This window comes from Pseudomonas nitroreducens TX1 (genome assembly GCF_000313755.1).
GTDB lineage: Bacteria > Pseudomonadota > Gammaproteobacteria > Pseudomonadales > Pseudomonadaceae > Pseudomonas > Pseudomonas nitroreducens_A.
In genome coordinates, this window is sequence record NZ_AMZB01000096.1 from 1 (window position 1) to 44,659 (window position 44,659).

The following is a 44,659-nucleotide window of genomic DNA, read 5'->3' on the forward strand; positions in this document are numbered from 1 at the left end:
GCAGAAGAAGACAGTTGCTCCTACGCAGAGCCGGGGCGTAGCGGATAGGCTGACTCAGCCGCGCAACCACTCCGCCAGCCGGCCCATCATTTCATCGCACTTGGCCAACTGCTCCAGGCTGACGAACTCGTCCGGCTTGTGGCCCTGGTCCATGCTGCCCGGGCCGCAGACCACGGTGGGGATGCCGGCCTGGTGGAACAGCCCGCCCTCGGTGCCGTAGGCCACGGTGGTGAAATCCCGCGAGCCGCTGAGTAGAGCGATCAGCTCGGCGGCCTGGGCCTGCTGGTCGGTCACCAGCGCTGGATAGGCGGAAATCTCGCTGAAGCGGATATCCGTCTCGGCCTTCACCGCGCGCATCTTCGGCAGCAGCTCGGCCTCGGCGAAGGCGCGCAGGTCATCGGCGACCTGTTGCGGATCGTCGCTGGGCAGCGCGCGCACCTCGAAATCGAACTGGCACTCGGCGGGCACGATGTTCAGCGCGCGACCGCCGCTGATCACGCCGGTTTGCACGGTGGAATAGGGCGGGTCGAAGCGCGGGTCATGGCGCTCGGGCGCGGCGAGGCGGGTGCCGATCTCGCCGAGGCGGCCGATCAGCTTCGCCGCGTATTCGATGGCGTTCACGCCCTGCGGCGCATAGGCCGAGTGGCACGGCGCGCCGTGCACCTGGCAACGCATGGCGAGCTTGCCCTTGTGGCCGAGCACCGGCTTGAGTTCGGTGGGCTCGCCGATGATGCAGAGCATCGGCTTGTGCTCTCGGTGCTCCAGCGCGGCGAGCAGCGAGCGCACGCCCAGGCAGCCGACTTCCTCGTCGTAGGAGAAGGCCAGGTGCACCGGCAGGCGCAGCGGCTGAGCGAGGAACACGGGTACCGCCGCCAGCACACAGGCGATGTAGCCCTTCATGTCCGCGGTGCCGCGCCCGTAGAGGCGGCCGTCGCGCTCGGTCAGTTCGAACGGCGGGACCGTCCACGGCTGGCCATCGGTCGGCACCACGTCGGTGTGGCCGGACAGGCACACGCCGCCGCGGTCCTGCGGGCCCAGCGTGGCGTAGAGGTTGGCCTTGCCGCCTTCGGCATCGTGGAACAGCTCGCAGGCAATGCCAAAGCCTGCGAGGTAGTCGCGGATGTAGTGGATCAGCGCCAGGTTGGAGTGGCGGCTGACGGTGTCGAAGGCGATCAGGTCGGCGAGGATGTCACGGCTGGAAGGCATGGTCGGGTCCTGCATTGGGGCTTTCTTTGTCAATGCGCGGTTTCGGTGTTTGGGTGAATACCCTCTCCCCAGCCCTGGCTGCGCGCCCCGCTCCGAAGGGAGAGGGGGCTGGCCGTGCCGGCTGACAGCATGGGTTCATCCTGCGACGGATGGTTCCCTCTCCCTTCAGGGAGAGGGTTAGGGAGAGGGGCTCTCGCAGGTCAGGCATTGCGTCACTCGTCCCCCGGCACACCGTAGCTCGGCGCCTTGGTCGGGTCGAGGGCGCGCACGAGGTAGTCCTCCAGCTGCGGCTTGTAGGCCACCCAGAGTTTCTCCAGCTCATCGATGGGCGCTTCGTCCGCCCAGTCCACGCGCAGGTCGACGATCGGCCAGACCAGGTCGCCGACCACCTTCAGCGCGGCCGAATGCACCGGGCCGGCTTCGCCACCGGCGGCCATCGCCGCCTGCATCGCCGCCAGCAGGCGCTCGGCCAGGCAGCCGTTGGCGCTTTCGAAGGCCTGGGTCATGGCCTCGATCACCGCAGTGGAAGACAGCAGATTGCCTGCCGCCACGCAGTTCTCCCCGGCCACGGCGTTGTGCACGCCCAGCGCCTCGCTGCCGGTGAACAGCGCGACCTTGCCGTGCTGGTCGATCACCGTCACCTGGCGGTACTGGCTGTAGCCGTTGCTGGAGAGCGCCTGGTCCAGCGCCGCGCCTGGCTCCAGGCCGGCTTCGAGCCGGTCGAGGATCTGCGGGCCGAGGGCCGGCAGGGTGATGTTCTGCGTGGCCACCGCGCCGACGCCGGCGCGTACCCAGGGGCAGCGGGCGCCCACGGCGATGCTCGAGGAGCTGATGGCGATACCCAGTTGTCCGGTTTCGGCGCAGCGGCCGACGATGGAAAAGGTCATGGTGGCTCCTTGCTTGTTCTACTAGCTAAAACGACAAAGGGCGATGCGGAAAATCCGCATCGCCTGCACGCTTGAAAGCGTCACGAGCGACGGCCAGGCAAGGCGGGGTGGGGCGAGAAAAGCGGAGTTTGCTGTAGCAAATGAGCATTTTCTCGACCGGCCCCAACGCAGCCTGGTCTAGCGCAGTAGCTTTCAGTCCGGAATGACCGCGATGACGTCGATTTCCATCAACCACTGCGGCTGGCCGAGGGCCGAGACCACCAGGCCGGTGGAGATCGGGAACACGCCCTTCAGCCACTTGCCCACTTCCTGGTACACCGGCTCGCGGTAGCGCGGGTCGATCAGGTAGGTGGTGGTCTTGACGATGTGCGACAGGTCGCTGCCGGCTTCTTCCAGCAGTTGCTTGACGTTTTTCATCGCCTGTTCGGCCTGGGCACGCGGGTCACCGAGGCCCACCAGGTTGCCTTCGAAGTCGGTGCCGACCTGGCCGCGTACGTACACGGTGTTGCCGGCGCGCACGGCCTGGCAGAGGTCGTTGTCCAGGGTCTGGTTCGGGTAGGTGTCCTTGGTGTTGAACATGCGGATGCGAGTGTGGGTAGGCATCTCTTACTCCCAGGAAGCGGCTTTTTGTACGGAGGCCTCGCGCTGCGAAGCGTCCCGGTATTCGACATAACGGCGTTGGGTGGCGATGTGGCCGGCCACGTGCTTGGCGTCGTGCCACACGCCCCAGATGAACGAGGAACCACGGCGCGACAGCCACGGCAGGCCGACGAAGTACACGCCTGGCTCGCGGGACACGCCGCGCTGGTGCTTGGGCTTGCCCTTGTCGTCGAAGGCGTCCACCTGCAGCCAGTTGAAGTCCACGGCGTAGCCGGTGGCCCAGATGATCGAGGTGATGCCGGCCTCGGCCAGGTCCAGCTGCAGGATCGGGTTGCGGATGCACTCGGCGTCCGGGTAGACCTTGCGCGCTTCCGGCTCCAGCGGCAGGTCGAGGCCGTTGCGCTCGATGTAGGCGTCTGCGGCGTCCAGCAGGCCGAGGTAGTTGTCGTCGCCGGCTTTCAGGTTGGCCACCAGGTCGTCCTGGAAGGTCACCTTGCCGCCTTCGAAGGACTGGGTCAGGCCGGTCAGGGTGATGCCCTCGTTGGCCAGACGGCGGAAGTCGATGGTCTCGCCGCCACGGGCACCGCTCACGGCGATGGTCACGTGCTCGCGGCCCGGCTGCACTTCCTCGGCGTCCCACAGGCCGAGCACGCCCAGCCACCAGACAAAGTCGCGGTTGCGGTAGGAGCGCGGCGGACGGTCATGGGCGCCCACGGAGAGGTAGGTCTTCTTGCCGGCTCGGTTCAGCTCGTCGGCGATCTGCACGCCGGAGGAGCCGGCACCGATCACCAGCACGGCGCCCTCGGGCAGCTGCTGCGGGTTGAAGTACTTGGCCGAGTGGATCTGGTAGAGACCCTCGTTCTTCGGTGCGATGGCCGGGATCACCGGGCGCTGGAACGGGCCGGTGGCGGAAACGATGCGCAGGGCCTGGAGGGTGCCCTCGGAAGTTTCCACGCTGAAGCCGGGGCGGCCTTCGTTGCGGGTGACCTTCTTCACTTCTACACCGGTGCGGATCGGCGCGTTGAACTGCTTGGCGTAGGCGACGAAGTAGTCGGCGACCTGCTCCTTGTGCGGGAAGTCGTCCGGGCCGACCGGGAATTCCATGTTCGGGAAGCGGTCATGCCAGGCCGGGCCGTTGGCGACCAGCGAGTCCCAACGCCCGGTGCGCCAGGCTTCGGCGATGCGGCTCTTTTCCAGCACGATGTGCGGCACGCCCTGCTGGGTCAGGTGCTCGCTCATGGCGACGCCGGCTTGTCCGGCGCCAACGACCAGCGTGTCGATTTCCAGGTTATCAAGCGACTTCTTGCCGAAGGCGCCTGGATTCAGGTCGGTCATGGCTTGCTTCCTCAGACTCTGATCACGTTTGTTCTTGTTGCGGCTGCGGTGAGCTGTTGGCCGCATTCTGTTCAGAGGCTGGGAATAGCGAAATTATGTTTTTTGTAGTCGCAGGCTAGGGAAAAGCTGCACCCACGCAAACCCCGCGGCCCGCGGGCTGCAGCGGTGGGGGTATAGGATTTTTGGTGGCTGGGGCGATAAATTGAATAGGTAAAAAATCGCCTTCCGACTGTGCTCTACCAATACTCCGGCTTACAGGCAGGCTTCTTGCGGGTTGGAACCCGTGACGGGAATTGGTGGGCGCTCAGCTCTTCGAAGGTAATCAGACGGCGGGTCCAGTGGGCGCATTCCAGCAAGGAGCCCGGAGGTTCGCGCCTGATGCCCTCGCGGTGGGGCAATATCACGCCGATCTGCAATCTCGGGAAGTCCTCGCGCAGTGCTCTCAGCGCTGGCGCCATGTCCGTATCTGCCGAAACCAGCACTATCTGATCGATCCGATCTTCCACGGGGGCATTGCCCTGCTTGTTGGCGAGCCGATACATGCTGATGGCGAGATGTACATCGGTTTCCTTTTCCTCCAACTGCCAGATATCGACCTGATCAGATCTGGAAGCAGGCGTTCGCTTGTCGACGAAGCGGGGAGCCCGGCCGGGCTCCAGGCGATGCCGCCCGAAATGGACCTCTACGCCCTGCGCCTTGAGCGCTCTTATGTAGGTGTCCTGGGCTTGTTTGGAGAGCACCCCGCGCGAGGCGAGGTCTGGCTTCACGCCAGCGGTGTAGTAACTGATGGATGCTATCTGAGACTCTGGCTGTTGCACGTGCAGGACGTGCTGAAGTAACGATGGAAGGTCCAGCCATTTGAACGGCGTTCCGGCCAGCAGGCCGTAGAAGAGGTTATATCCGTCGACGAAGAAGGCGGTGCGCACGACTTTCCAATCCCTAGAAGCGAAGAAACCGGCCAGTTGGCCGGTTTCTTCACCCCAACGGCCAGCGAACTGAATCACTGCGTACGGGGTTGAGTCGTAAAGAAGATGCTAGGGAAGCAGTGGTGGGGCTGTCAATCGGACGGGATCGACAAAAAACGCCCGATCAGCGGCTTTCCGCCACCGCCTCGATGAACCGCTCCAGCACCAGGTTCGGCCGGCGACCCTTGCGGGTCACTACGGTAAGCGGGATGTCGTAGTGGAAGCGCTCCGGCCGCAGTGCGCGCAGGCGGCCCTGGGCGACCCAGTCGGCGGCGTAGTGGTCGGGCAGGTAGCCGATATAGCTGCCGGTGAGAATCAGGAAGGCCATGCCCTCGCGGTCGGAGGCGGTGGCGCTGCCCGACAGCTCCTGGTGCCGCTCCTGCGCCTCGGCGGGGATGCGGTAGCTCGGCGCCACCGCGTCGCAGGCGTGGATTTCTTCCACCGTGATGCTCGCGTCGTCGCGCTCGAACAGCGGGTGCTCCTGGCTGCAGAACAGCAGCGAGCGTTCTTCATAAAGGGCGGAATACTCCAGTCCCGACAGCGGGCTGATGAGCGGCACCACCCCGACATGCAACCGTCCGTCGAGAACTCCCAGCTCGATCTCGTTGGGCGTGGTCATGCCGATGTTGATCCGCACGCCCGGCCCGCTGGCCTTCAGCGCGCGCAGGGCGTGGGTGATGCGCATCTGCGGCAGGGTCACCAGGTTGTTGATGATGCCGATGTTCAGCTCGCCGCGCAGGTGCTGGTGCAGCTCGTTGACCTCGGCGCGGAAACCCTCCAGCGCCGCCAGCAGCGACTGGGTCGCGCGGTATACCTCGCGGCCCTCGTCGGTCAGCGCAAAGCCCGCCCTGCCGCGCTGGCACAGGCGCATCCCCAGGCGCTTTTCCAGGTCGCCCATGTGCAGGCTGATCGCCGAGCGGCTGATGCCCAGCGTGCTCTCGGCGGCCGAGAAGCTGCCGCACTCGACTATGGTTTTGAAAATGCGCAGCAGGCGGATCTCGAAGTCGCTGACCTGGCCCAGGGAAGGTGCGCGGGGTTTCGCCATTTTAGTTTTACCAATCCGAAACTGAACGTAAGAAGAATAAGCTTTAACTCACGTTTAGTCAGGCCCACTCTTAGTCCACAAGAGCAGCTCCCATCGCCCCTTAGAACGATGCGGCCTGCGCGCCCAACAAGACTGTCGTCGAGGACAAGCTCCATGAACCAGCACGTGAACGTCACCCCGTCGGTGGCCAGCGAACTGAACCTGAAGGCCCACTGGATGCCGTTCAGCGCCAACCGCAACTTCCACAAGGACCCGCGCATCATCGTCGCCGCCGAAGGCAGCTGGCTGACGGACGACAAGGGCCGCAAGATCTACGACAGCCTCTCGGGCCTGTGGACCTGCGGCGCCGGCCACTCGCGCAAGGAAATCGCCGACGCGGTCGCCAGGCAGCTGACCACCCTCGACTACTCCCCGGCCTTCCAGTACGGCCATCCGCTGTCCTTCAAGCTGGCCGAGAAGATCACCCAGCTGACCCCGGCCGGCCTCGACCACGTGTTCTTCACTGGTTCGGGCTCCGAGTGTGCCGACACCTCGATCAAGATGGCCCGTGCCTACTGGCGCCTGAAAGGCCAGGCGCAGAAGACCAAGCTGATCGGCCGCGCCCGTGGCTACCACGGTGTGAACGTCGCCGGCACCGCCCTGGGCGGCATCGGTGGCAACCGCAAGATGTTCGGCCAACTGATGGACGTCGACCACCTGCCGCACACCCTGCAGCCGGGCCTGGCGTTCACCAAGGGCATGGCCGAGACCGGCGGTGTTGAGCTTGCCAACGAACTGTTGAAGTTGATCGAACTGCATGACGCCTCCAACATCGCCGCCGTCATCGTCGAGCCGATGTCCGGTTCCGCTGGCGTGCTGGTTCCGCCGAAGGGCTACCTGCAGCGCCTGCGCGAAATCTGCGACCAGCACAACATCCTGCTGATCTTCGACGAAGTGATCACCGCCTTCGGCCGCATGGGCAAGGCCACCGGCGCCGAGTTCTTCGGCGTGAAGCCGGACATCATGAACGTCGCCAAGCAAGTCACCAATGGCGCCATCCCCATGGGCGCGGTGATCGCCAGCAGCGAAATCTACGACACCTTCATGGGCCAGAACCTGCCGGAATACGCTGTCGAGTTCGGCCATGGCTACACCTACTCCGCGCACCCGGTCGCCTGCGCCGCCGGTATCGCCGCGCTGGACCTGCTGGAAAAAGAGAACCTGATCCAGCAGTCGCTGGAACTGGCGCCGTACTTCGAGAAGGCCCTGCACGGCCTGAAAGGCGCGAAGAACGTCATCGACATCCGCAACTGCGGCCTGGCCGGCGCGATCCAGATCGGCGCCCGCGACGGCGACGCCATCGTGCGTCCGTTCGAAGCCAGCATGAAGCTGTGGAAAGAAGGCTTCTACGTACGCTTCGGCGGCGACACCCTGCAGTTCGGCCCGACCTTCAACGCCAAGCCCGAGGACCTGGACCGCCTGTTCAGCGCCGTGGGCGACGCCCTCAACGGGGTGGCGTAAGTGAGCGTACGTCCGAAGGCCGTCCCGACGGTGCAGATCGACAACGACAAGGTCCTGGTCACCGAGTGGCGCTTCGCCCCCGGTGCCGAGACCGGCTGGCATCGCCACGGCATGGAATACGTCGTGGTCCCGGTGACCAACGGCGAGCTGCTGCTGGAAACCCCCGAGGGCGAGCGCCGTGCGCCGCTGGTCCTGGGCGCGAGCTACACCCGCCAGATCGGTACCGAGCACAACGTGATCAACCCCTGCGATCACGAAGTGGCGTTCATCGAGATCGAGCTCAAGGACGGTCAACCGCACAGCCACTGAGCGCGCGGGCACGCGAGAAGGCGCGCCGGGACGAGTCACCTTAGAGTGGCTGCCGGCGGGCCCCGCCGCCCACGCCTCACACCGAACAATCCCCTCTCCCTTCAGGGAGAGGGCTAGGGAGAGGGCTCTCGAAGCCCTCACCCGAACCACTCAAGCGAGAAGAGACAACCCATGACCACCGTCAAGCACCTGATCGGCGGCGAGATGATCGCCGACACCGGCCGCACCGCCGACGTCTTCAACCCGTCCACCGGCGAGGCCATCCGCAAGGTTCCGCTGGCCAGCCGCGAAACCGTGCAGCAGGCCATCGACGCCGCCAAGGCCGCCTTCCCGGCCTGGCGCAACACCCCGCCGGCCAAGCGCGCCCAGGTGCTGTTCCGCTTCAAGCAACTGCTCGAAGCCAACGAGCAGCGCATCAGCCAGCTGATCAGCGAAGAACACGGCAAGACCCTGGAAGACGCCGCCGGTGAACTCAAGCGCGGCATCGAGAACGTCGAGTACGCCAGCGCCGCCCCGGAAATCCTCAAGGGCGAATACAGCCGCAACGTCGGCCCGAACATCGATGCCTGGAGCGACTTCCAGCCGATCGGCGTGGTCGCCGGCATCACCCCGTTCAACTTCCCGGCCATGGTGCCGCTGTGGATGTACCCGCTGGCCATCGCCTGCGGCAACACCTTCGTGCTGAAGCCGTCCGAGCGTGACCCGAGCTCCACCCTGCTGATCGCCGAACTCTTCGAAGAAGCCGGCCTGCCCAAGGGCGTGCTGAACGTGGTGCACGGCGACAAGGCCGCCGTGGACGCGCTGATCGAGGCCCCGGAAGTCAAAGCCCTGAGCTTCGTCGGTTCGACCCCGATCGCCGAGTACATCTATTCCGAAGGCACCAAGCGCGGCAAGCGCGTGCAGGCCCTGGGCGGCGCCAAGAACCACGCCGTGCTGATGCCCGACTGCGACCTGGACAACGCCGTCAGCGCCCTGATGGGTGCGGCCTACGGCTCCTGCGGCGAGCGCTGCATGGCCATCTCCGTGGCCGTCTGCGTGGGCGACCAGATCGGCGACGCGCTGGTCGAGAAGATCGTTCCGCAGATCAAGGCCCTGAAGATCGGCGCCGGCACCTCCTGCGGTCTGGACATGGGCCCGCTGGTCACCGGCGCGGCCCAGCAGAAAGTCACCGGCTACATCGATGCCGGCGTCGAGCAGGGCGCCCAGCTGCTGGTCGACGGCCGCAACTACAAGGTGGCCGGTCACGAGAATGGCTTCTTCGTCGGCGGCACCCTGTTCGACAAGGTCACCCCGGACATGACCATCTACCAGGAAGAAATCTTCGGCCCGGTGCTGTGCATCGTGCGGGTGAACAGCCTGGAAGAAGCCATGCAGCTGATCAACGACCACGAATACGGCAACGGCACCTGCATCTTCACCCGCGACGGTGAAGCGGCGCGTCTGTTCTGCGACGAGATCGAGGTCGGCATGGTCGGTGTCAACGTGCCGCTGCCGGTACCGGTGGCCTACCACAGCTTCGGCGGCTGGAAGCGTTCGTTGTTCGGCGACCTGCACGCCTACGGCCCGGACGGCGTGCGCTTCTACACCAAGCGCAAGGCCATCACCCAGCGCTGGCCGCAGCGCAAGTCGCACGAAGCGGCGCAGTTTGCCTTCCCCAGCAATGGTTGATGGTGAATAAGCGGTGAGAAAAAGGCCGGTCTGATGACCGGCCTTTTTTATGCGCGGCCGTTATTTGCGGATCAGAAAGGTGGTACGTAGTTGGGTACTAGATTGGCTCCAGCGATTCGGTTTACGTAGGAGCGGACTCCGTCCGCGATGCTTCCCGGTGTGGTGTTCTGCGCTGCTTCGGCGTGCGCGCTGACTTCTTGTTTCGCCCCCTCGGGCGAGTTCCTTTTGGCAAACGCCCCAAAAGGAACCAAAAGGTCTTGCCCCGGACATCCGGTTTTTCGCTTGGGGCGAAAAATGCCCTCGTTGAATCGAAGTTTCAGGGGCACGCTGCGAAGGGCCGTCCCTGGCCCATCGCAGCTCTCGCGACGTCATGTCGCTCAACCCCTGAAACTCCGCTTCAACGAGGCCTCCTGAACGGGGCCGTTCGGCGTGCGCGGATGTTTTTCTGGAAGTCTTTAAGAGCCGGAGCCGGAGCCGGAGCCGGAGCTGGGACGTAGGGCGAATAACCCGGAACGGGTTATCCGCCGCTAAGGCTCTTCTACCGGTGGGACCGTGCCATTGCCGCCCCCTCACCCCAGCCCTCTCCCCAAGGAGAGGGAGCCGTCTGTGCCGGCTGACGATGAGGTTTCATCCTGCTCCGAACGGTCCCCTCTCCCGTATGCGGGAGAGGGTTAGGGTGAGGGCTTTTGATCTTGTCGGCACGGACTCTGGTTGATCCGGCGAGATTTGCGTTGGGCGGGTTCGCGAGCAAGCTCGCTCCTACAAGGAGTTGCGAGCGGGAATCAGCCGAGGTGTTTCTTCAGGTAGATCCGCTGATGCCCCGGCGGGCAGTCTTCCAGCACGCCCATGCGTTCGAAGCCCTGCTTCTCGTAGAAGCCGGGGGCCTGGAAGCTGTAGGTGTAGAGGAACAGCCCGACGCAGCCGCGGCGGCGGGCTTCGTCTTCGGCCAGGGCGATGAGCTGGCTGCCCAGGCCGCTGCCGCGCTGGTCGTCCTGCAGCCAGAGGTAGTCGATGTAGAGCCAGCCCATGCCGGACTGGCCGAACATGCCGCCGACCACTTCACCCTCTGCGTTACGCGCGTAGAGTTCGAAGTCGTCATAGGTGTTGCTGCGGCCCATTTGCCCGAGGTTGTAGGCGAGCAGGCCCTTGACCACGATGTCGCGCGCCTGCGGGTCGATGCCCAGGGTGAATTCGAATGGGGTTTGCATGGTGCCCTCCGGATTGGCGAAGGCCACCAGTCTAGGGAGATGCCCGCGCGATGGGTAGGCGCCTTTGGTAGCGGCGGGCGTGCTGGGACGAACAGCGCGGGAAGTTCAGAGCAGTTCCTTGCGCGTGGTGTTGATCAGCTGGAGCTGCGTGTCGCGGAAGAACAGGTAGCGATAGGCGCCGTTGCTGGGGCCATACATCCAGGTTTCCAGCTGTGGCTGTCCGGGGATGAACTTTCCGTCGGGCCCGCGACGCGGTTTGGTGGGAGGCGTGACCACACGCTTGTCCGGTTGCCCGCATTTGGCGAGCACTTCGTCCATCGGGTCGCCTTCGTTGATCAGGCTGGTGCCGCAGCGCAGCGTGCCGGCATGGGCGGTTCCGGCGGCCAGGGTGAGGAGGAGTGCTGTCAGCCAGGGGCGCATGGGTCGGTTCCGTTGCGGGTTCGCTGCCAGTCTAACGCCCGGCAATCAGCCGTTTCATTGCGCTGATGCAATGTCAGCGCACGGGCCCCACATTGCGCACATACAGGTCCTTGCCACCATTGCCGCTGCCGCCCCGCGCCTGCAGTTCGAAGCGCTTGGGGTGGCCCTTGATCAGGTCGCTGAGCTTCTTGAAACCATACAGGCGCGGATCGAACGCGGGTTGCAGCTTGCTGATGTTCTGCCCGAGGGCACCCAGCTGCACCCAGTCGTCGTCGTCGCCGTCGAGGTCGTCGAGCACCTTGGCGATGAAGTCCAGCGGGACCTTCTGTGACTTGGGCTTGGCGGCGGGTTTCGGCGTGTCGTTGGCGCTTGGGGCGGCACTCTTGTCGGCCATGGTGATCGGCTCGGCAGGTGCCTCGGGCGCAGCGCGCAGGATCTCGGTGTAGATGAACTTGTCGCAGGCGGAGACGAAGGGCTTGGGCGTCTTCTCTTCGCCGAAGCCATAGACGGACAGGCCCTCTTCGCGCAGGCGCGCGGCGAGGCGGGTGAAGTCGCTGTCGCTGGAGACCAGGCAGAAACCGTCGAAGCGTCGGGTGTAGAGCAGGTCCATGGCGTCGATGATCAACGCGCTGTCAGTGGCGTTCTTGCCGCTGGTGTAGGCGAACTGCTGCATGGGTTGTATGGAGTGATCGAGCAGCACCTGCTTCCACTTGCCCAGATTGGGCTTGGTCCAGTCGCCATAGATGCGCTTGACGCTGGCGACGCCGTACTTGGCGATCTCCTCGAACAACCCTTCGACGATGGCGGCGGGGGCGTTGTCGGCGTCGATCAGCACGGCGAGGTGGGTCTGCTGGCGAGTGGCGGGGGACTTGTTGGCCATGCTGGATCCTTTGCTGGGGTTCAGACGACCTTAGTGCGCGAGGCCGGGCGCGACAACCCGGATGCACCAATGGAGTCATTGCGCCATCATCGGCATGGGCATATCCTCCGCCCCCGTTCAGGGAGGAACGTGGCGCCATCATTCGATCGCGAACTGCCTGGGCGTCCCATCTGCCATCGAAGGAATGACCATGCTTCGCTTTCTCTGCGTTTCCCTTTTCGCGATCCTGCTGACCGGCTGCGCCTCTTCGGCGAAGGTCGAGAACATGCAGGTCAATGACCAGCAGGCGCATACCCAGGGCTACGATGCCGCGCTGCGCGACAATCTCCAGGTCGCCGACGTCGAGGGCGGCAAGAAGACCAACCCGATGTGGACCTCGCAGATCGACGGCGCCGACTTCCGCGCTGCACTGGAGCAATCCCTGGGCAAGGCCGGGCTGCTCGGCCAGGGCGACAAGGCGGCGTATTCGCTGCGCACCAAGCTGGTCAGCCTCGACCAGCCGGTGTTCGGCTTCAACTTCACCGTGACCTCGACCGTCGAGTACAGCCTGGTGGAAAACGCCGGTGGCCGCGTGGTCTGGCAGGAAACCGTCAAGGAGCCCTTCACCGCTGGCGTGGGTGATGCGTTCTACGGCGTGACCCGTCTGCGCCTGGCCAACGAAGGCTCGGCCCGCGCCAACATCAACACCCTGCTGCAACGCCTGGGTAGCCTGAAGCTGGGTGCCGGCCAGGTGTCGCTGCAGAACTGATCTCGCGCTGCAAAAGAGCCCGGCCTTGGCCGGGCTTTTTTCCGGGTGCCGCCGTTACGCGGATGAGAACTCGCATTTGTCGCGCCCGCTGCGCTTGGCGTCCAGCAGGGCGGCGTCGGCGCGGCTCAGGGTCTGGGAGTAGCTCTCGCCCGGCTGGTGTTCGGCGACGCCGAAGCTGGCGGTAACGGACAGGGCGTCAGTACCTACACGCACGGCCAGGCAGCGAATGTCGTTGCGCACGCGCTCGATGATGACGGCGGAATCGGCCAGGCGGGTGTCGGGCAGGATCAGCAGGAATTCCTCGCCGCCCCAGCGGCCGCAGAGGTCGTACTGGCGCAGGGCGGCTTCCATGGCGCGGCCGATTTCCACCAGCACGCGGTCGCCGACTTCGTGGCCCCAGGTGTCGTTGACCTGCTTGAAACGGTCGACGTCGAGCATGGCCAGTACGTACGGATCGCCGTGGCGCTGGGCGCGCTCGCTTTCTTCGCGCAGACGCTCCATCAGCAGGCGGCGGTTGGCGATGCCGGTGAGGGTGTCGTGGGTCGAGGCTTCCTTCAGCGCGATGTTCAGGTCGCGCATCATGTCCTGGTAGCGGTCGGAGATGCGCGCGACCTTTTCCAGCTGACGCAGCTGCTTGTGGTAGCGCTCGGACAGCGTGCTGTTCTGCTGCCGGGCCATGGACTGGAAGCCGTCGGAAATCCTTGCGATGCGTTCCAGGCGCGCGAGCTGGTCGAGGGATTGCTGGTGCTTCTGGTACAGGGCCTCGCGCAGGGGGTGCCCTTGGTACTGGGGGTCGGCCAGCAGCTCTTCGATCAGCAGGTCCAGCTCGCGCTCGCTAGTCATGGCACTTACTCGTCGTAGGCTTGGATGACGAACGGGAAGGTACAGTCCTCGCGGAATTCCTCGGCCAGTTCGGCGACGCGCTCGTTGCGTCGGTCATAGTGCCATGCGACGCGGGTGCTGCGGCCCTGGCAGTGGGCTTCTTCGAGCAGGTCGAAGATGTCCATCATGGCCTTGATCGAGCTGGTGTTGAGGTACAGAAGGCGCAGGTCGAGTTCCAGCGGCCGCTGTTCCTGGGTGAGGAAGCGTTCGACCCACTCGATGACCTGGCCGAACAGCTCATAGGAGTTCTCCGGGTAGGAGTCGCCTTGCATTGCGAGGATGCCGGCCTGCCAGTCGCCGTGGATCTGTGGGGTGGATTGGGTTCCGGTGACGTTGAGATCGCTCATGTCGGGTCTTCCTGAATTTCGCGGTTCAGATCACGGCGCGCAGGCTGAAGAAGGCGCGGCCGTCGGGTTGTTCGGTGAGGGAGGTCTTGAGCGGCGCGCTGGACTTGCGGGCAATATCCAGCAGGCCAAGACCCGCGCCGGTGGAGGCTTCGGCGTCGCGCGGGCGACGCAGCTGTTCCTTGTAGGCCGCCTTGAGCTGGGCCTTGTCGAACCCGGCGATGGCTTCGATACTGCGCACCAGCCCCTGGCCGTCGGCCAGTTCCACCAGGTTGCCGGCGGAGACCACGTAGTGGCCTTCGTCGTTGCGGGCGATCGCCACGGTGGCCGAAGCTTCCTGCTCGTTGTAGCCGCGCTGGGTGGCGTAGTGGCGGATGTTCTGGGTCATCTCGATGTAGACCGCGAACACGTCCATTGCTTCGCTGGGATGCGCCTGCTCGGCCTGCATGTAGTTGCGCAGCGCGTGGCCGATCTCCTCGATCAGGCTGCGCGAGATGGGCCCGTTGAAGCAGAGCAATATGCGTTGCCGGGTAAAGCTCTCGCGCATGGCCAACAGATCTAGCGATTCCATGGATTAACCCCTAGTCGAAGCGGAAAGAGAGAATGGTGATGTCGTCGCGCTGCGGCTGCTCACCCTGGTAGTGGGCGAGGGTAGCGGCGAACACGTCGGCCTGCTCGGCCAGCGGTCGGCGCGCGTGGTTGCGCAGCAGGTCGGCGAAGCGGCTGTTGCCGAAGCCGAAGCCGTGCTCGCCGCCGGCCTGGTCGAGGAAGCCGTCGGTGCACAGGTAATAGGTCCAGCCGGCTTCCATCGGGATTTCCACGTCCTGATAGTCGCCCTGGCGCTTGTCGCCGATGGCGCGGCGCGCGCCCTTGTATTCACGCACGTCGCTGCCGTCGCAGGCGAACAGGGAAATCTTCGCCCCTGAGAAGTGAAGCCGCTTGCGCTGGTGGTCGACGCGCACCAGGCCCGCGTCCATGTTGGTGGCCAGCGAGTGGGTAAACGCTTCCTGGCCGAGCATGCCGCGCATCACGTGGTCGGTCTCGCGCAGGATGGCGGCCGGGTCGTGGCTCTTCACGCTGTCGATGGCGTGGTCGATGGCGGCCAGGGCGAGCATGGTCATCAGCGCGCCGGGTACGCCGTGGCCGGCGCAGTCCACCACGCCGATCAGGCTGTCCAGCGGGCCTTCGCGGTAGATATAGAAGTCGCCACCGACCACGTCGCGCGGTTTCCACAGGACGAAATGGTGCTCTCCCAGGGACGCCTGCAACTGGCGGTCGGGAAGGATGGCGCGCTGGATCAGGCTGGCGTAGTCGATGGAGTCGCCGATCTTCTTCTGCGCCGCGGCCATCTCGCGGTTGGCCGCTTCCAATGCCTGGGTGCGCTGCTGGACCTTGTCTTCCAGTTCCTCGGTGTGCCGGCGGACCTGGTCGGCCATGCTGGCGAAGGCGCTGGAGAGTTCGCCGATCTCGTCCGGGCGGGTGCGCGGCAGCGGGCTGTCGTATTGCCCGGCGGCAATCGCCTTGGCCGATTGCTTGAGGCCGCGCAGCGGGCGCAGCACCAGCAGGTCGACGGTGTAGGCGAAGCCGATCAGCAGGATCGCCAGCAGCCCGGCGAGGGTGCCCACCAGCGGCCAGATCCAGCGGCTGTCGAGCACCTGCGCGGCATGCAGGTCGATGGCGCTGAGCACGTGCCAGCGCAGCTGCGGGATGTAGGCGGTGGCGATCAGCTGCTCCTTGCCATCGAGCGTCGCCCACATGCTTTCCACTTCGCCGGGGTTGACCTCCGCCTGGCGCAGGGTCTGGCGCAGCGCGGTACGTTCCTGGTCATTGGCCAGCAGGTCGTACACATGGTGCTTGGCCTGGCCGCTGGAGCCGGAGTTGAAGGCGATCAGGCGGGTGTCCGGGTGCGCCTGGATGGCGCCCTCGGGGTCGACGATCATCGGCGTCACCCCGGCCTCGCGGCGCGAGATGAACTGGTCGAGGAACTCGGTGAGGTCGAGGCCACCGCCGGCCAGCCCGACCTTCTCGTTGCCGGCGCGCACCACCATGTTGAACCAGACCTTGGTGACCTTGAGCTTCTCGTTGTAGTCGACGTTGATGTTGTACAGCTCGTCGCGCGCGAGGGTGTCGAAGTACCAGGAGTCCTTCGGATCGTCCCGGCTCAGGGTATAGCGCGGCGAATTGGAGAGCGGCGAGCTGGAGTCGTTGAAGTAGTAATGGCGCGAGGAGTCGACCACCACGAAGTAGGAGTAGTTGTGCTGGTCGGCGCGGAAGCCTTCGGCTTCGCGGAAGAACAGCGAGCGGCGCGCCGGATCGTTCTCGGCCAGGAGCCAGTCCTGGGTCACCACGGACTCGGCCAGGCGCCGCGACAGCGCCAGTTCGCGGATCACCGGTGCGATGATCTTCTGCTGATTGAGCAGCGTGAAGTTCCTCGCGAAGGCGAGGCCGAAATGCGTGCGGATGTCTTCCATGGCCTTCCAGCCCAGCAGGACCGCCGGTACCAGCGCCAGGAGACAGGCGATGAGCAGTGCCACCACCGATTTGCCGCGCAACCCCCATCTTGCCGCCATGGCTATCTCGATTCCCCGTGCCGCCCGCCGTGTGCCGGTCTTTTGGCGAAAGCTCAATTGTGCATTTTGTATACGGGCACAATCAAACCAAATTGCTATCGAATCGCCATATTATTGGCGCCACTCGATTGGCCGGAGTCTAGACCCTGTGGGAAATGGTGCTCAGCCCAGGAGGACGATTCCTGCAGAACTAGACGCGGTTCCCACTTCCGCTTTGGCGCGCCTGCTGTAGGAGGGAGCCTGCTATGCGCTCCAGCGGCAGGACTTCCTTCGCCGCGCCCAGTTCCACTGCTTCGCGCGGCATGCCGTAGACCACGCAGGTGGCTTCGTCCTGGGCGACGGTGTGGCCACCGGCCTGGCGGATCGCCTGCAGGCCGCGCGCGCCGTCCTTGCCCATACCGGTGAGCAAGGCGGCGATGAGATTGCGTCCGGCGCAGCGGGCGAGGGAGTTGAACATCACGTCCACTGCCGGCCGGTGGCCGTTCACCGCCGCCTCGCGGTGCAGGCGGACCACGTAGTTGGCGCCGCTGCGCTGCACTTCCATGTGGTAGTCGCCGGGGGCGAGCAGCACGTGACCAGGGAGGATGCGGTCGCCGTCGCGGGCTTCGCGTACTGACAGGCGTGTCTGACGGTCCAATCTTTCAGCGTAGGACTTGGTGAAGCCCGGCGGCATGTGCAGGGTGACGACAGTGCCCGGGCAATCCGGAGGCAGGCCCAGCAGCACTTCCTTGATCGCCTCGGTGCCGCCGGTGGAGGCGCCGATGGCGAAGATTTTCTCGGTGCTCAGCAGCGGTCCGCCGCTGGTTTCGCTGGCGGCGGCTGCCGTGGGGCGTGGGCGAGGCAAGCGTGCGCGGGCGGCGGTCTTGAGCTTGGCGCAGATGTCCTCGGCATAGGCCTGCATGCCTTCGGCGATCCCCAGGCGCGGTTTGGCGATGAAGTCGATGGCGCCCAGCTCCAGCGCGCGCAGGGTGGCTTCGGAGCCCTTTTCGGTGAGCGAGGAGATCATCAGCACCGGGGTGGGCCGGCCCTTCATCAGCTTGTCGAGGAAGGTCAGGCCGTCCATGCGCGGCATTTCCACATCCAGCGTGATGACGTCCGGCGCGTGCTGCTTGATCAGGTCGCGGGCGACGAAGGCGTCGGGCGCGGCGCCCACCAGTTGCAGCTCCGGGTCGTTGTGGATGATGTCCTTGAGCAGGCTGCGAATCAGCGCCGAGTCGTCGACGATCAGGACCTTGACGGCCATCGGGCATCCCTCCGTTCAGAACAGGTCGATACTCCCGCCGCGCTCCCGACGGGACAGTTGCTGGCAGTACTGCCGCTCGCGCTGCAGCACCGTGTCGTTGGCCAGGGTGCGCAGTTTGCGCACCAGCACGCGGCCGCTGGCGGGGAAGAAATAGACCTTGCGCGGGTAGACGTCGAGCAGGTCCTGGGCGGCCAGCGGAATGCCTTCGCTCTCCAGGTAGTGCAGGACGAACTCGACGTTGCGCTGGCCGACGTCGGCGCTGAGGTTCTTCAGCACCGAGCCGCCGCCGAATACCTTGGCCTCGAAGTGCCGGCGCTGGCCGCCGCGACGCATCAGGCCGTTGATCAGCAGGTCCATGGCGTGCACGCCGTAGCGCCCGGAGTTGGACAGCAGACCCTGTACCCCCGTGTCGCCGGGCAGCATGAAGTGATTCATGCCGCCCAGCCCGCTGCTGCGGTCGCGCAGGCAGACGGACACGCAGGAACCGAGCACCGTGACCAGCATCAGCGGCTCGGCGGTGACGTAGCACTCGCCGGGCAGCAGCTTCACGGCCTCCATGCCGAAGCGTGGATCGTAGTAGCGGTTGGGTTGGTCCAGGGCTGCGCCCATCAGTGGCTCTCCACCGCCTGGTAGGTGGTACGCCCCACCGATCGCACCAGGTGGCTGGCGTGGACGAAGTTTTCCGAATGCCCGGCGAAGAACAGCCCGCCGGGTCGCAGCAGGCGCACCATGCGCTCGAGCAGGCGGGTCTGGGTCGGCTTGTCGAAATAGATCATCACGTTGCGGCAGAAGATTGCGTCCAGCCCGCCGGGGATGCCCCAGTCGCGGTCGAGCAGGTTGATCTGCCGGTAGTCGATCATCTGCCGAAGCTCGCGCACCACCCGCGCCTTGCCGGTATTGCCGCCGGTGCCACGGAGGAAGAAGCGCCTCTTCTGCGCGGGGCTCAGGGTCTCGATGCGCTCCAGCGGGTAGATGCCCTGGCGCGCCTGGCCGAGCACGCCGGTGTCGATGTCCGAGGCGATCAGCTCCACGGGCGGGGCGAAGCTGCCCAGCGCGTCCACCAGGGTCATGGCCATGGAGTAGGGCTCCTCGCCGGTGCTCGAAGCGGTGGACCAGAAGCGCAGCGGCTGATGGTCCTGCACCTGCTCGGCGGCGAAGCGGCCGAGATGGTCGAAGTGGTGCTTCTCGCGGAAGAAGGCGGTGAGGTTGGTGGTCAGTGCGTTGACGAATTGCTGCCACTCTTCCTCGTGGCTTTCCAGGTAGGCGAAATACTCGGCGAAGCTGCCCAGCCGCAGGCTGCGCAGGCGCCGCGATAGGCGGCTGTAGACCAGCTGCTGCTTGTTCTCAGAGAGGCTGATGCCGGCATGCTGGTACAAGCGCTCGCGCACCTGCTGGAAGTCCCGGCGGGTGTAGTGGAATTCGTGCTCGGGGGCGGGCAGGTGGATGGGCATTGGTGGGTCTCGGTGGTAGCGGATTTCGGTGGGACGGGAGGGTTCGGTGTTGGGCGTTGCCCTCTCCCCCGCCCTCTCCCTGAAGGGAGAGGGAGCTGTTCGGCGTGCCCGGGTGGCACGGGGTTCCCCTTGGTACCGTTCAGTCTCCTCTCCCTTCAGGGCGAGGGTTAGGGAGAGGGGCATTTGTCGTTCGGCGCAGCAGATATCACCCGGCCATCCCTGGCCCGCCCGCGGCAACCGACCCTCCCATTGCTCCGGCCGCCGCCATCCTTCAGCCCCGCCCGATCAGAACTCTTCCCAGTCGTCCTCTTTACCCTTGGCGCGCACCGCCTTGGCCACTCCGCGGGCGGCGCGCGAGGTGTGCGCGGCCGGCTCGGTGCGGGCCGGGCGGGCCGAGGCCAGCGGCACCACGGTGGCCGCAATGGATTCGAGCTTGAACACCCCGACCTGCTGGTTGAGCATGCCGGCCTGCTCCTGCAGGGCCTCGGCCGAGGCGGCGGCTTCTTCCACCAGCGCGGCGTTCTGCTGGGTCATCTCGTCCATCTGCGACACGGCGCCGTTCACTTCCTCGATGCCGCTGCTCTGCTCGGCAGAAGCGGCGGCGATCTCGGCCATGATGTCGGTGACGCGCTTGATCGCCACCACGATGTCGCTCATGGTCTGGCCGGCCTGGGCGACCAGGGTGTTGCCGCTCTCGACCTTGTCCACCGAGTCGTTGATCAGCGTCTTGATCTCCTTGGCGGCGGCGGCGGAGCGCTGAGCCAGGGTGCGCACCTCACCGGCCACCACGGCGAAGCCGCGGCCCTGTTCGCCCGCGCGCGCTGCCTCCACCGCGGCGTTGAGCGCGAGGATGTTGGTCTGGAAGGCGATGCCGTCGATCACCCCGATGATGTCAGCGATCTTGCGCGCCGAGTCGTTGATCGCGGACATGGTGCCCACCACCTTCTGCACCACGCTGCCGCCTTCGGTGGCGACCTCGGAGGCGTTCACCGCCAGCGAGTTGGCCTGGCGTGCGTTCTCGGCGTTGAGCTTCACGGTGCTGGTCAGCTCCTCCATGCTCGACGCGGTTTCTTCCAGGCTGGAGGCCTGCTGCTCGGTGCGGGTGGAGAGCTCGGCGTTGCCGCTGGCGATCTCGCTGGCGGCGGTGTGGATGGTGCCGGCCGCTTCGCGGATCTGCCCGAGCATGCGCGACAGGCTCTGGGCGGTCTCGTTGGCATAGTCCTTGAGCTCGCCGAAGGTGCCCTGGTAGTCGGCGTCTATGCGCTGGGTCAGGTCGCCCTGGGCCAGCGCACCGAGCATGCGGGTGACGTCGCGCAGACCCTTGTCGGCGGTGTCCACCAGACTGTTCAGGCCGGTGGCGAGCTTGAGGAAGAAGCCTTCCTTGTTGTCAGCCTCGATGCGCTTGCTGAAGTCACCGGCGACGGCGGCGTCCACCAGTTGCGAGACCTCCTGCTCGGCGCGGAACTCCTCGGTGCGGTCGGTCCACTGCACGGCCGAACCCAGGCGCTCGCCGGCATCGTTGAACACCGGCACCACGTCGAGGGCGAAACGGCGGCCGCCCAGGTTCAGCTCGGCCTTGTGTCGCGCGGTCAGGTGGGCGAGCATGCCGCGCTGGTGCGCCGGATTCTTGTGGAACATGTCGATGTTGGCGCCCATCAGGCGGCTGGCGTTGAAGTTCGGCAGCTGCTTGCGGATGTCGGCCTCGGCGTTGCCGAGCATCTCGGTCACCGTGCGGTTCATGTAGATGATCTCGAGGTCGTTGTTGGCGATCATCACGTTGGCCGAGACGTTATCCAGCGCGCTCTTGATTCGCGCGTTGTACTCGGCGGCATCGGAGCCGGCCTTGAGGCTGTCGCGCACACCGTCGATGGCTTCGGTGATGATGGCCTTCTTGCCGGGCAGGCGGTCCATGTCCACCGAGTAATCGCCCTTGCCGTAGGCAGTGACGGTGGCGACGACCTTCATCTTCACCGCGATATGCGCGGCGACCAGGTCGTTGACGCCCTTGGCGATGCGCGCCGTGCGACCGGCGAACTTGTCCACCGGGATCACCTCGTCGATCCAGCCCAGTTCGTGCTGGCGGGTCATCTCCATCAGGCCGATTTCCAGGGCTTCGGCCTGGGCCAGCTCCGTGCGTTGTTCACGCAGGCAGCGCTGGACGCTGCGCAGCCCGTCGTAGAGGCGCTCATAGCCGGGCGCGGGGGCTTCGCCGATGGCGACGTCGAGGTTGCCGTCCACCAGGCTGTGGAGGATGGCGGTGATGCGGTCGGCGCGTTGCTGCGCCACGGCGTGTGCGTTGAACAGACCCATTGTGGTTTCCTCGGCTGATTCTTCTTGTCGTGTCGCAATCAGGCTGCGGTTTCATCGACCAGCGCCATCTCGCGGCTGGTCATGAGTTTTTCGATGTCCACCAGGATCAACATGCGCTCGCCCGCGGTGGCCAGGCCGAGCAGGTATTCGGTATCGAAGCTGGCGGCGAATTCGGGGCGCGGCTTGATCTCCTCGCCGGCCAGGGCGATCACGTCGGAAACCGAGTCCACCACTGCGCCGACGATGCGCCGGCCGACGTTGAGGATGATCACCACGGTGAACTGGTCGTAGCTGATGTCGGCCAGGTTGAACTTGATGCGCAGGTCGACGATGGGAACGATGGCGCCGCGCAGGTTGATCACGCCCTTGATGAAGGCGGGGGCGTTGGCGATTGCCGTGACCTGGTCGTAGCCACGGATTTCCTGCACGCGCAGGATGTCGATGGCGTATTCCTCGCGGCCCAGGGTGAAGGTGAGGTATTCCTGCACCGGGCTGCTCGCCGCAGTGGCTTCAGCTGCGCTCATGGGTGGGTTCTCCTTGTGCTGCCAGGCGCGGCAGGGCGTCGACATCGAGGATCAGGGCGACGCTGCCGTCACCCATGATGGTGGCGCCGGCGATCCCGTCGATCCGGCGGAAGTTCTGTTCCAGGCTCTTGATCACCACCTGCTGCTGGCCGACCAGTTCGTCCACCTGCAGGGCAAAGCTCCTGCCCTCGGATTCGAGGATGACCACGATCCCCTGCTCCGGCGGCACAGGTTCCGCGCCGATGCGCAGCAGCTGGTTGAGGGAGAACAGCGGCAGGTATTCGCCGCGCACGCGGATCACCGTCGATTCCTCGCCGGCCAGGCCGCGCACGTCGTCGGCACGGGCCTGCAGCGACTCGACGATGTAGGTCAGCGGTACCACATAGTTGACCTGCTCCACGGCGACGATCAGGCCATCGAGGATGGCCAGGGTCAGCGGCAGGCGGATGCACATGCGCGTGCCCATGCCAGGCGCGGAGTCGATGTCGATGCGCCCACCCATGGCCTGGATGTTGCGCCGCACCACGTCCATGCCCACGCCGCGGCCGGAGAGCTCGGTGACCGCGTCGGCGGTGGAGAAGCCGGGCATGAAGATCAGTTGCCAGACCTCCGCATCGCTCATCCCGTCGTGCACAGCCAAGCCTTTCTCGCGGGCCTTGGCAAGGATGCGCTCGCGGGACAGACCGCGGCCGTCATCGGAGATTTCCACCACCACACTACCGCCCTGGTGGCTGGCGGCGAGCTTCACCGAGCCCTGGGCCGGCTTGCCCGCGGCCAGGCGTTCGGCGGGCGTCTCGATGCCGTGGTCGATGCTGTTGCGGACGATGTGGGTGAGCGGGTCGCTGAGCTTCTCGATGACGCTCTTGTCCAGCTCGGTGTGCTCGCCCTGAAGAATCAGCTCGACCTGCTTGCCCAGCCGCGCGGAGGTGTCGTGCACCAGGCGCGGGAAGCGGCTGAAGATGAAGCTGATCGGCAGCATGCGGATCGACATCACCGATTCCTGGAGGTCGCGGGTGTTGTGTTCCAGTTGCGCCAGGGCCTGCTGCAGACGTTCGAAGTGGGTGGGGTCGAGGTCCTCGCTGAGCTGGCTGAGCATGGCCTGGGTGATCACCAGCTCGCCCACCAGGTTGATCAGGCTGTCGATCTTCTCGACGCTGACGCGGATGGAGCTGGATTCGCTGTCGGTGCGCGGCGCGGCGGCAGGTCTGCTGGCGGGCGGCGGCGCCTTGGGCGCTTCGCTGACCGGAGTGGGCGCTGCGGCAATGGGGGCGCCGGGAGCGTCGTCGAAGAAACCGAAATCGTCATCGCTGCGGGTGCAGGCCTCGCTGGCGGCGGGGGTGCCGGGTGCATCGTCGAAGAAGCCGAACGCGTCGTCTTCGCTGGCGCCGTTTTGAGTTGCCACGGGGGCATCGTCGAACCGACCGAAGTCGTCATCGGCGACCGCCGTGACAGGCTCCGCCAGCCAGGCGCGCAGGCGCTCCACGGTGGCTGCCACCGGTGCGTCCGGGTCGGGCACCTGACTGCGGTGTGCGTCGAGCAGGCGCTGCAGGACATCGCGGGCCTCGAGGAACACACCGATCATGTCCACGTGCAGGGCGGTCTGCCCGCAGCGGATGCGGTCCAGCAGGGTTTCCAGCTCGTGGGTGACGGCGGTCAGGTCGTCGAAACCGAACATGCCGCTGGAGCCCTTGATCGAGTGGGCGGCGCGGAAAATGCCATTGAGCGTCTCGGCGTCCGGCTGATCGAGGTCAAGCCCAATCAGCAGGAGTTCGAGGGTCGCCAGGTGTTCGTCGGTTTCCTCGAAGAACACCTGGAGGAACTGCTCCATACCAGTCGCCATTGGTGGTTCCCCTAGGGCAGGACCTTGCGGGTCACTTCCAGCAGTTTCGGCGGGTCGAACGGCTTGACCAGCCACCCGGTAGCACCCGCGCTCCGGCCCTGCTGCTTCATGGCGTCGCTGGATTCGGTGGTCAGCATGAGGATCGGCGTACCGCGGTAGCCGGCCATGTCGCGCAGGCTGCGGATCAGCGTCAGGCCGTCCATGTTCGGCATGTTCTGGTCGGTGAATACCAGGCTGTAGGTCTTGCGCTGGGCCTTGCCCAGGCCGTCCTTGCCGTCCACGGCCTCGTCCACCTCGTAGCCGGCGGACTTGAGCGTGAAGCTGAGCATCTGCCGGATGGAGGCCGAGTCATCGACGATCAGAATCTGCTTTCCCATTGCGTTGGTTCTCCTCGGTTGCAATGCGTTTGCCTGGCGCCAGGCGCGCGCTCACTCGCGCCATCCCGGCGCGCTGACAGGGGTGTGGGGCTCAGCCGATCAGGGCGAGGTTGGCGAGGTATTCGATGACAGACTGCAGCATGGCGATGCCTCCTGGGCTCGGATCACGTCAAAACAGTTCTACTTCGCCGGCGCTGAGGCTGGTCTGGGCGACCGGGTTGCTCAGGGGGCGGCCGAGCTCGGCGACTTCTTTGCGCAGGCGCTCGCCCCACTCGCCGGGCGGGCGGCCATCCAGCGCGCCGAGGCCGACGGCGAGGGCGCCGAGGCGGGCACTGTGCTTGCCGATTTGGCCGATCAGTTGGCTGCTCATGTCCTGGAACTGCAGGGCGGTGACCGCGGCGTTGACGCCCTCGCCCACTTCCAGGGAGATGCGGTCCAGCTCCTGCACCACCTTCACGGTGTGCTGGTTCATGGCGTCGAGGTCGTCGAGCATGGTCTGGATCTTCTTGCGTGAATCCAGGGCGAAGGTCATGTCCTTGTCGGCCAGTTGGCTGATGGCGCCTTCGGCGTCCTTGATCTCGCGGTAGACCACGTCGACGTGCTCGCGTATGGCCTGGGAGAAGTGCGTGGAGCGGGTCGACAGTGCGCGCACCTCGTCGGCTACCACGGCGAAGCCGCGGCCGCTTTCGCCGGCGCGGGCGGCCTCGATGGCGGCGTTCAAGGCCAGCAGGTTGGTCTGCTTGGCGATGGCGTCCATGTCCTGGGTGGATTGCAGGATCTCGGCGATCTTGTGTGTCACGCGATCCATGCGCTCCACCAGCTGCTGCGAGGTGCGGCTGGTTTCCAGGGTGGCTTCGACGAACAGCCCGAGGGTTTCCTGGGTGGCGTGGATGAAGCGCTGGAAGTCGATGTCGTCATCCAGGTGGCCGCGTCCGTCGTAGCGTTCGATCAGCGAGTGAGACAAGCCGCGCTGAGTGTCGATGCGTTCGGCGAGGGCGTGGAAGCTGTCGGTCAGCTGGCGGATGGCCTGGTGCAGGAGGTTGTCGATCTGATGGGCGTGGCCGTTGAGCGAGCCCAGGTGGCCTTCCACGGCTTCCTGCACGGGGCGCCATTGCGGCAGCTCGTCGCTGTGCGGGGCGGCGGCAGGCGCATCGGTGCCGGTTCTGCCGGGGCCGCGCAGCAGGCTGCTCAATACCAGGCTGGAGACCCAGCCCACCGGCAACATCCACCAGAAGGGCACACCGACCGCGCAGAGCGCTGCCACGACTATCCATGGCAGTGACTGGATGACGAGGCGCCGCGGCCAATCCGGGCCGGTTCCTTGAACCGCCTGAGGGTTCAACTGTGAATCGCGCATGCATGCACTCCATTGCCGGGCGCCGGTAACCGGGCCAAACGGCTGCTGACAGCATCTTGAGCAGGAATTCGGCCTAGCGATTTAAAACTAGAGGGCCGTTGGGTGATGTCAAATTGACGGCACGTTCCCGTCGCACGGCATGGCCTTGATCTAGAGGGTTTTTCGCGGAATGACCGTTCATCGTGGCTGGTCGGATGGCGACGGGCGGTAGTGCGCAGACCTTGTGTGGCGCGGGCTGTAGCGATTTTTCGATGGCAAAACGTGCCGGTGGGAATGGCATCCGGAGCCACATCGACGGTGGAGAAAAGTGTTCCGCAACGGGGGCTGGATGTTTGGCGGGCCATGAGCGCGATTGCGCAGGTGGCGCGCTCCTGCAGGTGTCGAGGTGTGCGTAGGAGCGGACTCCGTCCGCGATCGACAGCCGGCCGCTGCGAGCAAGCCGGTTGCACACTGCCGACGGAGTCCGCTCCTACGACGGCTGACGCTTACAGCGTACCGAGCAGCTTGCGCGCCGCCTGGGTGTGGTCGGCGATCAGGCGCTTGAGGTCGAGGCCTTCGACTTCGCCATCGATGACTCGCCAGCTACCGCCGATCATGATCCGGTCGGCCTTGTCGGCGCCGCACAGCAGCAGCGCGGACAGTGGGTCATGGCTGCCGGAGAAGCGCAGTTCGTCGAGCTTGAACAGCGCAAGGTCCGCCTGCTTGCCCACGGCCAGCTCGCCGATGTCGCTGCGGCCGATGAGTTTCGCCGAACCTCGGGTGGCCCAGCCCAGCGCGCGCTCCGGGGTGATCTGCTCGGCGCCATAGCGCAGGCGCTGGATGTACAGGGCCTGACGGGCTTCGAGGATCATGTTGGAGGCGTCGTTGGAGGCCGAGCCGTCCACGCCGATGCCCACCGGCGCGCCGGCTTCTTCCAGGGCCACGGTGGGGCAGATGCCCGAGGCCAGGCGCATGTTCGAGCTGGGACAATGGCAGACGCCGGTGCCGGCTTCGCCCAGGCGGCGGATTTCCTCGTCGTTGAAGTGGATACCGTGGGCCAGCCAGGTGCGCGGGCCGAGCCAGCCGACGCTGTCCAGGTAATCCACGGTGCGCTGGCCGAAGCGCTGCAGGCAGAAGTCTTCCTCGTCGAGGGTTTCGGCGAGGTGGGTGTGCAGGCGCACGTCCTCGCGCTCGGCCAGTTCGGCGCTGGCGCGCATGATTTCCGGGGTCACCGAGAAGGGCGAGCAGGGTGCCAGGGCGATCTGCACCTGGGCGCCGTCGCCGCGCTGGTGGTACTCGCTGATCAGGCGCTGGCTGTCGTCGAGGATGGCTACGGCGCTCTGCACGGTCTGCTGTGGCGGCAGGCCGCCGTCGGCTTCGCCCAGGCTCATGGAACCACGGGTGAGCATGGCGCGCATGCCCAGTTCGGTGACCACGCCAGCCTGCACGTCGATGGCCTGCTCCAGGCCATCGGGGAACAGGTAGTGGTGGTCGGCGGCGGTGGTGCAGCCCGAGAGCAGCAGTTCGGCCAGGGCCACCTTGGTCGCCACCGCCAGCTGGTCGGGGGTCAGGCGCGCCCACACCGGGTAGAGGGTCTTCAGCCAGGGGAACAACGGCTGGTTCACCACCGGCGCCCAGGCGCGGGTGAGGGTCTGGTAGAAGTGGTGGTGGGTGTTGATCAGGCCGGGCGTCAGCACGTGCTGGCTGGCGTCGAAGGTCTGCTGGACGGGAGCCGAGGGCTGCTGGCCGGCTGCGACCAGTTCGACGATGCGGCCGTCCTGGACGACGATGCCGCCACGGGCGTCCTGATCGTTAGCGGTGAAGATGGCCAGCGGGTTGCGCAGCCAGAGACGCGGGGAGGACATGGATGAATTCTCCAAACGGACGGAGCCGTTCGTTCGAGTCGGCTCCATGGGTTCATGGGAAGCCAGCTCAGTGTTCACCCTGTCTGCTGATCCAGGTTCGCTGACTCGAAAGTCAGGCGTGGGCGCATGGTAGCGCCCACGGCGCTGCTCGTCACCAGTCGATCGTCGTTCCCTGGTAATCCAGGTAGAACTGCCCACCACGGCCGGCGTGGTTTTCGACCTGGTCGACGAGGCCTTTGACGCTGGTCTGCACGTCCAGCGGCGCGGACTCCCCACCCATGTCGGTGCGCACCCAGCCCGGATGCAGGTTGAGTACCGTGATACCGGCATCGCCCAGCTCGACGACGAAGCTGCGGCTCAGCGAATTGAGCGCCGCCTTGCTCGCGCGGTACAGCGCCATGCCGCCGGAGACGTTGCCAGCCACGCTGCCCAGCTCGGAGGTCATGAAGGCCAGCACGCCGCTGTCCGCGTTCAGCCGCGGCAGCAGGCGCTCGGCCAGGCGCAGCGGGGCGATGGCGTTGACCATGAACAACTGGCCGATATCGGCGAGGCTGGCATCGATGGCCGACTGGTGCGCCGGGCCGTAGATGCCGGCGTTGATGAAGAGGAGGTCGAAGCGCGAGCCGGCCAGGGCCTCGGCGAGGCGGTCCTGGGAGTGGACGTCGTCCAGCAGCAGGGCTTCCACCCGCACCGGCAGCTTGGCCAGCTCGCCGGGATGGGCAGCATCGCGCACGGTGGCGGTGACGTCCCAGCCGCGGTCCAGCAGCTCGCGCACCAGGCCCAGGCCGAGGCCGCGCGAGGCACCAATGATCAGGGCGGATTTCGGGGTGGTCATGGCGAGGCTCCTGTGGGTGACGGGAAGGGTCAAGGATAACCCAGCCGCAGCGCCTGCCGGCGCAAACGACAAGGCCCGGCAGATGCCGGGCCTTGTGGATAAAAAGCCCCGGAGAGTGTGCGCCGGGGCCCGGGCAAGAAGCCCAGTCAGTCGGTGGTGATCCTCGAGTGCTTCTGGGTGTCTTTCATGGTCACGTAGACCAGCAGCGAGCAGGCGATGCACGCGGTGACGTACCAGTAGAAGCCGCTCTCCATGCCGATGCTCTTGAACCACAGCGCCACGTATTCCGCGGTACCGCCGAAGATCGATACGGTCAGCGCGTAGGGCAGGCCCACGCCCAGGGCGCGGATCTCGGTGGGGAACAGCTCGGCCTTCACCACGGCGTTGATCGAGGTGTAGCCGCTGACGATGACCAGCGCGGCCATGATCAGGAAGAACGCGCCCCACCAGGTGTCGATGGTGTGCAGGGTGCTGAGGATCGGGTAGGTGAAGACGGTGCCCAGTACGCCGAAGGCGATCAGGATCGGGCGGCGGCCGATCTTGTCCGACAGCGCGCCGACGATGGGCTGCAGCAGCATGAACAGGAACAGGGTGGCCGCCGAGATCATGGTCGAGTCGGTCTTGCTCATGCCCACCGTGTTCACCAGGTACTTCTGCATGTAGGTGGTGTAGGTGTAGAAGGCCAGGGTGCCGCCCATGGTCAGGCCGACCACGGTGAGCACTTCCTTGGGATGGCGCAGCAGGGCACGAAGCAGGCTTTCCTTGGGCTCTTCCTTCTTCTTGGTGAAGGACTCGGTCTCCTCCATGCCGCGACGCAGGAACATGGCGACGACCGCGCACAGCGCGCCGATGAAGAACGGCACACGCCAGCCCCAGCTTTCCAGCTGTTCGACGGTCAGGGTCTGCTGCAGCACGATCAGCACCGCCAGGGCGATGAGCTGGCCGGAGATCAGGGTCACGTACTGGAAGCTGGAGAAGAAGCCGCGCTGTTCCTTGTTGGCCATCTCGCTCAGGTAGGTCGCGGACGTGCCGTATTCGCCGCCGACCGATAGGCCCTGCAGCAGGCGCGCGAGCACCAGCAGGATCGGCGCGCCGACGCCGATGGTTTCATAGCTGGGGGTCAGGGCGATGATCAGCGAGCCGAAGCACATCAGCAGGACCGAGGCCAGCAGGGCGGCCTTGCGGCCTTTGCGGTCGGCGTAGATGCCCATCAGCCAGCCGCCGATCGGGCGCATCAGGAAGCCCACGGCGAAGATCGCGGCGGTGTTCAGCAACTGGGCGGTCATGTCGCCCTGGGGGAAGAATGCCTTGGCGAAGTACAGCGAGAAGGCGGCGTAGACGTACCAGTCGTACCACTCGACCAGGTTGCCCACCGAGCCACTGAAGATCGACTTGATGCGCTGGGAAGTCGTGCGGGGTGCGGCAGAAGCGGAGACGGCGCTTGCGCTATCCATGGGTATTCCTCTTGTCGTTGTTGTCGTCAGGCGTGCGGACTGCTCGAAACGTCACGCCGGCGCGCCGCGAGGGCGGCGCAGTGTCGAGGGCGATAGCAGGCAGCGTGCCAAGGCGCGAAAGCCGCGTGGCAGAAGGGTTTCAGTGGTTTTCTGTCGGGTGATGGCAGGCGAAGCGGCGCCGATTGGCGCGGGTGTTGAGCGGAAATCCGCCGATGCATGTATCTGTAGGAGCGAGCTTGCTCGCGAACGAATTTCCCGGCGGCACGAGATTGGGCGGCTCGCTCCTACACAAGACGCTGCGGCGCGGGAGCCAACCCATCGCGGACGAAGTCCGCTCCTACGGGTGGGTGGGCTTTGGGTAGGAGCGGACTGCCTCCGCGATCGGCATCCGCCGGCACGGTCTACCTCTGCCGGAACAGGTCGCCGGGCGTAAACCCGAACAACCCCTTGAACGACGCGATGTACGCCGAGGTGGAGTCGTACCCGCAATCCAGCGCCGCCGCCGTCACACTGTCTCCGGCTTCGAGCGAGCCGAGGGAAGCGAGCAGGCGCTGGCGCTGGCGCCACAGGCGGAAGGTCATACCGGTCTCGCGCTGGAACAGTCGTGACAGGGTCTTCTCCGAGGTGCCGATGCGCTGTGCCCAGTCACCCAGGGTGTGGCTGTCCGTCGGGTGGTCGATCAGCGTCTGGCACAACTGCAGCAGGCGACCCTCCTGCGGCATCGGCAGGGAGAAGGCTACCTCCGGCAGGTCGCGCAGCTGGTCCAGCAGCACTTCCACCATGCGTGATTCGGCGCTGTCGCCCTGTGGATAATCCACCGGCAGCTCGCAGAAGCTCTTGATCAGCTCACGCGCCAGCGGCGTCACTTCCAGCACCCGGCAGCGATCCGGCGCCCACCGGCAGGCGTCATCGCGAATGTACAAGCTGCGCATTTCCGCCTGGGTCGAAGTCACCACTTCATGGTCGAGGAAGGCCGGAATCCAGATGGCCCGCTGCGGTGGCGCGAAGAAGCTGCCTTCGGCCGTGTGTACACCCAGCACCCCGGTGATGGCGTAGGACAGCTGCACCCAGGCGTGATGGTGCTTGCTGGTCCAGGAGCCCGCGCGCAAACGCTCGGCGCGCGCATAGACCGGCCGCGGCAGGCGGTCGAGTACCGGGATCAGGCGTTGCAGTTCGGGGGCTTGTCCTTTCATCGGCATAACTTTGGAAAATATCGCTGGAGCATCGGAGTCTGGCAGGCCGCCTCCTTCGCCTCAAGTGGGTTTAAAGACGTTGTCGGCCCGAACGACGGCGTTCGAACCCTGCAGGATGCAGCCGACAGCGCGACCGCCCAGCGGCCCGAGGCACTCTGACAGGTGTGGTGAAGGGGCTTGTCTGGCATTATCCGCGCCCGGAAAAACGCGTGGTGTGTCCCGACGGCTGTTGTGTAGATTTCCCACAAGAGAGTTGTATACATAATTTTTGTTGATTCATTTCAACCCATGTTTTTCATGTATCCAATCTTCTGGTCGGTGATCGCCATTCCCGTGCTTGATGCTGGAGCCGATGCCCTCGAAACAGGCGAAGTTGTCCTGCGAGTCAGGAAATGGCTCGGCCCGCGCACCTGCGTCTTACCTGCCAAAGGAGCGGATCCCAAGGGGTTCGTCATAAAAGTGGAACATCTGGTCAGGATTGGCGCCAATCTTGCTTTTCCTCGCCAGGCCTGACCAACCGGACAGGTTCCACCGACAATTAAAAACGCAACACGACTGCACTGATTAGGAGCAACGCATGACTCGCACTCTCGCATCCCTGCTGCTCGCCGGCGGGCTGCTCGCGGCCGGGCAGGCCATGGCTGGCGGTGAAGACCTGACCCCGGCCCCGGCCGTCAACGATGGCCCGCTGATCTGGCACAACGAAAGCCTGACCTACCTGTGGGGCAAGAACTTCAAGGTAGACCCGCCGATCCAGCAGACCTTCACCTTCGAGAGTGCGAGCGCCTGGACCTGGGGCGACATCTGGTTCTTCGTCGACCAGATCAACTACAACGGCAAGGAAAGCGCCACCAACGGCAAGAACACCTACTACGGCGAGTTCAGCCCGCGCCTGTCGTTCGGCAAGATCACCGGCACCGACCTGTCCTTCGGCCCGGTCAAGGACGTGTTGCTGGCAACCACCTACGAGTTTGGCGAAGGCGACGTCGAGTCCTACCTGGTCGGCCCGGGCTTCGACCTGGCGCTGCCGGGCTTCGATTACTTCCAGCTGAACTTCTACTACCGCAAGCCCGACGGCAACCGCGTGCCGTCCGGCGCCTGGCAGATCACCCCGGCCTGGGCCATCACCATCCCGGTGGGCAATTCCGACATCCTGTTCGACGGCTTCATGGACTGGGTCGTGAACAACAAGGATGCCAGCTCCAGCCACCGCAACCAGTCGGACTACCACGCCAACCTGCACTTCAACCCGCAGGTCAAGTACGACCTGGGCAAGTCCCTGGGTTACGAGGCGAAGCACCTGTATGTAGGTATCGAGTACGACTACTGGTCCGACAAGTACGGCATCAAGGATTCGCAGTACTTCACCACCGACCAGAACACCGTCAGCGCGCTGGTCAAGTACCACTTCTGATGCACTCGACGACCCCGCCGCCCGGCGGGGTCGTTGTCTCCGGCACTGCCCCTTCTTCGCTCCAGTCCCTTTGCTCTCACAAAATTCGGAAATTGCCGACGCTCTATCCCGGTCACGGCCAATTGGTCGCGGGCGCCCGTGCCTCTAGCGTTGCCTCTCCTTGCTTCACCATGGAGATTCGAGCAATGAAAAGATTGTTGATCTTGGCAATCGCCGTGAGCGTCAGTGCGCCGTTGCTGGCTGCGCCTGTGGCGCAGGACGGCGTTCCGTCCACCAAGGTTCACAAAGAAACGCATGCCGGTGGCTTCTACCAGGACGTAGTTGTCCGGGCCCAGCCGGCCGTGCCGCAGGAGCCCGAGAAGGAGCACAAGGCCGTGGTCGCAACCACGGAGTGCGCCCCTCTCTGGGGGGGCGGCAAGTCTGACGAGCAACCGCAGCAGGCCCGCAACACCGCAGGAATCGAGGAGGAGAACCGTGATGGCGCGGCCATCGTTCCGGTTCCGGACGGTTGTGCAGGCCTGGGGCTGAGTCGTCCGCTGTACGGCAATATGTCCGTGGGCGCAGCTGTCGGCATCGGCGCCGCGATCGTCGCGGTGGGTGCTGCCATCGGCAACCATGGTGGCGGTGGTCACCACAGCTCGTCCGGTACCACGGGTACCACCAAGTAAGGGTTTCCCCGGCGCTCGCCGGGGCAGGGCCGCTTGCCGGCGGGGATTGGTTGCCAGGCTGGCATCGGTTCCCGCCCTTTTTCATGCCTTATGCTTGAATCCCGCCACCCGCCTGGGTTATCCATGCAGCGCCCCCGCTCAATGCACGGACAACCCGCATGACCCTCCAGGTACCCGCCCACACTGCGCCCAACGGCGAAAAGCCCGCCGGCCGTATTCGCCAGAAGAACGAGGAAGCCATCCTCGCCGCCGCCGAGGAGGAGTTCGCCCGCCACGGTTTCAAGGGCACCAGCATGAACACCATCGCCCAGCGCGTCGGCCTGCCCAAGGCCAACCTGCACTACTACTTCAGCAACAAGCTGGGGCTATACGTGGCGGTGCTGAGCAACATCCTCGAGCTGTGGGACAGCACCTTCAACCACCTCACCGTGGACGATGATCCGGCTGCTGCCCTTGCGACCTACATCCGCGCCAAGATGGAATTCTCCCGTCGTTACCCGCAGGCCTCGCGGGTCTTCGCCATGGAAATCATCAGCGGGGGCGAATGCCTCTCCGAGCATTTCAGCCAGGACTACCGCACCTGGTTCTCCGGTCGTGCCGCGGTGTTCCAGGCCTGGATCGACGCCGGCAAGATGGACGCGGTGGACCCGGTGAACCTGATCTTCCTGATCTGGAGCAGTACCCAGCACTACGCTGACTTCGCCACCCAGATCGGCTTCGTCACCGGCCGCAAACGCTTGTCCAAGCAGGACTTCAGCGACGCTAGCGACAATCTCATCCGTATCATCCTCAAGGGTTGCGGGCTGACGCCGCCACCGGCCTCGGCATGAGTTTCACCCTCGCCGGGCCTGCGGTTTACCAGGAAGACATCCGCAAGAGCCGCTTCCACTGCGTCGCCGCCCCGATTGCCAGCGAAGCCGAGGCCCAGGCCTTTCTCGCTGCACACCGCGACCCCAGCGCAGGGCACAACTGCTGGGCCTGGAAGCTGGGCAACCAGTACCGCTTCAGCGACGACGGCGAGCCCGGCGGCACGGCTGGCCGGCCCATGCTGGTCGCCATTGAGGGGCAGGACATGGACCGCGTGGTGGTCGTGGTCAGCCGCTGGTTCGGTGGCATCAAGCTCGGCACCGGCGGCCTGGCCCGCGCCTATGGCGGCTGCGCGGCGAAATGCCTGCAGGACGCCGAGCGCATCGAACTGGTGCCCAGCAGCCGACTGGCTTTCGACTGCAGTTTCGCCGAGCACGCGCTGTTCAAGGCGCGGGTCCTGGCACTCGGCGCCAGCGTCGAAGACGAATCCTTTGGCGCGCAAGGCGTGCGCGTGACGCTGAACCTGCCAACCACCGGGGTCGAGCCGCTGCGGAAGCTGCTGGGCGACCTCAGCCGTGGTCGCGTGCAGGCGCAATTGCTGGACGCCTGATTCTTCTCCCCAAACACCGTGGAGCTGCCTGTGGATAACCTGTGGCAGGACCTCTGCTGGCCAGGTATTCCGCAGCCTTCAGCGCGTCGTTCATTTTCTGATCAAACGCCTTCGAGCCTGTTGAGTGAAATATCAACAAGCTGTGGAAAAGGTGTGGGTGAAACTCCCGCGGAACAGGGTCAAACGCCACTTCTGACCGCTCGGCAAGTTATTCATCGGATTGATGCAGGGCTTGCAGGGCCTGGGCTCGGGCTTTTCGCCAGTTGAGCGGGCGGCGCCGTGGAGGTTGGGGGCAAGTCTCTGGACAATCTGTGGGCAACGTGTGGGCAAGGTGTCTCTCCGACGAGACGCTTCGGGCACTGATCGGCCGTCACCACCCACCAGCCATGGCGAAAAAGGCAGCCGCTTCGCTTGGAAAGCCTGTGGGTAACTCTGGGGACAAGGCACCGGCGAAACCCCGGTGCCAGAGCTAATCAAAGGCGGAACTGCGCCATCTGCCGCGCCAGGTCATCGGCCAGGTTACGCAACTCGCGGCACTGCTCGCGGCCGTGCTGCACTTCGCGGGTGGTGGCGTGGGCGAGGTCGGCAATGCCCTGCACATTGCGGTTGATCTCCTCGGTGACCGCCGATTGTTCCTCGGTGGCCGTGGCGACCTGGTGGTTGATATCGCTGATGCGCTCCACCTGGTCGGCAATGGCGCCCAGCGAGGCGCCGGCCTGCTCGCTGGCAGCCAGGCTTTGCCCGGTGGTCTGCTGGCTGGAATGCATCGAGCGCACGGCTGCTTCGGCGCCGTCCTTCAGGCGCTGAATGATCGCGAGGATTTCGTCGGTTGAACCCTGGGTGCGGCTGGCCAGTGTACGCACCTCATCGGCCACCACGGCGAAGCCCCGGCCCAGTTCACCGGCGCGCGCCGCCTCGATGGCGGCGTTGAGGGCAAGCAGGTTGGTCTGCTCGGAGACGCCGCGGATCACCGCCAGCACCTGGTCGATGCTCGCCACCTGCCCGGCCAGCTCGCCCACGGCACCGGCGGCCTCGCCGATCTCCCCGGACATGCGCTGACCGACCTGCAACGAGCCGCCCACCACGCGACGTGCTTCGCCGGCCTCTTCGCGGGCCTGCTGCGAGGCGCTGGCCGCCTGTTCGGCGTTACGCGCGATTTCCTGAACCGTGCTGCCCATCTCGTTCACCGCCGTGGCGACCATGTCGGTCATTTCCTGCTGGCGGCCGGCGCGGTCGGCGGTGTTGTCCACCACCTGCGCCACTTCGCCAACGGTGCGCAGCAATTGCTGGCTGGTGCCGAGCACGGCACCGATCAGCGCGCGCTGACCTTCGAGGAAGCGGTTGAAGCCACGGGCGAGGTCGCCCAGTTCATCCGCGCGGCTGTCGTCCAGGCGGCGGGTGAGGTCGCCGCCGCCACCGCCGATTTCCAACAGCGCACCGGTCACCTGGCGGATCGGCCTGGCCAGGCTGCGCGCCATCAATACGACCAGCGCCAGGCAGAGCAGGGCGACCACGGCCCCGGCGAGACCGGAGAAGGCCAGTGCCTCGCGGGCGTCGGCGTAGATTTCCGCTTCCGGCACCTCGCTCACCAGGGTCCAGCCCAGGTCATGCAGCGGCAGGCTGGCGGCCAGGTAATCCTCGCCGTCGCGCTGGAAGCGGGCGCTATGGAAGCCCTGCTGGCCGAGCAGCGCGCTCGCGGCGCCGGCGCCGATCAGGTCGCCGAGGTTGCGTCCCTTGGGCAGCGAGGCGTCGGGATGGATCTGCACCTGGCCGTCGTTCTTCACCAGGTACACGCGGCCGGACTTCCCGAAGCGGAAGTCGCGGATCAGTGTCGACAGTTCGCGCATCTCCAGGCCCAGGCCGGCGATGCCCAGCAGCTTGCCGCCCTGCTCCACGCGCTGGTCGATGAACAGCGCCAGTTCGCCAGTGCTGCCGTCGATGTCGATATTCCACATGCGCGGCTTGCCGCTGTCGATGAACTGGAAATACCAGCCGTCCTTCGGATCGCTGCGGCTGAGCGTGCGCTCCTTGCCCTTGTCGCTGTAGTAGGCGCCGCTGGCGTTGGAGGTGATCAAGGCGGAAAAGGCTTTCTGCGAGGCGCGGATGCCACCCAGGTAGCGGGTGAATTCGGCCAGTTTCTCCGGGCTTTCGCCGGCGGCCAGCCAGTCCTGCACCAGGGTGTTGTCGGCGATGCCGGCGGCTGCGGTGATGGGGCCGGTCAGGCGTTTCTCGAAGTCATTGGCAATCGCCTGGATGCTTGCCGGCAGCGCCTGCTCGAGCAGGTAGCGCTCGCTGAGGCGGTTGACCAGCATGGCATACAGGCCGAGGACGATGAGCAGGCTGATGAGCAGGGCAGCGCCCATGCTGAGGATGAGTTGGGTCTGGATACTTCGCAGGCGCATGTTCTTGTTTTCCTCCGAACGCACAACGAAACGCCCGCCGGGGGCGGGCGAAGAGACGGGGTCGTTGAGCGTATCGGCGGCGCCAGGAAAAACTGTTGTCCCATTGGTCAGGTTTTTGCGCTTTCTGGCGAGTCGCTGCACGAGCCTTCAGGACACAGCTCGGCCCATTCCACCCCTTCACGGGTCTGCCGGGCGGGGGCGTCCTGGTGATAACGAGCGATGACCTGAGCGGCGACCGAGATGGCCACTTCCAGGGGGCGTTTGCCGGGCACTTCGGACAGGCCGATGGGGCAGTGCATCTGCGCGATCACCTCCTGTGGATAACCGTGCTGTTCCAGCCGCATCTGGAAGCGCCGGGCCTTGGTACGTGAGCCGATCATGCCGAGGAAGCCGGCGTCGCCGCGCTTGAGCACCGCCTCGGCGATGGCATAGTCCAGCGGGTGGTTGTGGGTCATGACCAGGAAGTAGCTTCCCGGAGGCGCCTCGTGCACGGCGTCTTCCGGCTCCTCCAGCAAGCGCATGCGCGCGCCCTCGGGAACGGACTGGGGAAACTGGGCTGCGCGGCTGTCCACCCACTCCAGGCGCAGCGGTAACCCTGCCAGCAGCGGCGCGAGGGCGCGGCCCACGTGGCCGGCACCGAACAGCACGACTTGTGGCCCGCGGGCAGCAAAGCATTCGAACAGCAGGCTGGCACGGCCGCCGCAGCATTGGCCCAGCCGCGCGCCGAGGGGGAAGTGTTCCAGCGCCTGGCTGTCCTTGCCGGCCAGCAGCAACTGGCGGGCGTGCTCGATGGCGGCGAATTCCAGGTGGCCGCCGCCGATGGTGTCGAAGGTTTCCCCGGCGGTCACCAGCATCTTGCTGCCGGACTCGCGGGGCGTGGAGCCCTGCACGCCGATCACGGTGATCAGCACGTAGCTTTCGGCGCTGTCGCGCAGGCAGGCGATGGCGTCCATCCAGGTCATGGCTTGAACTCCTCTGCTGGCTGTTCACCCTCTCCCCAGCCCTGGCTGCGCGCCCCGCTCCGAAGGGAGAGGTTCGGTGCAAGGTAGGAGGATGGTCTTTTCACAGACAGCGCAACTGCCGGCTGAAGACCCGGAGGAGCGTCGCGCCGGCCGGCCTCCTCTCCCGCTTGCGGGAGAGGGCTGGGGCGAGGGTGCTCATCCTGGCGCATCGCCTCACAGGCCCAGAGTACCCGCTCCGGCTTCGCCGGCGTATCCAGGTCGGGGCTCAGCCGGTGGTTCGCGAGGCTCGCGATGGCGTCGCGCAGCGCCGACCACACCGAGATCGCCAGCATGAAGGGCGGCTCGCCCACGGCCTTGGACAGGTACACGCTGTCCTCTTCGTTGGGCCGCTCGAACAGCGCCACGCGGAAATCTTCCGGTGCGTCGCTCACCGCCGGAATCTTGTAGGTCGCCGGCCCCACCGTGAGCAGCTTGCCCGTGTCGTCCCAGCGCAACTCCTCGGTGGTCAGCCAGCCCATGCCCTGGACGAAGCCGCCCTCGATCTGGCCGATGTCGATGGCCGGGTTCACGCTGCGGCCGACGTCATGCAGGATGTCCACCCGCCGCACGCGGTACTCGCCGGTGAGCGTGTCTACCTCCACTTCGGACACCGCCGCACCATAGGCGAAGTAGAAGAACGGATGACCCTGGCCCTTGTCGCGGTCATAGAAGATTTTCGGCGTGCGGTAGAACCCGGTGGCGGACAGCTGGATGCGGGCGAAATAGGCCGCCTGGATGGCTTCGGCGAAGCCCAGGCGTTGTGTGCCGACGGTCACGCCACCGTGTTCGAAGCGCACCTCCTGCGGCTTCACCCCGTCGCGTTCGGCGAGGAATTCCGCCAGGCGCTTCTTCAGCGTGCGCGCCGCATCGCGGGCGGCCATGCCGTTCAGGTCGGTACCGCTGGAGGCCGCGGTGGGCGAGGTGTTGGGCACCTTGTCGGTGCGCGTGGCGGTGATCACCACACGCTCCAGCGGCACCTGGAACTCCTCGGCGACGATCTGCGCGACCTTGGTATTCAGCCCCTGGCCCATCTCGGTACCGCCGTGGTTCAGCTGGATGCTGCCGTCGGTGTACAGGTGGATCAGCGCGCCGGCCTGGTTCAGGTGCTGGGCGGTGAAGGAAATGCCGAACTTTACCGGCGTCAGCGCCAGGCCCTTCTTCAGCACCGGGCTCTGCGCGTTGAAGGCGTGAATCGCCTCGCGCCGGGCGTGGTAATCGCTGCTCTGTTCCAGGCGCCCGATCAGCTCGCCCAGCAGGTTGTGCTCGACCTTCTGGTGGTAGGGCGTGAGCTCCCGGCCCATGCCCCCGTAGAGGTTGAGCTTGCGCACCTCCAGCGGGTCCTTGCCCACGGCGCGGGCGATGTCGTCCATGGCGCGCTCGATGATCATCATCCCCTGCGGCCCGCCGAAGCCGCGGAAGGCCGTGTGCGAGACGATGTTGGTGAAGCTGCGGTAGCCGGAGATGGCTACGTCGGGGATGAAGTAGGCGTTGTCGGCGTGGAACATCGCGCGGTCGACGATGGCGTCGGAAAGGTCCGGCGAATGGCCGCAGTCACCCACCAGTTCGAGCTGTGCGGCGAGCAGCCGGCCCTCATCGTCGAAGCCGACGCGGTAGCGGTTGTGGAAGGGGTGGCGTTTGCCGGTCAGGCGCATGTCCTCGGCACGCGGCAGGCGCAGCTTCACCGCGCGGCCAGTCTTGTGCGCCAGCAGCGCGGCGAGGCAGGCGAAGGGTGCGGCCTGGGTCTCCTTGCCACCGAAGCCACCGCCCATGCGCCGCACTTCCACGGTGACCTTGGCCAGCGGGATTGCCAGCACTTCGGCGACCAGTTTCTGCACTTCGCTGGGGTGCTGGCTGGAGGTGTGCACCAGCATGCCGCCGTCGTCGCTGGGCAGCGCCATCGAGGCCTGGCCTTCGAGGTAGAAATGCTCCTGGCCGCCGACGAACTGGCGGGCTTCCAGGACGTGCGGTGCAGCGGCCAGCGCGGCCTCGGCATCGCCCCGGCGCATGTGGTGCGGCGGGCGCACGAAGCGTTCCTCGGCCTTGGCCTGGAGCGGGTCGAGCAGGGCGCTTTCCTCGGAATAGTCGACCTTTGCCAGGCGCACGGCGCGGCGCGCCTGGATCAGGCTTTCGGCGGCCACCGCGAACAGCGCCTGCCCGTGGTACTTCACCCGCTCGCCGGCCAGCAGCGGGTCGCCAGGAAAGACCGGGCCGATGTCGGTGTGGCCGGGCACATCGTCCAGGGTCAGCACCGCCACCACGCCGGGCGCGGCGCGCACGGCGTCGAGGTCGAGGGAGCGCACGGCACCGCAGGCGATGCTGGTCAGGCCGACGGCGGCGTGCAGCAGCTCGCGCGGCTCCTTGAGGTCGTCCACATAGCGCGCCGCACCGCTGACATGCAGCGCCGCACTGTCGTGTTCGCGGGGCTGCCCCGCGCTGTGTATGGCGCCCGTTACGCCGTTGCCGGCCAGCGGCGGCAGACTACGCATGGCGCACCTCCGCGGGGCTCTGAGTCCATTCCAGTAGTGCGCGTTGCAGGAGGTTCTGCGCCACCTTCAGGCGATAGGCGGCGCTGGCGCGCAGGTCGTCGATGGGCTGGAAATCCTGTGGGATCGCCGCTTGCGCAGCGGATACGGCAGCGGCGTCGAAGGCTCTGCCGCGCAGCGCCGCTTCGCTCCGTGTACCGCGTAACGGCGTGGCCGCCATGCCGCCGCAGGCCAGGCGCGCATCGGTAACGATTCCGGCGTCGTCGAGGTCCAGGCGCAGGGCCATGCAGACGGCGGAAATGTCGTCGTCGCGGCGCTTGGAAATCTTGTCGATGCGGAATTTCTGGTGGACTTTCAGGCGCGGAATCAGCACCGACTCGATGTACTCGCCGGGTTGCAGGATCGTCGTGCGATAGCCGGTGAAGAAGCCATCGATGGGCACCTCGCGCGTCGTGCCCGCGCGGCGCAGCCGAAGCTTCGCATCCAGCGCCAGCAACACCGGGGGCATGTCGCCGATGGGCGAGGCGTTGGCGATGTTGCCGCCGAGGGTACCGCGCTGGCGGATCTGCAGGGAGCCCAGGCGCTCCAGCAGGGTGGCGACGCCGGGGAATTCGGCGAGGGCTTCGAGGCAATCGGCATAGGGGCGGGCGGCGCCGATCAGCAGGTGGTCGGCGTGGGTTTCCAGGCGCTGGAGTTCACCCAGGTTGCCCAAGTGGATCAGCGCCGGGAAGGTCTTCAGGTTCTGCGTGGCTTCCAGCGCCAGGTCGGTACCGCCGGCGATCAGCCGTGCCTGCGGGTGGCGTTGCAGCAGCTCGTCCAGTTCATCCAGCGAGGCCGGTAACCAGGCGCTTTGTTCGCCGTCGTGCAGCGTGCCCGTGACGGGCAATTCGCGCAGGCGGGCGAGCGTGAGCGCGGCGTCCCGGGCGAAGCGATCGGTGCACGGCTGTCCGGCGATCTGCGTGGCGGCGTCGAGGATCGGCCGGTAGCCGGTGCAGCGGCACAGGTTGCCGGAGAGCGCAGTGAGCGCCGTCTCGCGGTCATGCGGCGGCGGCGAGTGGTGCCAGGCGAACAGCGACATGACGATGCCCGGTGTGCAGAAACCGCACTGCGAGGCGTGGCAGTCCACCATCGCCTGCTGTACCGGGTGCAGCGCGCCGGGCTCGCCGAGGTGCTCCACGGTCAGCACCTGGCGCCCGTGGACCGTGCCCAGCAGCGTGATGCAGGCGTTCACCGCTCGATAGCGCAGCGCTTCGCCCCCCGGCTCGGCGAGCACCACGGTGCAGGCACCGCAGTCGCCCGAGGCGCAGCCCTCCTTGGTGCCGGTGCGCGCGCGGTGAATGCGCAGATAGTCGAGGAGACTGGTCTCGGGCGCGAAGCCGTCGGCCTGGACCGTTTCGTCGCCGAGCAGAAACTGGATCATCGGGAGTCCTCGTCGTCATGCGGGCGGCCGCGCCGCCTCGCAAAGGCTGTCCGTGGAGGCCGAGCGCTGCGTGGCGAAGGCTCTCAGGCACAAGCATAGGCTCGTGGACCGGCTTGACCAGCAGGGCAGGAAAACCGCGCGGGACACGCGTCCCGGCGCTGGCTGGGGCGCCGTACGTCGCGACCGGCGTTGTCCTGGCGGCCATTTCGGGCGAAGGTGGAAGTCCTGCGCCGTCCAGTGGGTTGGGGAAAAGGTCGCCAAGCCCCGGGGCAGAAGCCTCGAAGGTATTTTCCATGCGGAGGCTGACGCGCTCCGCTTGATAGGAAACTTCTTCCTTTTATAGATATCTCGATAGAGATACTCAATATTCGTGATGCCCTAAATCAATGGGCCTTTTCTGTCATCAGGCGATAATCTTGCCCCTGTCGAATTTCAACCGATCGACCACTCGATTAAACGACAAACTCTCATTGAGGAATTGCCTAATGTCCCTGATCAACACTCCCGTTCAACCGTTCAAGGTCAACGCTTTCCATAACGGCAAGTTCATCGAAGTCACCGAAGAATCCCTCAAGGGCAAGTGGTCCGTTCTGATCTTCATGCCGGCAGCCTTCACCTTCAACTGCCCGACCGAGATCGAAGACGCCGCCAACAACTACGCCGAGTTCCAGAAGGCCGGTACCGAGGTCTACATCGTGACCACCGATACCCACTTCTCCCACAAGGTGTGGCACGAAACTTCCCCGGCCGTTGGCAAAGCCCAGTTCCCGCTGATCGGCGACCCGACCCACCAGCTGACCAACGCCTTCGGCGTACACATCCCGGAAGAAGGCCTGGCTCTGCGCGGTACCTTCGTGATCAACCCGGAAGGCATCATCAAGACCGTCGAAATCCACTCCAACGAGATCGCTCGTGACGTCGGCGAAACCCTGCGCAAGCTGAAAGCTGCCCAGTACACCGCCGCTCACCCGGGCGAAGTCTGCCCGGCCAAGTGGAAAGAAGGCGAGAAGACCCTGGCTCCGTCCCTGGACCTGGTCGGCAAGATCTAAGAACGCGCCGGGAAGCGGTTGCACGGCGGCTCCCGCCGCGCAACCACCGGGCGCCCGCCCACGAAAGCTTCCGCAGCCGTTTGGCTACACCCCGAGGATGCCTACCGGCATCCTCCCTACCCAGCCAAAAGCGTGCGTAGGGTGGGCTGAAAAGCCTGCCGGGGAACCCCTTTGCTCAAATTCCGAGGATTTGAATCATGTTGGACGCCACTCTTAAAACCCAGTTGAAGGCCTACCTGGAAAAGGTCCAGCAGCCGTTCGAGATCGTCGCGTCCCTCGATGACAGCGACAAATCCCGCGAGATGAGCGAGCTGCTGCACGAAATCGTCGGCCTGACCGACAAGATCACCCTGCGTGAAGATGGCAGCGACGAGCGCAAGCCGTCCTTCGCGCTGAACCGCCCGGGGGCGAACATCGGCCTGGCTTTCGCCGGCATCCCCATGGGCCACGAATTCACCTCCCTGGTGCTGGCGCTGCTGCAGGTCGGCGGCCATCCGTCCAAGCTCGAAGCCGACGTGATCGAACAGATCAAGGGCATCCAGGGTTCGTTCGGGTTCGAAACCTACTTCTCGCTGTCCTGCCAGAATTGCCCGGACGTGGTCCAGGCGCTGAACCTGATGGCTGTGCTCAACCCGAACATCCGCCACGTCGCCATCGACGGCGCGCTGTTCCAGGAAGAAGTCGCGCGCCGCCAGGTGATGGCGGTACCGAGCATCTACCTTAACGGTGAAGTGTTCGGCCAGGGCCGCATGGGCGTTGAAGAAATCCTCGCCAAGATCGACACCGGCGCCGCCGCTCGCGAAGCCGAGAAGCTGTCGGCCAAGGAAGAGTTCGACGTGCTGGTCGTCGGCGGTGGCCCGGCTGGCGCCGCGGCGGCCATCTACGCCGCCCGTAAAGGCATCCGCACCGGCGTTGCCGCCGAGCGTTTCGGCGGTCAGGTGCTGGACACCATGGCCATCGAGAACTTCATCTCGGTGACCGAGACCGAAGGCCCGAAACTGGCACGTCAGCTGGAAGAGCACGTCAAGCACTATGACGTCGACATCATGAACCTGCAGCGCGCCAGCGCGCTGATCCCGGCGAAGAATGCCGGCGAGCTGCACGAAGTGCAGTTCGAGGGTGGCGGCAGCCTGAAGGCCAAGTCCGTGATCCTCGCCACTGGCGCCCGCTGGCGCGAAATGGGTGTGCCCGGCGAAAAGGAATACAAGGCCAAGGGCGTGTGCTTCTGCCCGCACTGCGACGGCCCGCTGTTCAAGGGCAAGCGCGTGGCGGTGATCGGCGGCGGCAACTCCGGGGTCGAGGCGGCTATCGACCTGGCCGGTATCGTCTCCCACGTGACCCTGCTGGAGTTCGACAGCAAGCTGCGCGCCGATGCCGTACTGCAACGCAAGCTGTTCAGCCTGCCGAACGTGGACGTGATCACCAGTGCGCTGACCAGCGAAGTGAAAGGCGATGGCCAGAAGGTCACCGGCCTGGTCTACAAGGACCGCAACTCGGAAGAGTTCAAGTCCATCGACCTGGAAGGCATCTTCGTGCAGATCGGCCTGCTGCCCAACAGCGAATGGCTCAAGGGCACCATCGAGCTGACCCCGCGTGGCGAGATCATCGTCGACGCACGCGGCGAGACCTCGCTGCCGGGCATTTTCGCCGCCGGTGACGTGACCACCGTACCGTACAAGCAGATCGTGATCGCGGTCGGCGAAGGCGCCAAGGCGTCGCTCTCCGCCTTCGACCACCTGATCCGCACCTCCGCGCCAGCCTGATGACCTCGCGCTAGAGAAAGAAACGCCCGGTTCACGCGAGTGAACCG

General features: G+C 65.7%; 40 protein-coding genes and 1 pseudogene. 11 read left to right on the top strand and 30 right to left on the bottom strand.

The features are described 5' to 3' along the window. Positions 1-54: 54 nt before the first annotated feature. The 6 genes from argE to C167_RS0108340 form a co-directional block, all read right to left on the bottom strand. Entirely contained in the window at positions 55-1,206 is a 1,152-nt protein-coding gene (gene argE / locus C167_RS0108315; protein ID WP_026078893.1) for an acetylornithine deacetylase, read from the bottom strand. Positions 1,207-1,418: 212 nt separating this feature from the next. Beyond that, a complete protein-coding gene (locus C167_RS0108320; protein ID WP_017517807.1) occupies positions 1,419-2,093 on the bottom strand; it encodes a DUF1028 domain-containing protein in 675 nt (224 codons plus the stop codon). A 192-nt stretch (positions 2,094-2,285) separates the two neighbouring features. Next, positions 2,286-2,696 carry a RidA family protein gene (locus tag C167_RS0108325; RefSeq protein ID WP_015474916.1) on the bottom strand — a complete coding sequence of 137 codons (411 nt, stop codon included), beginning with the start codon at positions 2,694-2,696 and terminating at the stop codon, positions 2,286-2,288. A 3-nt stretch (positions 2,697-2,699) separates the two neighbouring features. Next, entirely contained in the window at positions 2,700-4,028 is a 1,329-nt protein-coding gene (locus tag C167_RS0108330; protein ID WP_017517809.1) for a flavin-containing monooxygenase, read from the bottom strand. A 236-nt stretch (positions 4,029-4,264) separates the two neighbouring features. Then, entirely contained in the window at positions 4,265-4,954 is a 690-nt protein-coding gene (locus tag C167_RS0108335) for an NYN domain-containing protein (RefSeq protein ID WP_017517810.1), read from the bottom strand. Between the two features lie 163 nt (positions 4,955-5,117). Next, a complete protein-coding gene (locus C167_RS0108340) occupies positions 5,118-6,038 on the bottom strand; it encodes a LysR family transcriptional regulator (protein WP_017517811.1) in 921 nt (306 codons plus the stop codon). Positions 6,039-6,191: 153 nt separating this feature from the next. Between C167_RS0108340 and C167_RS0108345 the strand changes: the two genes are divergently transcribed. From C167_RS0108345 to C167_RS0108355, 3 genes are all read left to right on the top strand, one after another. Further along, the gene (locus tag C167_RS0108345) at positions 6,192-7,538 is read left to right on the top strand and encodes an aspartate aminotransferase family protein (protein ID WP_017517812.1); all 1,347 of its coding nucleotides are present in this window, start codon (positions 6,192-6,194) and stop codon (positions 7,536-7,538) included. Further along, on the top strand, positions 7,539-7,847 hold the full coding sequence (locus C167_RS0108350; RefSeq protein ID WP_017517813.1) for a cupin domain-containing protein: 309 nt from the start codon (positions 7,539-7,541) through the stop codon (positions 7,845-7,847). Between the two features lie 171 nt (positions 7,848-8,018). Next, the gene (locus tag C167_RS0108355; RefSeq protein ID WP_017517814.1) at positions 8,019-9,515 is read left to right on the top strand and encodes a CoA-acylating methylmalonate-semialdehyde dehydrogenase; all 1,497 of its coding nucleotides are present in this window, start codon (positions 8,019-8,021) and stop codon (positions 9,513-9,515) included. 782 nt (positions 9,516-10,297) lie between these two features. Here the strand turns inward: C167_RS0108355 and C167_RS0108360 are convergent. The 3 genes from C167_RS0108360 to C167_RS0108370 all read right to left on the bottom strand — a co-directional run bounded on the left by C167_RS0108360 (position 10,298) and on the right by C167_RS0108370 (position 12,023). Continuing rightward, on the bottom strand, positions 10,298-10,723 hold the full coding sequence (locus C167_RS0108360; protein ID WP_017517815.1) for a GNAT family N-acetyltransferase: 426 nt from the start codon (positions 10,721-10,723) through the stop codon (positions 10,298-10,300). A gap of 105 nt (positions 10,724-10,828) precedes the next feature. Beyond that, entirely contained in the window at positions 10,829-11,143 is a 315-nt protein-coding gene (locus C167_RS0108365) for a DUF2845 domain-containing protein (protein WP_017517816.1), read from the bottom strand. Between the two features lie 73 nt (positions 11,144-11,216). After that, entirely contained in the window at positions 11,217-12,023 is an 807-nt protein-coding gene (locus C167_RS0108370; protein ID WP_017517817.1) for an NYN domain-containing protein, read from the bottom strand. A 190-nt stretch (positions 12,024-12,213) separates the two neighbouring features. On the opposite strand from C167_RS0108370, the gene C167_RS0108375 reads away from it, so the two are divergent. Continuing rightward, the gene (locus tag C167_RS0108375; RefSeq protein ID WP_017517818.1) at positions 12,214-12,771 is read left to right on the top strand and encodes a hypothetical protein; all 558 of its coding nucleotides are present in this window, start codon (positions 12,214-12,216) and stop codon (positions 12,769-12,771) included. A 54-nt stretch (positions 12,772-12,825) separates the two neighbouring features. Here C167_RS0108375 and siaD read toward each other — a convergent pair whose 3' ends face one another. The 16 genes from siaD to C167_RS0108455 form a co-directional block, all read right to left on the bottom strand. Continuing rightward, complete coding sequence (gene siaD / locus C167_RS0108380; RefSeq protein WP_017517819.1) at positions 12,826-13,614, bottom strand: biofilm regulation diguanylate cyclase SiaD; 789 nt, start codon at positions 13,612-13,614, stop codon at positions 12,826-12,828. Between the two features lie 5 nt (positions 13,615-13,619). Then, entirely contained in the window at positions 13,620-14,000 is a 381-nt protein-coding gene (siaC, locus tag C167_RS0108385; RefSeq protein ID WP_017517820.1) for a biofilm regulation phosphoprotein SiaC, read from the bottom strand. 25 nt (positions 14,001-14,025) lie between these two features. Further along, complete coding sequence (gene siaB / locus C167_RS0108390; protein ID WP_026078895.1) at positions 14,026-14,568, bottom strand: biofilm regulation protein kinase SiaB; 543 nt, start codon at positions 14,566-14,568, stop codon at positions 14,026-14,028. Between the two features lie 10 nt (positions 14,569-14,578). Then, a complete protein-coding gene (siaA, locus tag C167_RS0108395) occupies positions 14,579-16,567 on the bottom strand; it encodes a biofilm regulation protein phosphatase SiaA (RefSeq protein WP_026078896.1) in 1,989 nt (662 codons plus the stop codon). Between the two features lie 190 nt (positions 16,568-16,757). After that, positions 16,758-17,810, bottom strand: a complete 1,053-nt coding sequence (locus C167_RS0108400) for a protein-glutamate methylesterase/protein-glutamine glutaminase (RefSeq protein WP_017517823.1) — start codon at positions 17,808-17,810, stop codon at positions 16,758-16,760. A gap of 15 nt (positions 17,811-17,825) precedes the next feature. Further along, a complete protein-coding gene (gene cheD, locus C167_RS0108405) occupies positions 17,826-18,419 on the bottom strand; it encodes a chemoreceptor glutamine deamidase CheD (protein WP_017517824.1) in 594 nt (197 codons plus the stop codon). After that, a complete protein-coding gene (locus C167_RS0108410; protein ID WP_017517825.1) occupies positions 18,419-19,261 on the bottom strand; it encodes a CheR family methyltransferase in 843 nt (280 codons plus the stop codon). The genes cheD and C167_RS0108410 overlap by 1 nt, the downstream gene beginning before the upstream one ends. Positions 19,262-19,546: 285 nt before the next feature. Further along, a complete protein-coding gene (locus C167_RS0108415) occupies positions 19,547-21,571 on the bottom strand; it encodes a methyl-accepting chemotaxis protein (protein WP_017517826.1) in 2,025 nt (674 codons plus the stop codon). 38 nt (positions 21,572-21,609) lie between these two features. Further along, on the bottom strand, positions 21,610-22,095 hold the full coding sequence (locus C167_RS0108420; RefSeq protein WP_017517827.1) for a chemotaxis protein CheW: 486 nt from the start codon (positions 22,093-22,095) through the stop codon (positions 21,610-21,612). Further along, a complete protein-coding gene (locus tag C167_RS0108425; RefSeq protein ID WP_026078897.1) occupies positions 22,082-23,935 on the bottom strand; it encodes a chemotaxis protein CheA in 1,854 nt (617 codons plus the stop codon). The genes C167_RS0108420 and C167_RS0108425 overlap by 14 nt, the downstream gene beginning before the upstream one ends. Positions 23,936-23,946: 11 nt before the next feature. Further along, on the bottom strand, positions 23,947-24,312 hold the full coding sequence (locus C167_RS0108430) for a response regulator (RefSeq protein ID WP_017517829.1): 366 nt from the start codon (positions 24,310-24,312) through the stop codon (positions 23,947-23,949). Positions 24,313-24,481: 169 nt separating this feature from the next. Continuing rightward, the gene (locus C167_RS0108435; RefSeq protein WP_017517830.1) at positions 24,482-25,669 is read right to left on the bottom strand and encodes a methyl-accepting chemotaxis protein; all 1,188 of its coding nucleotides are present in this window, start codon (positions 25,667-25,669) and stop codon (positions 24,482-24,484) included. Positions 25,670-26,154: 485 nt separating this feature from the next. Next, positions 26,155-27,513, bottom strand: a complete 1,359-nt coding sequence (locus C167_RS0108440; protein ID WP_017517831.1) for an 8-oxoguanine deaminase — start codon at positions 27,511-27,513, stop codon at positions 26,155-26,157. A 151-nt stretch (positions 27,514-27,664) separates the two neighbouring features. Beyond that, the gene (locus tag C167_RS0108445) at positions 27,665-28,348 is read right to left on the bottom strand and encodes an SDR family oxidoreductase (protein ID WP_017517832.1); all 684 of its coding nucleotides are present in this window, start codon (positions 28,346-28,348) and stop codon (positions 27,665-27,667) included. A 146-nt stretch (positions 28,349-28,494) separates the two neighbouring features. Continuing rightward, positions 28,495-29,802, bottom strand: a complete 1,308-nt coding sequence (locus C167_RS0108450) for an MFS transporter (RefSeq protein WP_017517833.1) — start codon at positions 29,800-29,802, stop codon at positions 28,495-28,497. 401 nt (positions 29,803-30,203) lie between these two features. Continuing rightward, positions 30,204-31,001, bottom strand: coding sequence for an AraC family transcriptional regulator (locus C167_RS0108455; RefSeq protein ID WP_026078898.1), 798 nt, complete (start codon positions 30,999-31,001; stop codon positions 30,204-30,206). A gap of 282 nt (positions 31,002-31,283) precedes the next feature. Here C167_RS0108455 and C167_RS34430 point away from each other — a divergent pair, with 282 nt between their 5' ends. The 5 genes from C167_RS34430 to C167_RS0108475 all read left to right on the top strand — a co-directional run bounded on the left by C167_RS34430 (position 31,284) and on the right by C167_RS0108475 (position 34,494). Next, positions 31,284-31,508: a hypothetical protein gene (locus C167_RS34430; protein WP_157791823.1), complete on the top strand. Its 225-nt coding sequence runs from the start codon at positions 31,284-31,286 to the stop codon at positions 31,506-31,508. A gap of 64 nt (positions 31,509-31,572) precedes the next feature. Then, on the top strand, positions 31,573-32,409 hold the full coding sequence (locus C167_RS0108460; protein ID WP_017517835.1) for an outer membrane protein OmpK: 837 nt from the start codon (positions 31,573-31,575) through the stop codon (positions 32,407-32,409). A gap of 185 nt (positions 32,410-32,594) precedes the next feature. Further along, positions 32,595-33,077, top strand: coding sequence for a hypothetical protein (locus C167_RS32340; RefSeq protein WP_017517836.1), 483 nt, complete (start codon positions 32,595-32,597; stop codon positions 33,075-33,077). 158 nt (positions 33,078-33,235) lie between these two features. Further along, the gene (locus tag C167_RS0108470) at positions 33,236-33,907 is read left to right on the top strand and encodes a TetR/AcrR family transcriptional regulator (protein ID WP_017517837.1); all 672 of its coding nucleotides are present in this window, start codon (positions 33,236-33,238) and stop codon (positions 33,905-33,907) included. Further along, a complete protein-coding gene (locus C167_RS0108475) occupies positions 33,904-34,494 on the top strand; it encodes an IMPACT family protein (protein ID WP_017517838.1) in 591 nt (196 codons plus the stop codon). Before C167_RS0108470 ends, C167_RS0108475 begins: the two co-directional genes overlap by 4 nt. 473 nt (positions 34,495-34,967) lie before the next feature. On the opposite strand, the gene C167_RS35450 is transcribed toward C167_RS0108475, so the two are convergent. The 5 genes and pseudogenes from C167_RS35450 to xdhA all read right to left on the bottom strand — a co-directional run bounded on the left by C167_RS35450 (position 34,968) and on the right by xdhA (position 41,800). After that, complete coding sequence (locus C167_RS35450) at positions 34,968-35,705, bottom strand: methyl-accepting chemotaxis protein (RefSeq protein ID WP_416774488.1); 738 nt, start codon at positions 35,703-35,705, stop codon at positions 34,968-34,970. 129 nt (positions 35,706-35,834) lie between these two features. Continuing rightward, positions 35,835-36,896 (bottom strand): annotated as a pseudogene (locus tag C167_RS35455) (cache domain-containing protein); the annotation flags it as partial. A 107-nt stretch (positions 36,897-37,003) separates the two neighbouring features. Next, the gene (gene xdhC, locus C167_RS0108485; protein ID WP_017517840.1) at positions 37,004-37,858 is read right to left on the bottom strand and encodes a xanthine dehydrogenase accessory protein XdhC; all 855 of its coding nucleotides are present in this window, start codon (positions 37,856-37,858) and stop codon (positions 37,004-37,006) included. After that, positions 37,855-40,383: a xanthine dehydrogenase molybdopterin binding subunit gene (xdhB, locus tag C167_RS0108490; protein WP_017517841.1), complete on the bottom strand. Its 2,529-nt coding sequence runs from the start codon at positions 40,381-40,383 to the stop codon at positions 37,855-37,857. The genes xdhC and xdhB overlap by 4 nt, the downstream gene beginning before the upstream one ends. Then, the gene (gene xdhA / locus C167_RS0108495) at positions 40,376-41,800 is read right to left on the bottom strand and encodes a xanthine dehydrogenase small subunit (protein WP_017517842.1); all 1,425 of its coding nucleotides are present in this window, start codon (positions 41,798-41,800) and stop codon (positions 40,376-40,378) included. The genes xdhB and xdhA overlap by 8 nt, the downstream gene beginning before the upstream one ends. A gap of 485 nt (positions 41,801-42,285) precedes the next feature. On the opposite strand from xdhA, the gene ahpC reads away from it, so the two are divergent. After that, a complete protein-coding gene (gene ahpC, locus C167_RS0108500) occupies positions 42,286-42,849 on the top strand; it encodes an alkyl hydroperoxide reductase subunit C (protein WP_017517843.1) in 564 nt (187 codons plus the stop codon). 197 nt (positions 42,850-43,046) lie between these two features. Further along, positions 43,047-44,612, top strand: coding sequence for an alkyl hydroperoxide reductase subunit F (ahpF, locus tag C167_RS0108505; RefSeq protein ID WP_017517844.1), 1,566 nt, complete (start codon positions 43,047-43,049; stop codon positions 44,610-44,612). The last annotated feature ends 47 nt before the right edge of the window (positions 44,613-44,659 follow it).

What these genes read in the sequence shown, in the direction of transcription:
- argE (WP_026078893.1), bottom strand. Translation starts at nt 1,206, where the DNA reads ATGCCTTCCAGCCGTGACATCCTCGCCGACCTGATCGCCTTCGACACC.
- C167_RS0108320 (WP_017517807.1), bottom strand. Translation starts at nt 2,093, where the DNA reads ATGACCTTTTCCATCGTCGGCCGCTGCGCCGAAACCGGACAACTGGGT.
- C167_RS0108325 (WP_015474916.1), bottom strand. Translation starts at nt 2,696, where the DNA reads ATGCCTACCCACACTCGCATCCGCATGTTCAACACCAAGGACACCTAC.
- C167_RS0108330 (WP_017517809.1), bottom strand. Translation starts at nt 4,028, where the DNA reads ATGACCGACCTGAATCCAGGCGCCTTCGGCAAGAAGTCGCTTGATAAC.
- C167_RS0108340 (WP_017517811.1), bottom strand. Translation starts at nt 6,038, where the DNA reads ATGGCGAAACCCCGCGCACCTTCCCTGGGCCAGGTCAGCGACTTCGAG.
- C167_RS0108345 (WP_017517812.1), top strand. Translation starts at nt 6,192, where the DNA reads ATGAACCAGCACGTGAACGTCACCCCGTCGGTGGCCAGCGAACTGAAC.
- C167_RS0108355 (WP_017517814.1), top strand. Translation starts at nt 8,019, where the DNA reads ATGACCACCGTCAAGCACCTGATCGGCGGCGAGATGATCGCCGACACC.
- C167_RS0108360 (WP_017517815.1), bottom strand. Translation starts at nt 10,723, where the DNA reads ATGCAAACCCCATTCGAATTCACCCTGGGCATCGACCCGCAGGCGCGC.
- C167_RS0108365 (WP_017517816.1), bottom strand. Translation starts at nt 11,143, where the DNA reads ATGCGCCCCTGGCTGACAGCACTCCTCCTCACCCTGGCCGCCGGAACC.
- C167_RS0108370 (WP_017517817.1), bottom strand. Translation starts at nt 12,023, where the DNA reads ATGGCCAACAAGTCCCCCGCCACTCGCCAGCAGACCCACCTCGCCGTG.
- C167_RS0108375 (WP_017517818.1), top strand. Translation starts at nt 12,214, where the DNA reads ATGCTTCGCTTTCTCTGCGTTTCCCTTTTCGCGATCCTGCTGACCGGC.
- siaD (WP_017517819.1), bottom strand. Translation starts at nt 13,614, where the DNA reads ATGACTAGCGAGCGCGAGCTGGACCTGCTGATCGAAGAGCTGCTGGCC.
- siaC (WP_017517820.1), bottom strand. Translation starts at nt 14,000, where the DNA reads ATGAGCGATCTCAACGTCACCGGAACCCAATCCACCCCACAGATCCAC.
- siaB (WP_026078895.1), bottom strand. Translation starts at nt 14,568, where the DNA reads ATGGAATCGCTAGATCTGTTGGCCATGCGCGAGAGCTTTACCCGGCAA.
- siaA (WP_026078896.1), bottom strand. Translation starts at nt 16,567, where the DNA reads ATGGCGGCAAGATGGGGGTTGCGCGGCAAATCGGTGGTGGCACTGCTC.
- C167_RS0108400 (WP_017517823.1), bottom strand. Translation starts at nt 17,810, where the DNA reads ATGGCCGTCAAGGTCCTGATCGTCGACGACTCGGCGCTGATTCGCAGC.
- cheD (WP_017517824.1), bottom strand. Translation starts at nt 18,419, where the DNA reads ATGGGCGCAGCCCTGGACCAACCCAACCGCTACTACGATCCACGCTTC.
- C167_RS0108410 (WP_017517825.1), bottom strand. Translation starts at nt 19,261, where the DNA reads ATGCCCATCCACCTGCCCGCCCCCGAGCACGAATTCCACTACACCCGC.
- C167_RS0108415 (WP_017517826.1), bottom strand. Translation starts at nt 21,571, where the DNA reads ATGGGTCTGTTCAACGCACACGCCGTGGCGCAGCAACGCGCCGACCGC.
- C167_RS0108420 (WP_017517827.1), bottom strand. Translation starts at nt 22,095, where the DNA reads ATGAGCGCAGCTGAAGCCACTGCGGCGAGCAGCCCGGTGCAGGAATAC.
- C167_RS0108425 (WP_026078897.1), bottom strand. Translation starts at nt 23,935, where the DNA reads ATGGCGACTGGTATGGAGCAGTTCCTCCAGGTGTTCTTCGAGGAAACC.
- C167_RS0108430 (WP_017517829.1), bottom strand. Translation starts at nt 24,312, where the DNA reads ATGGGAAAGCAGATTCTGATCGTCGATGACTCGGCCTCCATCCGGCAG.
- C167_RS0108435 (WP_017517830.1), bottom strand. Translation starts at nt 25,669, where the DNA reads ATGCGCGATTCACAGTTGAACCCTCAGGCGGTTCAAGGAACCGGCCCG.
- C167_RS0108440 (WP_017517831.1), bottom strand. Translation starts at nt 27,513, where the DNA reads ATGTCCTCCCCGCGTCTCTGGCTGCGCAACCCGCTGGCCATCTTCACC.
- C167_RS0108445 (WP_017517832.1), bottom strand. Translation starts at nt 28,348, where the DNA reads ATGACCACCCCGAAATCCGCCCTGATCATTGGTGCCTCGCGCGGCCTC.
- C167_RS0108450 (WP_017517833.1), bottom strand. Translation starts at nt 29,802, where the DNA reads ATGGATAGCGCAAGCGCCGTCTCCGCTTCTGCCGCACCCCGCACGACT.
- C167_RS0108455 (WP_026078898.1), bottom strand. Translation starts at nt 31,001, where the DNA reads ATGCCGATGAAAGGACAAGCCCCCGAACTGCAACGCCTGATCCCGGTA.
- C167_RS34430 (WP_157791823.1), top strand. Translation starts at nt 31,284, where the DNA reads ATGTTTTTCATGTATCCAATCTTCTGGTCGGTGATCGCCATTCCCGTG.
- C167_RS0108460 (WP_017517835.1), top strand. Translation starts at nt 31,573, where the DNA reads ATGACTCGCACTCTCGCATCCCTGCTGCTCGCCGGCGGGCTGCTCGCG.
- C167_RS32340 (WP_017517836.1), top strand. Translation starts at nt 32,595, where the DNA reads ATGAAAAGATTGTTGATCTTGGCAATCGCCGTGAGCGTCAGTGCGCCG.
- C167_RS0108470 (WP_017517837.1), top strand. Translation starts at nt 33,236, where the DNA reads ATGACCCTCCAGGTACCCGCCCACACTGCGCCCAACGGCGAAAAGCCC.
- C167_RS0108475 (WP_017517838.1), top strand. Translation starts at nt 33,904, where the DNA reads ATGAGTTTCACCCTCGCCGGGCCTGCGGTTTACCAGGAAGACATCCGC.
- C167_RS35450 (WP_416774488.1), bottom strand. Translation starts at nt 35,705, where the DNA reads ATGACCGACATGGTCGCCACGGCGGTGAACGAGATGGGCAGCACGGTT.
- xdhC (WP_017517840.1), bottom strand. Translation starts at nt 37,858, where the DNA reads ATGACCTGGATGGACGCCATCGCCTGCCTGCGCGACAGCGCCGAAAGC.
- xdhB (WP_017517841.1), bottom strand. Translation starts at nt 40,383, where the DNA reads ATGCGTAGTCTGCCGCCGCTGGCCGGCAACGGCGTAACGGGCGCCATA.
- xdhA (WP_017517842.1), bottom strand. Translation starts at nt 41,800, where the DNA reads ATGATCCAGTTTCTGCTCGGCGACGAAACGGTCCAGGCCGACGGCTTC.
- ahpC (WP_017517843.1), top strand. Translation starts at nt 42,286, where the DNA reads ATGTCCCTGATCAACACTCCCGTTCAACCGTTCAAGGTCAACGCTTTC.
- ahpF (WP_017517844.1), top strand. Translation starts at nt 43,047, where the DNA reads ATGTTGGACGCCACTCTTAAAACCCAGTTGAAGGCCTACCTGGAAAAG.